At 47.3% G+C, this 57,671-nt stretch carries 55 protein-coding genes and 2 tRNA genes; 31 read left to right on the forward strand and 26 right to left on the reverse strand.

Annotated features, from left to right (window positions below; translation table 11 throughout):
* Nucleotides 1–1,487: 1,487 nt before the first annotated feature.
* The 4 genes from EOO49_RS10490 to EOO49_RS10505 all read right to left on the reverse strand — a co-directional run bounded on the left by EOO49_RS10490 (nt 1,488) and on the right by EOO49_RS10505 (nt 5,065).
* The gene (locus tag EOO49_RS10490) at nt 1,488–2,282 is read right to left on the reverse strand and encodes a Cof-type HAD-IIB family hydrolase (protein ID WP_290845410.1); all 795 of its coding nucleotides are present in this window, start codon (nt 2,280–2,282) and stop codon (nt 1,488–1,490) included.
* Complete coding sequence (locus tag EOO49_RS10495; RefSeq protein ID WP_290845412.1) at nt 2,283–3,785, reverse strand: malate:quinone oxidoreductase; 1,503 nt, start codon at nt 3,783–3,785, stop codon at nt 2,283–2,285.
* Nucleotides 3,786–3,880: 95 nt separating this feature from the next.
* Entirely contained in the window at nt 3,881–4,309 is a 429-nt protein-coding gene (gene ruvX, locus EOO49_RS10500) for a Holliday junction resolvase RuvX (protein WP_290845414.1), read from the reverse strand.
* Nucleotides 4,310–4,459: 150 nt separating this feature from the next.
* Nucleotides 4,460–5,065, reverse strand: coding sequence for an NAD(P)H-dependent oxidoreductase (locus EOO49_RS10505; protein WP_290845416.1), 606 nt, complete (start codon nt 5,063–5,065; stop codon nt 4,460–4,462).
* Between the two features lie 109 nt (nt 5,066–5,174).
* Here EOO49_RS10505 and EOO49_RS10510 point away from each other — a divergent pair, with 109 nt between their 5' ends.
* Nucleotides 5,175–5,543: a helix-turn-helix domain-containing protein gene (locus tag EOO49_RS10510; RefSeq protein WP_290845418.1), complete on the forward strand. Its 369-nt coding sequence runs from the start codon at nt 5,175–5,177 to the stop codon at nt 5,541–5,543.
* A gap of 16 nt (nt 5,544–5,559) precedes the next feature.
* On the opposite strand, the gene EOO49_RS10515 is transcribed toward EOO49_RS10510, so the two are convergent.
* From EOO49_RS10515 to EOO49_RS10525, 3 genes are read right to left on the reverse strand one after another with little or no spacing between them, the layout of a single operon-like run.
* Nucleotides 5,560–6,648: a winged helix DNA-binding domain-containing protein gene (locus EOO49_RS10515; RefSeq protein ID WP_290845421.1), complete on the reverse strand. Its 1,089-nt coding sequence runs from the start codon at nt 6,646–6,648 to the stop codon at nt 5,560–5,562.
* Entirely contained in the window at nt 6,648–7,457 is an 810-nt protein-coding gene (locus EOO49_RS10520; protein ID WP_290845423.1) for an META domain-containing protein, read from the reverse strand. The genes EOO49_RS10515 and EOO49_RS10520 overlap by 1 nt, the downstream gene beginning before the upstream one ends.
* Nucleotide 7,458: 1 nt before the next feature.
* A complete protein-coding gene (locus EOO49_RS10525; protein WP_290845425.1) occupies nt 7,459–8,202 on the reverse strand; it encodes a class I SAM-dependent methyltransferase in 744 nt (247 codons plus the stop codon).
* Between the two features lie 205 nt (nt 8,203–8,407).
* Here EOO49_RS10525 and EOO49_RS10530 point away from each other — a divergent pair, with 205 nt between their 5' ends.
* On the forward strand, nt 8,408–8,803 hold the full coding sequence (locus EOO49_RS10530; RefSeq protein WP_290845427.1) for a hypothetical protein: 396 nt from the start codon (nt 8,408–8,410) through the stop codon (nt 8,801–8,803).
* 45 nt (nt 8,804–8,848) lie between these two features.
* Here the strand turns inward: EOO49_RS10530 and EOO49_RS10535 are convergent, their stop codons facing one another.
* Nucleotides 8,849–9,334, reverse strand: coding sequence for a transposase (locus tag EOO49_RS10535; protein ID WP_290845429.1), 486 nt, complete (start codon nt 9,332–9,334; stop codon nt 8,849–8,851).
* 340 nt (nt 9,335–9,674) lie between these two features.
* On the opposite strand from EOO49_RS10535, the gene EOO49_RS10540 reads away from it, so the two are divergent.
* Complete coding sequence (locus EOO49_RS10540; protein ID WP_290845435.1) at nt 9,675–10,490, forward strand: 2,3,4,5-tetrahydropyridine-2,6-dicarboxylate N-succinyltransferase; 816 nt, start codon at nt 9,675–9,677, stop codon at nt 10,488–10,490.
* A 139-nt stretch (nt 10,491–10,629) separates the two neighbouring features.
* The gene (locus EOO49_RS10545) at nt 10,630–11,661 is read left to right on the forward strand and encodes a glycosyltransferase family 9 protein (RefSeq protein ID WP_290845437.1); all 1,032 of its coding nucleotides are present in this window, start codon (nt 10,630–10,632) and stop codon (nt 11,659–11,661) included.
* An 88-nt stretch (nt 11,662–11,749) separates the two neighbouring features.
* Here the strand turns inward: EOO49_RS10545 and EOO49_RS10550 are convergent, their stop codons facing one another.
* From EOO49_RS10550 to EOO49_RS10565, 4 genes are all read right to left on the reverse strand, one after another.
* Complete coding sequence (locus EOO49_RS10550; RefSeq protein ID WP_290845439.1) at nt 11,750–12,451, reverse strand: CPBP family intramembrane glutamic endopeptidase; 702 nt, start codon at nt 12,449–12,451, stop codon at nt 11,750–11,752.
* A gap of 81 nt (nt 12,452–12,532) precedes the next feature.
* Nucleotides 12,533–13,111 carry a cyclic nucleotide-binding domain-containing protein gene (locus tag EOO49_RS10555; RefSeq protein WP_290845441.1) on the reverse strand — a complete coding sequence of 193 codons (579 nt, stop codon included), beginning with the start codon at nt 13,109–13,111 and terminating at the stop codon, nt 12,533–12,535.
* A gap of 290 nt (nt 13,112–13,401) precedes the next feature.
* On the reverse strand, nt 13,402–14,214 hold the full coding sequence (locus EOO49_RS10560; RefSeq protein ID WP_290845443.1) for a glycosyltransferase family 2 protein: 813 nt from the start codon (nt 14,212–14,214) through the stop codon (nt 13,402–13,404).
* Complete coding sequence (locus EOO49_RS10565) at nt 14,211–14,969, reverse strand: lipopolysaccharide kinase InaA family protein (RefSeq protein WP_290845445.1); 759 nt, start codon at nt 14,967–14,969, stop codon at nt 14,211–14,213. The genes EOO49_RS10560 and EOO49_RS10565 overlap by 4 nt, the downstream gene beginning before the upstream one ends.
* Before the next feature lie 86 nt (nt 14,970–15,055).
* On the opposite strand from EOO49_RS10565, the gene EOO49_RS10570 reads away from it, so the two are divergent.
* A complete protein-coding gene (locus tag EOO49_RS10570) occupies nt 15,056–15,907 on the forward strand; it encodes a glycosyltransferase (protein ID WP_290845447.1) in 852 nt (283 codons plus the stop codon).
* Here EOO49_RS10570 and EOO49_RS10575 read toward each other — a convergent pair.
* Genes EOO49_RS10575 through EOO49_RS10585 form a run of 3 tightly spaced genes read right to left on the reverse strand, consistent with a single transcriptional unit; the run spans nt 15,900 to nt 18,969 of the window.
* Complete coding sequence (locus EOO49_RS10575; protein ID WP_290845449.1) at nt 15,900–16,937, reverse strand: glycosyltransferase family 52; 1,038 nt, start codon at nt 16,935–16,937, stop codon at nt 15,900–15,902. The two genes, EOO49_RS10570 and EOO49_RS10575, sit on opposite strands and share 8 nt — an antisense overlap.
* A 3-nt stretch (nt 16,938–16,940) precedes the next feature.
* Complete coding sequence (locus EOO49_RS10580; protein WP_290845451.1) at nt 16,941–17,819, reverse strand: N-acetylneuraminate synthase family protein; 879 nt, start codon at nt 17,817–17,819, stop codon at nt 16,941–16,943.
* Nucleotides 17,806–18,969: an acylneuraminate cytidylyltransferase gene (locus EOO49_RS10585; protein WP_290845453.1), complete on the reverse strand. Its 1,164-nt coding sequence runs from the start codon at nt 18,967–18,969 to the stop codon at nt 17,806–17,808. The genes EOO49_RS10580 and EOO49_RS10585 overlap by 14 nt, the downstream gene beginning before the upstream one ends.
* Nucleotides 18,970–19,051: 82 nt before the next feature.
* Here EOO49_RS10585 and EOO49_RS10590 point away from each other — a divergent pair, with 82 nt between their 5' ends.
* The 12 genes from EOO49_RS10590 to EOO49_RS10645 all read left to right on the forward strand — a co-directional run bounded on the left by EOO49_RS10590 (nt 19,052) and on the right by EOO49_RS10645 (nt 26,088).
* Nucleotides 19,052–19,615 (forward strand): L-threonylcarbamoyladenylate synthase, encoded by a 564-nt coding sequence (locus EOO49_RS10590; RefSeq protein ID WP_290845455.1) that lies wholly within the window; start codon nt 19,052–19,054, stop codon nt 19,613–19,615.
* Nucleotides 19,602–19,868 (forward strand): hypothetical protein, encoded by a 267-nt coding sequence (locus tag EOO49_RS10595; protein WP_290845457.1) that lies wholly within the window; start codon nt 19,602–19,604, stop codon nt 19,866–19,868. The genes EOO49_RS10590 and EOO49_RS10595 overlap by 14 nt, the downstream gene beginning before the upstream one ends.
* Before the next feature lie 48 nt (nt 19,869–19,916).
* Nucleotides 19,917–20,288: a GxxExxY protein gene (locus EOO49_RS10600; protein WP_290845459.1), complete on the forward strand. Its 372-nt coding sequence runs from the start codon at nt 19,917–19,919 to the stop codon at nt 20,286–20,288.
* A gap of 149 nt (nt 20,289–20,437) precedes the next feature.
* Entirely contained in the window at nt 20,438–21,865 is a 1,428-nt protein-coding gene (locus EOO49_RS10605) for an HD domain-containing protein (protein ID WP_290845461.1), read from the forward strand.
* A 2-nt stretch (nt 21,866–21,867) separates the two neighbouring features.
* Nucleotides 21,868–22,236, forward strand: a complete 369-nt coding sequence (locus EOO49_RS10610) for a hypothetical protein (protein ID WP_290845462.1) — start codon at nt 21,868–21,870, stop codon at nt 22,234–22,236.
* The gene (locus EOO49_RS10615; protein WP_290845464.1) at nt 22,233–22,622 is read left to right on the forward strand and encodes a hypothetical protein; all 390 of its coding nucleotides are present in this window, start codon (nt 22,233–22,235) and stop codon (nt 22,620–22,622) included. Before EOO49_RS10610 ends, EOO49_RS10615 begins: the two co-directional genes overlap by 4 nt.
* A 1-nt stretch (nt 22,623) precedes the next feature.
* Nucleotides 22,624–22,980 (forward strand): hypothetical protein, encoded by a 357-nt coding sequence (locus EOO49_RS10620; protein ID WP_290845466.1) that lies wholly within the window; start codon nt 22,624–22,626, stop codon nt 22,978–22,980.
* A complete protein-coding gene (locus EOO49_RS10625) occupies nt 22,971–23,342 on the forward strand; it encodes a hypothetical protein (RefSeq protein WP_290845468.1) in 372 nt (123 codons plus the stop codon). The genes EOO49_RS10620 and EOO49_RS10625 overlap by 10 nt, the downstream gene beginning before the upstream one ends.
* Nucleotides 23,339–23,692 (forward strand): hypothetical protein, encoded by a 354-nt coding sequence (locus EOO49_RS10630; RefSeq protein ID WP_290845470.1) that lies wholly within the window; start codon nt 23,339–23,341, stop codon nt 23,690–23,692. The genes EOO49_RS10625 and EOO49_RS10630 overlap by 4 nt, the downstream gene beginning before the upstream one ends.
* 5 nt (nt 23,693–23,697) lie before the next feature.
* On the forward strand, nt 23,698–24,735 hold the full coding sequence (locus EOO49_RS10635) for a heme A synthase (protein WP_290845472.1): 1,038 nt from the start codon (nt 23,698–23,700) through the stop codon (nt 24,733–24,735).
* A gap of 184 nt (nt 24,736–24,919) precedes the next feature.
* Complete coding sequence (locus EOO49_RS10640; protein WP_290845474.1) at nt 24,920–25,102, forward strand: CsbD family protein; 183 nt, start codon at nt 24,920–24,922, stop codon at nt 25,100–25,102.
* Nucleotides 25,103–25,410: 308 nt separating this feature from the next.
* Nucleotides 25,411–26,088 carry a DUF2490 domain-containing protein gene (locus EOO49_RS10645; RefSeq protein ID WP_290845475.1) on the forward strand — a complete coding sequence of 226 codons (678 nt, stop codon included), beginning with the start codon at nt 25,411–25,413 and terminating at the stop codon, nt 26,086–26,088.
* Here EOO49_RS10645 and EOO49_RS10650 read toward each other — a convergent pair.
* The 6 genes from EOO49_RS10650 to EOO49_RS10675 all read right to left on the reverse strand — a co-directional run bounded on the left by EOO49_RS10650 (nt 26,085) and on the right by EOO49_RS10675 (nt 32,147).
* The gene (locus EOO49_RS10650) at nt 26,085–26,840 is read right to left on the reverse strand and encodes a LytTR family DNA-binding domain-containing protein (protein WP_290845476.1); all 756 of its coding nucleotides are present in this window, start codon (nt 26,838–26,840) and stop codon (nt 26,085–26,087) included. The genes EOO49_RS10645 and EOO49_RS10650 overlap by 4 nt on opposite strands.
* Before the next feature lie 76 nt (nt 26,841–26,916).
* Nucleotides 26,917–27,246, reverse strand: a complete 330-nt coding sequence (locus tag EOO49_RS10655; RefSeq protein ID WP_290845478.1) for a 2TM domain-containing protein — start codon at nt 27,244–27,246, stop codon at nt 26,917–26,919.
* 2 nt (nt 27,247–27,248) lie between these two features.
* Nucleotides 27,249–27,578 (reverse strand): 2TM domain-containing protein, encoded by a 330-nt coding sequence (locus EOO49_RS10660; RefSeq protein ID WP_290845480.1) that lies wholly within the window; start codon nt 27,576–27,578, stop codon nt 27,249–27,251.
* A complete protein-coding gene (locus EOO49_RS10665; protein WP_290845482.1) occupies nt 27,569–28,912 on the reverse strand; it encodes a 2TM domain-containing protein in 1,344 nt (447 codons plus the stop codon). Before EOO49_RS10665 ends, EOO49_RS10660 begins: the two co-directional genes overlap by 10 nt.
* A gap of 24 nt (nt 28,913–28,936) precedes the next feature.
* Entirely contained in the window at nt 28,937–29,563 is a 627-nt protein-coding gene (locus EOO49_RS10670; protein ID WP_290845484.1) for a hypothetical protein, read from the reverse strand.
* A gap of 421 nt (nt 29,564–29,984) precedes the next feature.
* A complete protein-coding gene (locus EOO49_RS10675) occupies nt 29,985–32,147 on the reverse strand; it encodes a TonB-dependent receptor (protein ID WP_290845486.1) in 2,163 nt (720 codons plus the stop codon).
* 228 nt (nt 32,148–32,375) lie between these two features.
* Between EOO49_RS10675 and EOO49_RS10680 the strand changes: the two genes are divergently transcribed.
* The 9 genes from EOO49_RS10680 to EOO49_RS10720 all read left to right on the forward strand — a co-directional run bounded on the left by EOO49_RS10680 (nt 32,376) and on the right by EOO49_RS10720 (nt 45,290).
* Nucleotides 32,376–32,765: a hypothetical protein gene (locus EOO49_RS10680; RefSeq protein WP_290845488.1), complete on the forward strand. Its 390-nt coding sequence runs from the start codon at nt 32,376–32,378 to the stop codon at nt 32,763–32,765.
* 108 nt (nt 32,766–32,873) lie between these two features.
* The gene (locus tag EOO49_RS10685) at nt 32,874–33,410 is read left to right on the forward strand and encodes a hypothetical protein (protein ID WP_290845490.1); all 537 of its coding nucleotides are present in this window, start codon (nt 32,874–32,876) and stop codon (nt 33,408–33,410) included.
* Nucleotides 33,411–33,556: 146 nt separating this feature from the next.
* Nucleotides 33,557–34,615 (forward strand): nucleoid-associated protein, encoded by a 1,059-nt coding sequence (locus EOO49_RS10690; RefSeq protein ID WP_290845492.1) that lies wholly within the window; start codon nt 33,557–33,559, stop codon nt 34,613–34,615.
* Between the two features lie 354 nt (nt 34,616–34,969).
* A complete protein-coding gene (locus EOO49_RS10695; protein ID WP_290845493.1) occupies nt 34,970–35,551 on the forward strand; it encodes a hypothetical protein in 582 nt (193 codons plus the stop codon).
* Nucleotides 35,552–35,701: 150 nt separating this feature from the next.
* On the forward strand, nt 35,702–36,607 hold the full coding sequence (locus EOO49_RS10700; RefSeq protein WP_290845495.1) for an ATP-binding cassette domain-containing protein: 906 nt from the start codon (nt 35,702–35,704) through the stop codon (nt 36,605–36,607).
* Nucleotides 36,604–37,443, forward strand: a complete 840-nt coding sequence (locus EOO49_RS10705) for an ABC transporter permease (protein ID WP_290845498.1) — start codon at nt 36,604–36,606, stop codon at nt 37,441–37,443. Before EOO49_RS10700 ends, EOO49_RS10705 begins: the two co-directional genes overlap by 4 nt.
* Before the next feature lie 94 nt (nt 37,444–37,537).
* Nucleotides 37,538–39,763: a T9SS type B sorting domain-containing protein gene (locus EOO49_RS10710; protein WP_290845500.1), complete on the forward strand. Its 2,226-nt coding sequence runs from the start codon at nt 37,538–37,540 to the stop codon at nt 39,761–39,763.
* Between the two features lie 24 nt (nt 39,764–39,787).
* Complete coding sequence (locus EOO49_RS10715) at nt 39,788–44,245, forward strand: T9SS type B sorting domain-containing protein (protein ID WP_290845502.1); 4,458 nt, start codon at nt 39,788–39,790, stop codon at nt 44,243–44,245.
* Between the two features lies 1 nt (nt 44,246).
* The gene (locus tag EOO49_RS10720; protein ID WP_290845503.1) at nt 44,247–45,290 is read left to right on the forward strand and encodes an alpha/beta hydrolase-fold protein; all 1,044 of its coding nucleotides are present in this window, start codon (nt 44,247–44,249) and stop codon (nt 45,288–45,290) included.
* 270 nt (nt 45,291–45,560) lie between these two features.
* Here EOO49_RS10720 and typA read toward each other — a convergent pair whose 3' ends face one another.
* Nucleotides 45,561–47,360 (reverse strand): translational GTPase TypA, encoded by a 1,800-nt coding sequence (typA, locus tag EOO49_RS10725; protein ID WP_290845504.1) that lies wholly within the window; start codon nt 47,358–47,360, stop codon nt 45,561–45,563.
* A gap of 171 nt (nt 47,361–47,531) precedes the next feature.
* Between typA and EOO49_RS10730 the strand changes: the two genes are divergently transcribed.
* The 3 genes from EOO49_RS10730 to EOO49_RS10740 all read left to right on the forward strand — a co-directional run bounded on the left by EOO49_RS10730 (nt 47,532) and on the right by EOO49_RS10740 (nt 52,698).
* Nucleotides 47,532–48,467 (forward strand): ATP-binding protein, encoded by a 936-nt coding sequence (locus EOO49_RS10730; RefSeq protein WP_290845506.1) that lies wholly within the window; start codon nt 47,532–47,534, stop codon nt 48,465–48,467.
* A gap of 293 nt (nt 48,468–48,760) precedes the next feature.
* Entirely contained in the window at nt 48,761–52,291 is a 3,531-nt protein-coding gene (locus tag EOO49_RS10735; RefSeq protein ID WP_290845508.1) for a PAS domain S-box protein, read from the forward strand.
* Between the two features lie 17 nt (nt 52,292–52,308).
* Nucleotides 52,309–52,698, forward strand: a complete 390-nt coding sequence (locus EOO49_RS10740) for a response regulator (RefSeq protein WP_290845510.1) — start codon at nt 52,309–52,311, stop codon at nt 52,696–52,698.
* 69 nt (nt 52,699–52,767) lie between these two features.
* On the opposite strand, the gene rpsT is transcribed toward EOO49_RS10740, so the two are convergent.
* The 4 genes from rpsT to proS form a co-directional block, all read right to left on the reverse strand.
* A complete protein-coding gene (gene rpsT, locus EOO49_RS10745) occupies nt 52,768–53,022 on the reverse strand; it encodes a 30S ribosomal protein S20 (protein WP_191020090.1) in 255 nt (84 codons plus the stop codon).
* Between the two features lie 146 nt (nt 53,023–53,168).
* Nucleotides 53,169–53,240 (reverse strand) — tRNA-Glu (locus EOO49_RS10750).
* A 47-nt stretch (nt 53,241–53,287) separates the two neighbouring features.
* Nucleotides 53,288–53,359 (reverse strand) — tRNA-Glu (locus EOO49_RS10755).
* A 77-nt stretch (nt 53,360–53,436) separates the two neighbouring features.
* Nucleotides 53,437–54,915, reverse strand: a complete 1,479-nt coding sequence (gene proS / locus EOO49_RS10760) for a proline--tRNA ligase (RefSeq protein WP_290845513.1) — start codon at nt 54,913–54,915, stop codon at nt 53,437–53,439.
* Between the two features lie 114 nt (nt 54,916–55,029).
* Between proS and EOO49_RS10765 the strand changes: the two genes are divergently transcribed.
* Together EOO49_RS10765 and EOO49_RS10770 are read left to right on the forward strand one after the other, a co-directional pair.
* On the forward strand, nt 55,030–56,022 hold the full coding sequence (locus EOO49_RS10765; protein ID WP_290845515.1) for a hypothetical protein: 993 nt from the start codon (nt 55,030–55,032) through the stop codon (nt 56,020–56,022).
* Between the two features lie 77 nt (nt 56,023–56,099).
* On the forward strand, nt 56,100–57,560 hold the full coding sequence (locus EOO49_RS10770) for a transporter (protein WP_290845517.1): 1,461 nt from the start codon (nt 56,100–56,102) through the stop codon (nt 57,558–57,560).
* The last annotated feature ends 111 nt before the right edge of the window (nt 57,561–57,671 follow it).

Here is a 57,671-nt window from a genome sequence, read left to right on the forward strand (position 1 = left end):
CGCCTGCCAGCGGGGCTTACTTTTGCCTCGCCGCAAAAGTAACAAAAAGGCTCGCGGCACGACCGATTTTGGCGACCTGACAGCCTTGGAAATTCGGAAATGAAAGGAACTCGCGGGAACTTCCTGTCGAAACGACTTGCTTTTTGGGTCGCTCAAACAACCTTTAATTTCACGAATTTCCAAGACGTCAGGTGCCCGCCAAAACGCTCAAATGCCGGACTAAGCGGAAAGTGTTTATTGACATTTTTCCGCCGCTGTCGCTTTGGAAAAATGTGTCTCCGAAACACCAAAATTCCTCCATCACAGGAATCGTTTCCATAACGTCGTTACCGGAAATTTTTGGCGTTGAAAACCCGTGCTTCGAAACAACTAAGAACCAGTCGGAATTGGTGGGAAGCCGCATTTTCCTAAGACCTAAAAAATCTCCAAGATTTGTTAGGTCTGGCCGAAGTTCGTGGGAAAATTCGGGATTCGATTACAGATTTTCTGTAGAAAATGTTAAGGTTTTTGATTCCGAAAGTTTTTTCTAGAAAACTTGAAAACTCAAGATTCTTGATCAACGCCAACCCATTTTCGCCGTTAAAGACATAGCTTTTTTTTTCTATGGACAACCAGAAACTTCTATCTTCTAAACCCCATGCTTTGAAACAGCCAAAGAACCAGTAGGAAACCCTTGGGAAGCCGCATTTTCCTAAGACCTAACAAATCTCCGAGATTTGTTAGGTCTGGCCGAAGTTCGGGGAAAAAACCGGGATTCGGTTACAGATTTTCTGTAGAAAATGTTAAGGTTTTTTACTCGAATGGTTGTTTCGGGCAAATGTCAAAATCCTAGAATCTCGATCAAGGTCAAACGATTGTGCCCGTCAAAAACACACCTGTTTTTCGCTGCGAAGCCAAACTAGAGGTTCTCGAAATCGAAAAATTTCCTTCGGAGCCAATTTTTAGCGCCGCGAAGCAAGCTAAAAAGCAGATAAATACTTCCGATTAGTCCGCGGCCTAAGCACAAAACGCGGGCACCTGACGTCTTGAAATTTGGGAAAAAAGAGGCGTCAATGGTACAGTATATTGTTCGCCTCTTTTACTCCGCAAGCTCGGTCAGTTCGCGTTGCTCGGGTCCAAATTTCAAGGCTGTCAGGTCGTGTTTTTGGTTCAGCCGCAAGGCCTTTTTGCTACTTTTGCGGCCAGGCAAAAGTAGTCCCGCGGAAGGCGACGAACAACAACATCCGGCGGCGCAGTTGCCGCAAACCTAAAATGAGCGAAGCTCATTTTTACTAGGCTCAGAGAGAAGAAATGTTCCGTAAATAAAATTGTGTTTAAAGAAAAAAGATCGTTTTACGACAATCCTAGCCCGGATGCGGGCAACTAGCCTTTTGCAGAAAAAACCGTGATTTTCTAGATTTAAAACAGCGACCGCAGGAAGCTCGTTTTAAATCTAAGAAAAACCGGTTTATACAAAAAAGCTAGTGCCTGGTAGCCGGAAATAGCTCCTAAAAAGAAACCAACCCCAACGCTGTAAGCGTATCAATAACGCCATTATGATTGTTGTCAAAACGCGTCGTAAACTTCGAAATCGCAAGAATTTCCGGATGCGCATTCACCATCGCGTAACTGTTTTGGGCATATTGCATCATCTCGAAATCGTTCATGTAGTCTCCAAAAACGAGTGTTTCAGCGTTCGAGATTCCGAGTTTTTGCTGCATTTTTTGAAGCGCCTCGCCTTTATTGGCGTGTGTTGGCATGATGTCCAGCCAAATTTCGCTCGCTACAGCCGGTTTGCAACGGTCGGCGAACGGCTTGAAGAACTCGAAACTGTAGTTTTCAGGGTTTCTGAAATCGCAGACGGTGAATTTGAGTACATCGGCTTCAACTTGAGTCAGGTTTTCGACGACTTGTATGTGGTGGAAATAGTCGCGGGTTTTGGACAGAAAGCGCTCGTTGGTGCTTTCCACATAAGCGGTTTCGGCTCCGCAAAGCACGATGTGGCAATCATCGAGACCGCGCGCGACCGCAATCAATTCCTGCACCAGTGCTTTGTCCAAAGCTGTTATCGAAATGACTTCGGATTTGTTCACGATGATCGTCCCGTTCTCGGCCATGAAAAGCATTTTGTCTTTTACGGGCGCGAAGATGTCGGCCAGCGTTTGGTATTGTCGTCCGCTTGCCACGGCGAATTGGATGCCTTTTTGCTCGAGTTGCTCGATGGTATTCCAGATGGTTTCGGGAAGTTCGCGTTTGTCGTTCAAAAGCGTTCCGTCCATGTCGGTCACGATCAGTTTGGTCATTTAGTTTTCGATTTTTAGTGCCGATGCCGTATGTTGTCTGATTTGCGACAGCAATTCCGGATTGTCGTTGAGTTTTTGTCCGTAAGACGGAACCATCTGACGCAACTTTTGCTTCCACTGCTCAGAACTTGCTTTCTCGAAAAAGCATCTGTCAAGCAGATCGATCATGATCGAAGCCGTTGTGGACGCGCCCGGAGAAGCGCCAAGCAGAACTGCAAGCGATCCGTCGGCTTTCGTTACGACTTCCGTTCCGAATTCGAGCACGCCTCCGCCATCGGGCGCTTTTTTGATGACCTGGACGCGCTGACCGGCAGTTTCCAAAACCCAGTCTTCGTTTTTGGCGTCCGGAACATATTCGCGCAAGGCTTCCATCCTATCGTCAGGCGATTGGCGCACTTGGTCAATCAGATATTTTGTGAGCGGCAAATTGTGGAATCCGGCAGAAAGCATCGGAATCAGGTTGTTGGCTTTTATCGAAAGCGGCAAATCGAGATACGATCCGTTTTTGAGGAATTTGGTCGAAAATCCGGCGTAAGGTCCAAAAAGCAACTCCTTTTTACCGTTTATCATTCGCGAATCGATATGCGGAACAGACATCGGCGGCGCGCCAACCGAAGCCTTTCCGTAAACTTTCGCATAGTGTTTTTCGATCACGGCCTCGTTCGTGCATCGCAGCCATTGTCCGCTTACGGGAAATCCACCAAAGCCATTCCCTTCCGGAATGTGGGCTTTTTCGAGCAACGGAAGCGAACCTCCGCCCGCGCCAATGAAGACGAACGGCGTTCTGGTATGCGCTTTTTCGCCATTCATGCGGTTTCTCACGGTGATTCTCCAAGTGCCGTTTTCCTTTTGTTTCATGCGGCGCACTTCGTGGTTGAAGAAAATCGAGACGCCTTCCTGTTTTTTGAGGTGATTGAACATGGCGCGCGTGAGTTCGCCAAAATTGACATCAGTACCGATTTTCATGTAGGTCGCCGCGGTTTGCTCCCATGCGTCACGGCCTTCCATGACCAAAGGCATCCACTTTTTCTGGATGTCGTGATCTTCTGAAAATTCCATTTGCGAAAACAGCGGATTGGCCTGCAAAGCCGCGTGACGTCTCTTGAGATAAGACACGTTTTCCGGTCCCCAAACAAAGCTCATGTGCGGAATGCTCCTGATGAAATTCTCCGGATTTTCGATAAGTCCTTTTTCGATCAAAAAGCTCCAGAATTGGCGCGAAACCTCGAAAGATTCGGCAATTTTGATGGCTTTGGAAATGTCGATATTGCCTTCCTTGTCTTCGGGCGTGTAGTTGAGTTCGCAAAAAGCGGAGTGTCCCGTTCCGGCGTTGTTCCAAGCGTCGGAACTTTCGGCTGCGGCATTGTCCAGTCTTTCGAAGATCTGGATGCGGATGTCAGGTTGCAATTCCTTGAGCATGATGCCCAAAGTGGCGCTCATGATCCCGGCGCCTATGAGCACGACGTCCGTGCCCGGTTGAATCGTTGTGTTGTCGCTGTGCATGGCTGAAAATTAGCGGCACAAATATACTTGGATTGCGTCCGAAAAGAAAGTTATTTAGAATGATTTTAGAAACAAATTACGATAACGTTTTAGCTTCAGAACATCTTGCGCGACAGGTAATCACGCAACATGATTGTCGCTGAAATCTCGTCGATCAAGCCTTTGTCCTGACGCTGTTTTTTCTTGAGTCCCGAATCGATCATCGACTGGAAAGCCATTTTCGAGGTGAAGCGCTCGTCTACGCGGATGATCTCCATTTCAGGAAATGCGATCTTGACTTTTTGGACGAATTTCTCGATCAAAGGCGCGCTCTCGGAAGCCGTTCCATCCATTTGTTTTGGCTCTCCGATCACAATTTTGACGACGGTTTCTTTGGAAAAATAGTTCGTCAGAAAATCGATCGCAGTCTCGGATGCGACTGTCGTAAGTCCGGATGCGATGAGCTGCATCTCGTCCGTCACGGCGATTCCCGTGCGTTTTTTCCCGTAGTCGATGGCGAGGATTCGGCCTGGCGTCTTTAGCATTTCAGTCGGTTTTGTAAGATTGTTCCGAAGTGATTTTGATGTCCGAAAACAAAAGCAAAGGTCGTATTTTCAATTTGGATTGTCGCCGGAAACTTTTGTTCATAAAAAAAGCCGAAATCAATCGGCTCAACTGTTTCGAAAAAGTTCGGTTCAGAAATCGAAAGCGTCTATTTCCGACTTGACTTTTTCGTAAGCGTTTTCTGAAATGCCCGGAACTTTCACGCCTTCCATGCGAAACGTCGTGATGTCGGTCAGCCCTAAAAATCCAAGGATATTTCTCAGATACGGTTCGGCAAAATCCATACTTTTCATAGGCTCGACCGAATAAATTCCGCCAGAGGCCATCGCCAGATAGACTTTTTTGTGCTGCAATAGTCCGATAGGACCGTTTTCGCCATAACTGAAAGTCACGCCGGCTCTCGTGATTTGGTCGATCCACGATTTGAGCGTGCCCGGAATGTTGAAGTTGTAGAACGGAACGGCAATCACCACGACATCGGCTTCTTTAAGCTGGTTGATTGCCGAGTTCGACTGCGATGCATCGGAGTCGTTTTCATCTGACAAATCACCTCCCGAAGCGACAAAAGCCAGAAAATGCGCTGCCTCGAGATGCGGGACTGGGGTTTTTGCCAAATCCTTTACGACGATCGAACTGTCGGCATATTTTTTTTCGAGTTGGGAATTGATGGCGTCCACCACTTTTTTGGTGTTCGAATTCGCGCCGTTTATACTCGATAGGATGTTCAATATTTTCATGCGGAAAGAATTTTGGTTTACAACACAAACTTATTTACATTTGCTTTCGTTTGTATAGTAATATCCTTCAGGATAGCGCTTCCCTCTTTTATAGCACACCTTCAAAGCAATGGAAACCAACACTTTATCAAAACATTCCCTGACTCGCATCGAATGTACGCACGCGCTCATGAACGTTAGGGACGCGCTCGAAATCTTGAGCGGAAAATGGAAATTGCCGATATTGATCGCGTTGTCGACAGGCGAAATGCGATTCAAGCAAATTGGGAAAGAAGTCTCGGGAATCACCGATAAAATGCTGTCGAAAGAACTCAAAGATCTCGAAATAAACCAATTGGTCACACGAACGGTTCTCGACACTTTCCCGCCCACGGTGATTTACAAACGCACGGAACACGCCGATTCGCTCTCGGAAGTGATTTCGGCCTTGAGAAGTTGGGGCGCTTTCCACCGTCAAAAAATCATTGGACCGAGATGATCTGAAATCGCGCGGATTATCGGCTAAAATCATTTGCATTCAACGAGATTTTCGCTTCCAAACCCAAAAAGTCCGCGAATCTTTTTGCTGCTTTCCCGATTTCCGCTTGACGGTTTTTGGGAATTTTCACCATCATTTCGACATCGATCGACACCGCGTCTTTTTTGGTCGAGCGCTTCCAGATGCCGCAAACCTGTCCGTCGACGACCAAAAGCGGACGAAAAATCCCGTTGCTCGTGAAAGCGTGACGATTGTGCACGGGATCGATCGACGCGCTTCTGTCTTTGTAGGCGATCAGGAATTCGTCAAAAGCCGGCAACAATTGCACCGATTTCGTTTTTACGGATTCGTTTTCCTCCGAAAAGTAGTACGTCTGACCTTCGATTTGCGTAGACTGAAGCAATTTCCCGTTCGCCGAAATTCCTTTGCGGCAATCGGTTTGGTTCAGGCCGCTCCACCACTGGAAATCCTTGATCGTCGCCGGTCCGTGGCTTTTGAAATAGGTTCTCGCCAATTCGGACAAAGCTTCTTCTCGTGAAAGTTTCCTTGGATTCCTGACGTGTTGCGACATCAAAGCGTAGCCGTGCTCCTTGCCTCGCCTGCCTCCGCTTACGACCAAACCTTCGAGTTCGGCCGCGACCATGATGTGCGCACTGCGGTATTCGTGGGTTCGGATGCCGTTGAATTCGAGGATTTCCATGAGTTCCGCGCGCGACAAATGTCCGTCAGCCAAGGCGTTTTCAATCAACTTGAAACTCTTGTGGTAGACTTTTTCGTCGAGACCGAGTTTCCTGTCGTTGGCCGCCATTTGTCCGCGGATGTTTTTGGCCGTCAAGTCGAGCATCCAGCCAATGTCGTCGGCGCAAGCGAAATGCCAGGTGGGGCGCAAAACGTGGGTTCTCACGATCTTTCCTTCGGCGATCGCAGCATCGACATCGGAATCTGAAATGGTGTGTAAACGCGATCCGATCGCCCATTTCGCCATCGGATAATCCTGAGCCTGAATTGCCCCAAAGTGCTTGACGAGTTGGTCGATTTCGGTAAAATCGGAACCTAAAATCTGTTGGTTTTGCTGGCGTTGGAACGAGAGATCTTTGAAATCCATCAGGGTTTCGGCAAATCGACTGCTTCGAATTTCAGCAAGTTCGTCCCGCCTTTTCGAAATTGCAGCACTTCCTCATTGGCCACAAAATTGTCCGAGGTTTCGAGCGCTTTCTTGAATTCGTCCTCAAGTTTCATTTCGGGACACGCCATCATCGTCGAAATGATGTTGAACAGTCGTACTTTACTTTGTTTGAGCTCGTATTTTCCGCCCATTCTGTTGCATCCGGCGAACGCCCCGAAACTTCCATCTTTGTTGAGTTGGATAAAATAATCCTGTCCTTTCGAAGGTTTGACGGGCTTGGAATTCACTTCTGACAATTTCCAATGAATGCCCGTAATTTGTTGCGGAAGCGCGTCCATAGGCGTTCCATCACTTTTGGCCGCTTCGGTTTCGCTTTGCTTGGAAAGCACGAATTCGCCCGCGTCGGATGGATTTAGGCGCGCGCCGTTTGCGTCCTGCATCACCAGAAAATTCTCACCGACAAAGAACTTCCGCTGCTGTTTATTGGCGTTGGTCAGCACGATTCCGTCGCCTTGGGCGTTCCATTTGAACGAACCTTTTTCCTCGAGAGTTTTGCCCGAAACCTCGGTCGTAAACATATAGGAGAAATCTTCGGCGAGCTCGAGCGAACTGTTCTTGCCTTTGATCGGGCCTTCGTAGCGACCGATGTAATCCAGCGAATTGTCGGAATCGTCGCGCACGGGAACGATAGTCGTATCGCCAATTTCGGTAGGTGCTTTTTGGACTTCTTTTTCTTTCGGCCCGCATCCGAATGCGATCGCCAGGCAACATATCAATAGTTTTTTCATGTCAGAATTTGGTGTAAGGTCGGCCGATACGCAGTAAAATCGGGAAATTCACTTTTTTGTCGGATGCTTCCCAAACAAGGGAAAGCTCGCATCGGATCAAATCTACCGGATTGATTCCTGTTTTCCTGAGATAATGCTGCGTCGCCGACCAAGATTCGAGATAGCCGAGCAATTGATCGATTGTCCAAACGAAATCATTCGCCCACGGAATCGTCTCGATTTCCTTGAACGGAAACGGGATCGTCTGGTAATTTTCGTCGACATAACGGCGTTCTGCATCCCAATACGGCCCGACGATATCGTAGTAAAAATGGCGAATGACTTTGTCGGCGCGCGGGTTAGTGGTAAAAAGTCCGTAACCGAGAATCGCGAAAATGCCTTCAGGTTTCAGGATGCGGTAAAGTTCTTTGTAAAATATCCTGAAATCGAACCAGTGCACGGCTTGGGCGACAGTGACCAAATCGAAAGCATTGTCTTCAAAGCCCGTATTTTCGGCCTGCTCAAGTTTGTAAGTGATATTTTCCGACTTGAAGGCGTTGTCCAATTGGTTTTGGCTGATGTCGGTGGCAAAAACCTCGTCGAAATGCAGGGCCAACTTTTGGGCGACCTGTCCGTTTCCTGTAGCCAGATCGAGGGCTTTTTTCTTTTCGGAAGCGAACGAACTCACATAATCGATAAGAGCATCCGGATATTGCGGCCGATTTTGCGCATATTTTTTGGCTTGGGCAGAAAAATTGTCTTTCATGGTATTTTCGTGATTCAGAAGTCGCTTACGAGACAACGTGTTTCGGTTGGCTGAAATTGCCTGATTTTGAGTGAATGTTGCCCAAATTTACAAAACAAATACGCGTTAGGTTTTTTAGGAATTTGTCCGATATTTACAACTTTAACAGTTGCGCGAAAAATATCATAGCGAATCGACCGTTATCATCGAACCAAATCAAACCTAAATGACCTGCAGACATTTTGTGGCGCTTTTTGCGCTGTTGACCACAGTCGTGGTTTCGGGCCAAGCAAAAGAATTCGATTTCAGTGGTTTTCAAACAAGCGATTCCAATATGAAATGGCAATCGGTGAAGCGCGTGAATCCCAGAAAAGCGCAGTTTTCACAGGACAGGATCACTTTCAGCCTCGACAAAATCTACAAACTCGTTATCGTCAGCCACCAGGATTTGCCTGACGGCGGAATCGTCTATCGCTGCAAGGACGAGACAAAAAAAGACGTCACGGTGACTTTGATCGGCAACGACCGCATGTTTTTGTATTACGGGGTAAACCGATACCAGATTACTTTCAACCATCCGATTATCGCTTCGACCCAACATTCGTATGCCGAAAGCGACTAGATTTGCAAAATCAGCCAACTCCGCTGTGACTTAAACGTTCACAACTCATTTCGAGGCGAAACCCGCGTCCCGATCCGTTTTGGTTTTTCTTTCCAAAACAAACGCAGGCACTTTCGTCACCACTTTCGAGTCTGGATGCGATTTTTGCAAAAGCCGCATTCCCGCAAGCATTCTTGTCAAGTCTGACAATTGCACTTTTTCTCTTGTGAAATGGTCGCGGAACAAACTGCCGCGTCGTCCGTAGCGCGAATTCATGCCTTTCGTGTAAGCATTGAACATGTGCGACAACGGCAAATACGTCTTCATCTGGAATTTTTCAGGGATTTCAGATTCCGGTTTAATCCTGATCAGCAATTCGAAACGGTCATTGAGCAGACAATAAGCCACGAGTTCGGCGACGGGCGCGACGTGCACTTCGAAAAGGCGCAGGAAATGCCAGTAATTTTCGTCCTCGTAGAACAGATTTTCCTGATTGTTCGCACTGTTTTTGATGTGGTAATAATTACCCGAGATAAAAGGCGTTCTTGTCATGGCTCTGATTTTTTGGTTGGTGTGGCGGTTAAGGCATCAGGATTCCAATATCTTGATTTTATGCTTGATAGCATCTTTAAATCGATAAGAAAACCCGGATTGTTCGGTGATGTGACCACAAAGTAAGCTCATTTTCGATTCTCCGGATTACAGATTTTCTGTAGTTTTTGTTAAATGTAGGTTCGGACATCCGCTTGACGGAAAAGCCAATTCTGGAATGCGGGAGTGCGTCCAAAATCTGTCAAAGCTATAATTTAATGGAACAAAAATCTCTCAAATTTCTCGTCGATTCCATCCCTAAAAATGCCGATTTTGCGCTAAATTTGCCAAAAACCAACTCATGAACCACCTTCGCGAAACCATCGAAAAAGCTTGGGAAGACCGCTCGCTTTTACAAGATCAGAAAACCCTTGACGCCATCCGTAAAGTTGTCGATTTGCTCGACGAAGGCACGATTCGCGTCGCCGAACCCACGCTCGATGGCTGGCAAGTGAACGAGTGGATCAAAAAAGCGGTCGTTTTGTACTTTCCGATCCAAAAAATGGAAACTTTCGAGGTTGGGATTTTCGAATACCACGACAAAATTCCGTTGAAGCGCAATTATGCCGAAAAAGGAATAAGAATTGTCCCGAACGCGGTCGCACGCCACGGCGCTTATATTTCAAAAGGTGTCATTTTGATGCCAAGCTACGTGAACATTGGCGCTTACGTCGATGAAGGCACGATGGTCGACACTTGGGCAACGGTAGGAAGTTGTGCGCAGATCGGCAAAAACGTGCACTTGAGTGGCGGCGTTGGAATCGGTGGTGTTCTCGAACCGCTTCAGGCCTCGCCTGTCGTGATCGAAGACGGCGCTTTTATAGGATCGCGTTGTATCGTCGTGGAAGGCGTCCGCGTGGAAACCGAAGCCGTTCTTGGCGCAAACGTCTGCCTGACCGCATCTACCAAAATCATCGACGTCACGGGAAGCGAACCTGTCGAGATGAAAGGAATCGTTCCGGCGCGCTCTGTCGTGATCCCGGGAAGTTATACCAAAAAGTTCGAGGCCGGAGAATATCAGGTTCCATGCGCTTTGATCATCGGAAAACGCAAACCTTCCACAGATTTGAAAACGAGTCTCAACGACGCTTTGCGCGAATACGACGTTGCTGTGTAATTAATAATTTATAAGTAATAATTTTTGTCGTGGAAGAAACTAAGGTCAGTCATTCGCCGAATTATTCATTATTCATTATTCATTATTAACTATTAATTATTGATTATTGATTGTGAAAATCCTCGTCATACAGCAAAAAATGATCGGAGACGTACTTACGTCGTCCATCATCTGCAACAATCTGAAAATGCTATATCCGACGGCGCAAGTCGACTATCTGGTCTATCCTTTTACGCGTCCGGTTGTCGAGAACAATCCGAATATCGACAACCTTATCTTGTTCAAGGATGAATTCCGAAAGAGCAAAAAAGCGTTCCTCAGGTTTTTGGTCGGAATCCGGAAAGCGAAATACGACCTTGTGATCGACGCTTACGGAAAACTCGAAAGCAACCTTGTCGTGGGCGTTTCGGGAGCGAAAACGAAGATCGGATTCCACAAATCGTATACGAAATTCGTTTACGACCAAACCGTGCGCGAGAAGTCGAAACCCGATACGAATGCAGGTTTGGCTATCGAAAACAGGTTGTTGCTGCTGCAAAGATTATCCGAAGGAAAACCGCTTGACAACCGACCCAAAATTTTCCTCACAGATGAAGAAATCGCCGGCGGAAAACGCATCCTCGAATCGCACAATATCGACATTTCGAAGAAACTTTACATGATTGGCGTGCTTGGAAGCGGAGGTACCAAAACGTATCCTTTTCCTTACATGGCCAAGGTTTTGGACGCAATCGTGGCTCAAACCGACGCGACTTTGCTATTCAATTACATGCCGATCCAGGAAGCCGAAGCGCGAGACATTTTCGATATGTGCGCCCCGAAAACCCAAGAAAACATCAAGTTCCATATCGTTCCGGGAAGCATTCGCGAGTTTTTGTCGCTGACTTATCATTGCAACGCGCTTATCGGAAACGAAGGCGGCGCGGTCAATATGGCGAAAGCGTTGCTTAAACCGACTTTCACGATCTTTTCGACTTGGATCAAAAAGGAAGCCTGGAACTCTTTCGACGATGGAATCCACAATGTTTCGGTTCACCTAAAAGACTTCAGGCCTGAACTTTACGGCGAAAAATCTGCCAAGGAAATGAAGTATAATGCGATGGCTTTGTACGGCCAATTTGTTCCTGATTTGATTTTGCCTGAATTGAAGCTTTACCTCAAAAACAACTGATTTTTAAAAATATAGTTTAGCCACGAATGCACGAATTCATTCCATTTGTGCGTTCGCGGCCAAATTTGGAGATTTATAACACTTTACTTTATACGATTTGTCCAGTTTCCGGCTGGATATGGCGCGCGAAAAGTTTCTTCCTGATCACCAAACTTCCAATCCAAACGGCCAACAAAGTCACCAAAATCGCGGTCTTCGTTGCATCGAGTTCATGGAAAAAATTGTTGAGCGAGTGAAATGCCGAAACTGCCAAAAGCGAATGTGTAGTAGCGGCGACCTTTGAGATCCCCCAAGTTCCGAGCACCAAAACCCCGAAGAAAACCACATTCGAGGCCGTAAGTTCAAAATTCAGATGCCAGACGAACCACAAAACGGCGACAATCAGCATGTTCGCGAGTCTGGGCAAGGCGCGCAATTCGTGCTGCAAAAATCCTCTCCATCCTATTTCCTCCAAAAGTCCGTAGACCAAGATTGCTGTCACGGCTGCGAACGAAATCGTTCCTTTGGACAAATATTCAACGGTTGGAATCAATACGATCGGAAAAATCCAAAACAACAAAAACGGAACAAGCAATTTCCTGTAATTGCCTTTCAAGCTCAAAGCCGGCTTGATTTTGAAGATCGCAAAAGCGACAATCGCTCCAACGGTTGGTCCGATTCCCGTTAAAATCGCTTTCAGGAACGCATTTGGCACCACGTCCAAAAGATCGGTTTTATTGGTCAGATAGCGCAGTGTGATTGCGATGACGTAGAAAATGGCGATGGCGAAATAATTTGGCTTGGTTTTCATTTTTGTGTCTGTTTGAACTTTGATCCAAAAGTACCGCATCGGATTTTCCCAAAAATTGACTTTGGGTAAGAAAGGTGTTTCCTACGAAATTTTTTTTCGGATGCGGCTCAGACTTTCGGCCGTTACGCCCAAATACGAGCAAATTATCTTGAGCGAAGTGCGTTGGAAAACTTCGGGTCTTTGCTTGATGAGTTTCAGATAGCGATCGGTTGGCGAAAGCGTGAGCAGGTTGATTTGCTCGTTTTGTTTCCGGATAAACATGGCGTCCGAAATCGCTTTCCCGATGATCAATCCCGTCGTAGATTTCGAATACAACTGATTCAAATCGGCTTGGCTGATCGACCAAAGCACCGAATCTTCCAAAGCCTGCGTCTTGATCAAGGTTGGTGATTGCGTCAGGAACGACAAGTAATCGCTGAAGAATTGGTCCTCGTAATACAAATTGATGCAGACGTCCTTTTCATCGGCTAAAACAAAATGCGCAACCGAACCCGAAACGAGGATGTTTACGAATTTCTCTGTTTTGTGAAAGTCTTTTACGATTTCGTTTTTCGCGAATTGCCGCACTTGGATACATTCGGAAAATGCCGTCCACAAACTGATGTCGGCTTTGTGGAATGGGTCGAAAAGCTGTTTTATTTTTTCAGGCGTGGGTTGCATACCGCGAATTTCCGAATTTCTAGATTTTTTTTTCTGCCGCGGATTAACGGATTCACGCGGATACGAACCGCAAATGAAAATCCCGATCTCACTATTTACACGATTGCAATCCTTTAAATCCATCAATCCGCGGCAAAAAAATTTACAGCGAATTTCTGGATATATTTTTTTTTAGCCACGAATACACGAATTCTTGTATTCGTGCATTCGTGGCTAAAACGATTCTATGTGATTTGCGAAGCATTTAATTTCCGGTCGATCGGTATTCTGAAAATCGGCAGCAAACGAAATTAATTCGAGTCAATTCCGATTGGCGTTTTGACGACCTTATTTTTACGAGTGTTTTCACGGATGGCGTAATTCTTCTTCCAAGTCGCCTCATTCACGTAACCGCGCGCGTGATCGAGATGGATCACGATTGCCGAATACCGTATCTGCTTCGACTTCAAGCCTTTGTTGAACAAGCGCTCGCCGAGTTCGCGATCCTGTCCGCCGTATTGCATTTCCTGGTTGAAACCGTTTATGGCGACCAGATCTTGTTTCCAACCCGACGCATTATGGCCGTTCCATGTTGGTTTTGTCGGCGTTATGAAATTCAGGAATTTGGCCAAAAAGCCTGTCGCGGTAAGTTTGTTGTTCTTGAACGACTTGGGCAAACCTTCGCCCAGAAGCCATTTGATGTCGAAACACCTTTGGTAAATGATGTCTTCTTTGGAAATCGCCTGGGAAATGTTCATCGGCAACATAAAATAACCGCCGGATAAGAAGTAGCCTTTTTCGCGATATTGGAGGTGCGTTTCCACAAAATCTTTCCTTGGAATACAATCGCCATCGGTAAAAATCAGGTAGTCCGATTTGGCCGAGACGATAGCTTTGTTGAGAATTTGCGACTTCTGGAAACCGTTGTCTTGTTGCCAAACGTGGATCAATGGCATCGAGATCATCGGGCGCAAACGGTCGAGAAGTTCCTTGGTTTTCGGGCCCGAACCGTCGTCGGCGATGATGATCTCAAAATCGAGTTCCGACTGCACGCTGAATCCCCAAATGACTTTTTCGAGCCATTCTTCGGAATTGTAAGTACTCATGATGACCGATGCTTTCATTTTTTCCAGAACTTGAGTTGTTTTTTGATTCTTCTTTTGCGGTGAAACCTGTCGCGGAAAGCCAGTGAGAATTTCGTCATTTTTGAGAAAGTTTCCTCGAAGGAATGTTGGCTTAATTTGGAATATTCGTCGGCCATGACGCGCACTAAATCTGTTTCAGGCGTTAGTCTTGCCATGTTTTTGAGTCTGTCGTCAAACGAAAGCGGCCTGAAATTCATGCGATTCAAATCGACCAAAAAGAATGCATACTGCTTTTCCCGTATTTTCCGGATCAACGTATTTCCGGGCGTGTGATCAAGGAATTCGATGTTTTTTTCGTGCAGATCGAACGTGAATCTCGTGAATTGTCTCAGGATGATTTCGTGATCCGGATACTTCCTGTCTGTCGTCAATTCTCGGAAAGTCAGGTCGCATTCGAGCTGTTCGGACACGTAATAACTGTCTTTCAAAAGTCCGTTCCGATTCTCGAAATACGCCACGGGTTGCGGCGTTCCGAATCCGTTTTCGAGCAATTTGTTCGCGTATTCGAACGATCTTTTCGCTTTTGACGGCCGAATGAATCCGTAAATGAACTGATTGAGCAGATTCGGGACCTTGAACGACTTGATGTTGTAGCGAAAACCGTCGGCATCGAAAATCTTGATCTTGTTGCGTTTTCCGTCGGCGAGCAGTTTGCCTTCGGTCTTGAAATGGGCAACGAAATTCCTGACGATTTCTTTTTTGTCGGAAAAATCAGGATGGAATTGTTCGTGCATGATTCGGTTTTATCCCACAAAAGTAAGCGATGTGTTTTAGGACTTCAAATTTTTGGGCTAATTTTACCCCAAACCGAATTCGATTGATGTTCAGACATTACCTAATCACGCGATTCAACCTGAGAAAAAAGGGTTGGGATGTTTCTAAAAACAACGAAGCTTTGCTTACCGATGTTTGGATGGAAGACCGACTCCGACTCTTCGGCGACTACTGCGCGCCCTCGGTTGCGGCCCAAACCAATCGCGATTTCACGTGGTTGCTTTACTTCGATTCGACCACGCCGGATCGTTTTCGCAACATTGCGGAAAAACTTGTTTCCGACATGGGAAACGCCAGGATTTTCTATATCGACGGAATGGATTCCTTCTATCCTGAAATCCAGAAATTCGTGAGCGCGGACGCAAATGCATCCGAATACCTGATCACGTCCCGAATGGACAACGACGATTGCATCCACCGCGAATACATCCAGAGCGTGCAGGACGAATTCAAAAGCCAGGATTATATGGCGGTCGATATCTTGAAGGGTTATTCACTTCAGGTGGAACCGCAGTTCATGCTCGGCAAAAAAGAGCACGCTTTCAATCCTTTCATCAGTCTTATCGAGAAAAACGACGACCCGAAAACGGTTTGGTTCAACGACCACAATTTGTGGAAACGCGAGAAGATAATCACGCAACTTACCCAAAAAAGGCTTTGGATGTCGATCATCCACGGAAAAAACAAAGTGAACGAATTTGACGGATACGACAATGTTTCGTGGGAAAAAGTGTCACAGGATTTTGTGCTTTCGCCTCAGGTTGGCCAAAAAATTACCGCAGAATTGCTTCCGCACAATAAATGGCGTTTCACGAGTTTCAAGAACCGGCTTTACGTGAATTTGGTGCTGGCGAGCAAACTGATCAAAAAATCACTGGGAATCTACAAACTCAAATAGCCGGAATCGCAATCTCGGTCTTGAGGAATTCGTCGGGATTCGACAAGATGTCGCGTCCTAAAGTGATCTTGTTCTCTACGTTTGACAGATTGTCGAGCGAACCCGAAAAAACCGTCAATCCGACCTCGAACCTGTAGTTTGGATCCAGGTTGAAAACTTCTATCGGAAACAATTGCGGGATTAATTTCACGTCTTTGAACAACTCGGAATATTTCGTGAATTCCCTCGGATGCGTCTTGAGATAGACGTCGTAACCTTTGGCTTTCGCCGATAGGATCGCCTTGGCGTAAATATCGACTTTCTGCTTTTCTGATACGATTCCGTCCTCGCTCAAAGGCTGCGTGATCAACAGGAATTTCTTGGTTCCGGAATACGTCGGACGTTCGCCCAGGAAACATTCGAGTACGTCTTGCCGTTGCTCATTTGACAAATCGCGCTGCAATTTGTCGAGATCGAGTTTCTTGCCTTTGGAGCGCAAAACGTTGTCGCGCAACTTTTCCGGATGTTGTACCAAAACTTCTTTCACTTGGGAATCGTGTCCCATGAGAATCGGGAACTTGATCAGGTATTTTCGCTTCAGATAGCGCAAAACGGGCATCTTGTGGCGGTATGTCTGAAAACCTTCCTCGACCATCCTGAAGTAATTGTTCGGGAATTTGATCAGGAAATACGCTCGCGTCCTGACAATATGGAACATGTTGATTTGCGAATCCCGGATGAAATCCTCTCGCTTCAAAAGTTCCGGATTGTTCTTTTCGTAAATGGAAACGAGTCCGTTCTGGCGGTTGAAAAGGTAATTTACGGTACCGAGATTTTTCTTGAAATCGGTCAGGATCGAATAAGCCTTGACGGCCACGATATCGTCGAACACACCAATTTTCCGCAAGCCCGGAAGCAATGATTCTACGTCGGGTACGCGATCGTTTATGAGCAACATAAGCGATTTCTGTCCGGCGCGCCTGGCTTCATAAGCCAAGAGCATCGACACGTACAAATGGTAAAGCGAGCACCCGACGTAGGTTTGGTTCATTGCTTATTTGCGGTTTTTGAGTTTCTCTCTCTGAACCGATTCGATATCGAGGATGTCTTTCGATTTGAAGCTCAAAGCTTTGTGGACGGCTTTGAGGTCGCGACACAATTTGCGCAATCCTTCCGGTTCGAGCGAAGCCGCGTGATCTGTGCCTTTCCAAGTTCTGTCCAATGTGTAGTGACGTTCGATGATGTTCGCGCCAAGCGTGTAAGCGGCGACGTCGACTGCGATTCCCAAGTGGTGACCCGAGAATCCGATCGATTTTACTTTATCGGCGAATTTTTCCTGCAAGATCGTGATGTCCAAAAGGCAAACGTCTTCAAACGGCACCGGATAACCTGACGTACAGTTGTAGACGACCAAGTCCTTATTACGGCCTTTCTGCACGAAAAAGTCCACCAATTCGTCAATTTCATTCTTCGTGGTCATTCCCGTGGAAATGTGGATCTCGCCTTGGTAATTGTCGCACAGCCAGCCCAACATTTCGTAGTTGTTGTTGCAGGCCGACGGAATCTTGATGAACTGCGGATTCAAAGAAGCAACTTCTTTGGCCGAGGTCAAATCCCAGGTAGAAGTCGAATAAACGATCCCGATTTCCTCGCAGTATTCCTTCAACTCGCGGTTTTGCTCGACGTCGAATTCGAGATATTCGCGGTGCGCACCGTAAGTGTCTCCATACGAGTTGGCCGGATTTGGATGTGGCGCGTTGTATTGCTCCTCGGTCAAAAGCTCGCGGTTGTTGCGCTTCTGGAATTTTACGGCATCGGCGTTGCAGAAAATCTTGGCCATCTTGATAAGCTCTTTCGCAAGGACCATTTCTCCTTTGTGGTTACAGCCAATTTCGGCGATAACGAACGGTTTCTTATATTCAGTTTGTTTCATAGCGTTGATTGTATTTCATTATAAATTCACAAGCGTAACGGATCGCACCGTTTGCCGAATCGGCCGGAAGCACGAAATCGGCTATATTCTTTATGGCTGACATCGCATTTCCCGGAGCGAGCGACCATCCGACAGAAAGCATCGAAGCCATGTCGTTCACGTCGTCCCCGATGTAGGCAAAATTACCAAAATCGAGATCGTTTTTCGTCACTATATTATTAAGGAGTGAAAATTTGTCTTTTACGCCGAAATACGCGTCGGTGATCTTGAGTTTCTCCATGCGTCTTTCGACAAGTTTTGAATTTTCGGACGTGACCACGAAAACCTTCACGCCGTGCTGGCGCAAAATCTCCAAGCCCATTCCGTCTCTCATGTCGAATTTCTTCATGAGTTCGCCTTCTGACCCGAAATAGACGCAACCGTCGGTAAAAACACCGTCGACGTCAAGGAAAAGATGCGTGATGCGCTTGCTTGTTTTTTGCGAACGCAGTCTGTTTTCGAGCAGTTTTTCGATGATTGCCCAATCGGAATTGGAATCGATCTCGATCAAAGTGTCCTCGTCCATTTCGACAATTCCGACTTTTCCGCCGAGGCGATTCGAATTTTGTTTCATAATATCCGACTTGGCCGCGTAAACCGCTCCGTTTTCGATCAAAAGTCCGTCAAAATCCTGACGGCGCGGACGTTTCAGGAAGTCGTAATTGGCTGGCGTTCCGTCTTCGTTCCAGATGAATCGATGCGTTCTCACGACGGTCAAGGCCGAATCGAAATCTGCAGAAGCGACTTTTGACAGGCAAGCGTTGATGTCGAAACGTGTCGTAAGTGGCGAAGTGGCTTGGATCAGACAGAAAACGTCGAATGCAAATCCTGACTTTTCGGCATATTCGAGCATAGCTGATTCCGTCGAGGCAGTGTCTGTAGCGCTTTCTGCACTTCTGACTTCGGCCACGACCTTGTCCGTCCATACGTATTCCTTATTGATGTATTCGATGATTTCCTCGTCATCGGTGTAGATGACGACTTTGTCGAGATCGGAAAACACGGCTTCGGCCAAAGTCCACGAAAACAAGGGACGTCCGAGCAGTTTTTTCTTGTTTTTGCCCGGAATGCCTTTCGAGCCTTTCCGAAGCGGGATAAATCCTATTTTCATATCGAGATTTACGTAATGTCTGCAAATATAGAAGATTCCTGTCAGTATAGTTCGCTCTCGCGTAATTGCTTATTTTTGCGCCATGATAAACGAAGAAGTGCAAAAAGCCTTTGAGGTCGTGAGCCAGGGCGGCATTATCCTTTACCCGACCGACACCGTTTGGGGAATCGGATGCGACGCCACGAACGAGGCCGCGGTAGCGAAGATTTACGCGTTGAAACAAAGGCAAGAGTCGAAAAGCATGATCGTTTTGGTGAACGGCGATCGCATGTTGTACCAAATTTTCAACGAGATTCCGGAAGTCGCCTGGCAGATTTTGGATCTGTCCGAAAAGCCGACGACGTTGATTCTGGACAAGCCGAGAAACGTCGCCAAAAATGTCGTTTCGCCTGACAACACGCTCGGAATGCGCATCGTCAAAGAGCCGTTCTGCTTCAAGCTGATGGAACGCATGAAGAAACCGCTTGTGTCGACTTCGGCCAATATTTCGGGCCAACCGACGCCAATGTCGTTTGCCGAAATCTCGCCCGAGATCATCAATGGGGTTGATTATGTGGTAAATTTGCGAAAGGACGAGAAGGCCGCGAAGTCTTCGGCTATCATTAAGTTGGGGAGCGATTTGCAGGTGAAGATTGTTCGGAAATGAGGCAGTTGCAGTTGTAGTAGCAGTAGCAGTAGCAGTAGTAGCAGTAGCAGTAGCAGTAGCAGTAGCAGTAGCAGTAGCAGTAGCAGAAGCAGAAGCAGAAGCAGAAGCAGAAGCAGAAGCAGAAGCAGAAGCAGAAGCAGAAGAAGCTTGGCAAAATTCTCGCCTCAGATTTTTGATGCTTCGCATCTTGTTTTTTTTGCCACGGATGCACGGATTTACACGGATTGCACGGATACAATCATCCTTCGGATGATTTGGGACGAAACCTTAAGATTTAACATACACGCCAAAATAATTTTATATGGAGCTTATTTATCAGGAAGAGAGTTTTAGGATTCGAGGAGTTTTGTTCGAAGTTTACAATAATTTGGGAAGCGGGTTTTCAGAAATTGTCTACAAAGATGCGATTGAGCAGGAGTTGAACTTACGTCAGATTCCGTTCGCACGTGAAGAAGAATATTCAGTGAATTACAAGGGTATTGTCCTTGAACATAAATTTTACGCGGACTTTGTCCTGTTTGATAAAATCATACTGGAAGTCAAAGCTTGCGAAAAATTAAATTCAGCACACAAATCGCAATGCATCAACTATCTTAAAGTTTCTAACAACAAATTAGCCCTGCTGGTCAACTTCAGCAAAGAGAGACTGGAATACGATCGGGTTGTGCACTAAAGAATAAAACGCGAAGCGTTTCATTCCGTGAGATCCGTGTAAATCCGTGCATCCGTGGCAAAAAACAGCGCAGCGTTAAAAACAAAAATTAGCTAAAAAGGAACTTGCGGCCACAAATAATTCAGTGGCAAAAAATAAAACTAAACCCCGTGGCAAACACGACAAACTACAAAAAAGCCCTAGACCACAAAATATTCGCGGTCGTCTCAAAGGCGTCGGCGGAACTCGGCGTGGAAAGCTACGTGATCGGTGGCTTCGTACGTGACTTTTTGATGGGACGCGACCACAAAAAAGACATCGACATCGTGGCAATCGGCTCCGGAATCGATTTGGCGCTAAAGGTATCCGAACTGCTTCCGAACAAACCGAAAGTGCAGGTTTTCAAGAACTTCGGAACGGCGATGTTGCGTTTTGAGGACACCGAAATCGAGTTTGTGGGTGCGCGAAAGGAATCGTACGAAGAAAACAGCCGCAAGCCATTCGTCGAGAACGGCACTTTGCAGGACGACCAAAACAGACGCGATTTCCGCATCAACGCGCTTGCTTTTTCCTTGAACGAAAGCAATTACGGCGATTTGCTCGATCCGTTCGAAGGCGAAAAAGACCTCGAAAACAAGATCATCCGAACACCTTTGGATCCGGATATCACGTATTCTGACGATCCGCTGCGCATGTTGCGAGGCATTCGGTTCGCGGCCCAACTCGGGTTCGGGATCGAAAAAGATTCCTTGGAGGCGATTTCGCGCAATAAGGAACGCATCAACATCATTTCGGGCGAAAGAATAGTTGAGGAACTGAACAAAATCCTTTCGACCAAAAAGCCTTCTATCGGATTTTTGCTGTTGCACCAAACCGGCCTTTTGCACCTGATCCTTCCGGAATTGACCGCGCTTCAAGGCGTTGACGAATCTGAAGGCCATACACATAAGGACAATTTCTATCACACTTTGGAAGTCGTCGACAACATTTGCCCGAATACCGACGATGTTTGGCTGCGTTGGTCGGCATTGCTTCACGACATCGGAAAAGCACCCACGAAACGCCACCACAAAAAGAACGGTTGGAGTTTTCACGGACACGAATTCGTAGGCGGAAAAATGGTCAAAAAGATCTTCGAACGCCTTCACATGCCTTTGAACCAAAAGCTCAAATTCGTGCAGAAAATGGTTTCGATGAGTTCGCGCCCGATCGTTTTGGCCCAAGATACGGTCACGGATTCTGCCGTAAGACGACTCGTTTTCGACGCCGGAGACGACACCGAGAACCTGATGACGCTTTGCGAGGCCGACATCACGACCAAGAATCCGAAGAAATTCAAGAGATACCACGACAATTTCAAGATCGTGCGCCAAAAAATCGTCGAGGTCGAACAGCGCGATCACGTGAGAAATTTCCAACCGCCGATTACCGGTGAACAGATCATGGAAATCTTCAACATTCCGCCTTCGCGTGAAATCGGTGTTTTGAAAGAAGCCGTTAAAGAGGCGATTCTCGAAGGTGAAATCCCGAACGAATACGACGCGGCTTTGGCTTTCGTGCTGCAAAAGGCGACAAAAATCGGACTCAAAACCAACTGATCATGAATCCGCAACTTTTCACTGACATCATCCAGATTACGCTGTTGTTATGTGTTATTGCGGCAGTCGTGAGATGGATTCTGTTCGCGCGAAACTGGAAAAAGAACAAATTCCTATATGGTTTCTTCGGTCTTTTGGCTTGCGCAACCGGATTCGGACTGATACTCGGGATTTTGACTTTGCTTTTTCTGAATTTCGACATTTTCAATGCGCTGCCTTTCGGATTTTACGGACAATCGATATTCGTCTTCGGATCGCTCGCAATCGCGATGTTCTCGACTTCCGAAACACTGCTTTTCCTGCTTCGCCGTCGGTTCTCGAAAAAAGAGCCGACCTTTGCTCTTGAAGAAATCGGACGGACGGAATCATGAAAGCCTTACTCACACAATTAGCGTTCATCGCCGCGTTTTTCGCACCCTTGCTTTGGGTCACGTTGCGCTGGATCGTCTTTGCCAAAAAATCCGGACGAAACAAATTCGTTTTCGGGTTTTTCGGAATCGTCGCCGCATTGATTGGGATGACGATTGGCGGACTGATCCAATACTTCGTGCTATACGGAATTCCGGTTTTCAACCGCATTTATTACGATCCAACATACAGAATCCACGGCGCATTTTTCTCGCTGACTTTCCAATTCCTGGTCGCGGTTTCGGTTTCCCATTTCTTGAAATCGGGATTGACGCGCGTTTCCAAACGCAGACTTGAACTGGAAAATCTGGAGCAAATCGGACAAAACCCATCTGAAAACGAGTTTTGATATGGATGATTTTCTACTCACGATCTTAATTTCGACGCTGATGGCCACTTGCGTAATTTGTTGCTTGCAGTGGAATCTGGCCGCCAAAAGGTTCGGTCAAAACCGATTCAAGTTCACGATTCGCGGTTTGGTTTTTTCGATTTTGGGATTTTTCGCCTTCAACGCAATTATCCAAAACTTTGCATTCGGTTTGCTTTTTACGAACGAGGCGATCGTTTCGGCTATTTTGGGATTCGCCTGCATTTTCGGGATTTCGTCTTTGGGGCTTTTTTTCGCCAAAAAGCAATGGAAATCTCAACAAGAACCAGGTTCTGAACTGGATGAAATCGGAAACGAAAACGAAGACCGATGGAACTGATTTACTGGCTTTCGAACATTTTCATGATTTGCTGCATCGCGCTTCCGGTATTTTTTTGGGTGAAATTCGCACGCAGGCACAAACGCGTCGTGCGAAATTTTTTCCTTATCGGATTGGCTTGTTCTTATACGGCGAACGTGCTTCTCAACTTTTTGGTCGGCTTTACAATCGCATTCATTCCGTATTCTGACGGCACGACTTTTGGCGAACCGAATCAAGCATTGTGGATTGCCGGAATCGCGGCGTTTTCCAGGGTATTTTCGATGGGATTGGCGCTTTTGCCTTTGCGGATCATGGAAAGGAAACTTCTTATTGGAGCTTCTGAATTGGAACGGATCGGAAACGAAAACGAAAACTTATGAACCAGCAAACACTCAGCACGATTGGCCTGATCTGGATTGTTGCCGCAATCGTAATCTGCGTTTGGCGATGGATCGGAAATGCCAAATCGCACGGAAAGTCCAAAATCAGATTCGGGATTTTCGGCTTTTTATCTGGATGTTTCGGATTGCTTTCGTACCTCTTTTCGCTAGATTTCTTTTACAATTCGATCATCCGCCTATTGCCTTCGGAGCCTATCGCCTATTTGTCGATGTTGACTTTTGGCGCATTGATCGCCATTTTCCTTGCATCGGAAATCCTGCTGAAAATCACGTCCAAAAATCAAATAAAACCGCTGCGTAACGAACTTCACGACATCGGAAACACTTAAATACCATGAAACGCTTTTTTCTTCCCATCGCCAAAACGAGCCTCGTGCTTGTGTATTTTGTAATCGTTGCGGGCGCTTTGGTGCGCATGACCGGCTCCGGAATGGGTTGTCCCGATTGGCCGAAATGCTTCGGGTATTACATCCCGCCGACTGATGTCGAACAACTCACGTGGCGAGAAGGCAAGTCGTTCGAGAAAGGCCAAGTCATCATAAAAGACGAGGCGCTTTGGGTCGCGAACGAAGATTTTACTGCGGCAAAAACCTATGACGCGGCGAAATTTCGCGCTTATACCAAACACGATTACGCGATCTTCAACCCGAAACACACTTGGATCGAGTACATAAATCGGCTTTGTGGTGCGCTTGCCGGCGTTTTCGTGCTCGCAATGGCCGTTTTGTCGTTTTGGATGCGCCGACACCGCAAATCGATCGTCTGGCTGTCGTGGCTGACAGTTTTCCTTATGGGATTTCAGTCCTGGCTTGGTGCAACGGTGGTGTATTCGGTTTTGAATCCGATCAAAATCACGGTTCACATGGTCGTCGCTTTGGTGATCGTAGCCGTCATCCTACAGATTATCTGGAGTGCGAAAACAGAATTCGTGATGAAAAAACGCGATTCGTTGTTTTCCACGTTGCTGGCTTTTTCGCTGGTTTTGACGCTGGCCCAAATCGTGCTCGGAACGCAGGTTCGACAGTTCGTGGACGAACAGGTGAAATTGGTTGGACATGATAATATGGGATCTATACTCGATAATCCGACAATCTCTTTTTATGTACACAGGTCGTTTTCGATCGTTGTGTTTTTGGTGAACCTTTTGCTTTTTGCCAGAAACCGAAAACTGCAACTTGGGTTCGAGAAGATGAAGTGGATTTTCGGATTGATTATCGTCGAGATTTTTTCGGGCATTGCGATGGCTTATTTCGACTTTCCTTTCGGATCACAAACGACGCATCTTGTACTGGCATCGATACTTTTCGGAATCCAGTTTTACCTATTATTGGAAGTCAGAAATTTGAAATTCCGACGCGAAAACATCCGATAGCAAAAATCTATACCTTAAACATAATAATTTGTTTTCGAATTAGTTGAATCCGCTTACATAAACTAATAGATAAGATTTGGCAATTTGAATCTTGCAATCGGAAAACCAAAAGCTGTAACGCTTCCATCGGTTTAAAACCGGACATTTACAAAACAAATAATTGTAAAATCTAAACTTTATACCGATGCCGAATTCAACTGAAATCAAAGGCGCCTGGAACGAGATGAAAGGCAAACTGAAGCAAAAATATGCTGAACTTACAGACGACGATCTGACTTACGAAGAAGGAAAAGACGATGAGATGTGGGGAAAATTGCAGCAGAAACTAGGAAAAACGAAAAAGGAAATCATGTCGCTTTTTGAATAGATCGCGATTTACCATTACCAGAAACAGATGTCCCGGACTCCAAAATAAGATTTGGCTCCGGGATTTTTTTTGCCGTTTCTAAAAAGCAACCTGTTGACCTTGACAAACCTTATAGAACAGAAGGAGAAGCGACGCAAATTCGAATGAAATGCGCTGATGCCAAGACCCAAGTGCAATAATCCGAACCCCTTAAAATTTCACCCTGTCACCTTTATAACCCTGACAGGGCTTAAAGACCTGACAGGTCCCATCCAAATGACCCTTAAAAAAAAGTCGATTCCAAAAGCAAATCCGATTATTTTTGCCACATGAAAAAATTGACTTTCACACTCGCAAGCCTTTTGCTGGCCGGACTTTCGGCGTATTCACAAAGTGACCAAACCGGAGCCTGGTATATCTATTTCGGAAATATAAAATCAAAGCATTCAAAATTCTCACTGGATATCGAAGGCCAATATCGCAACCACAATCTTGGAGGCGATTTACAGCAGTTGCTCGTGAGAAGCGGCGTGAAATATCAGGTTGCGGACAATTTTAACGCGACGGCCGGATACGCTTACGTGTTGACCGAAGCCGAAGACATGCCTGATAATCCGGTGCGCGAGAATCGCATCTATCAGGAAATGCTGCTGAGCCAAAGCGTCTCAAGGTTTTTCTTGAGACACAGATTCCGATACGAGCAACGCTTTGTCGAAGGGCGCGATTTCAATACACGTTATCGCTACTGCCTTTTTCTCGATATTCCGGTCAACAAGTCTTCGATGGTCAAAAACGCGGCCTACATCGCGCTTTACAACGAGATTTTCATTAATGGAAAGAAAGTGGACGGTTATACTTCGGTTTTTGATCGCGACCGGATTTACCTTGGCGCAGGCTACAAATTCACCGACAATTTCGCCGTTCAATTGGGCTGGATGAACCAAATGCTGGAAACAGACTCGAAATCGCAAGTCATGATCTCACTTCACCACAAACTTCCCATTTAACCGATCCATTGCCTGAAATCGCTCACTTTTTCGCGGCTTACGATTACCTCGTCTGCCTTGTAGGTTGGCGGAATGATCTTTAGGCGCGAATTGCTGTACATCACGATTTCACGGCTTGCCTGAAGCGAAACGATGAATTTTCGGCTCACGCGGAAGAATTGCGAAGGGTCGAGCTCGCTTTCCAAAACTTCCAGCGTCGACTCGATCAGATAATCGCGATTGTCGCAAGTATGGATGTAGGTACCTTTGTTTTCGCTGTAAAAACACTCGATCTCGCTCACCGGAATCACTTTTAGATGCTGTCCGATTTTGACCGTGAAGCGTTGTTTGTGGTTTTTCGCAAACGGATTCACTAGCAACTTTCTGATTTGGTCAAAATCGAATTGAGCCGATTCCATTTTGGGCAAACGCGCCCGGAATTTATTTACCGCAACTTCCAAATATTCTTCATCTATCGGTTTAAGTAAGTAATCTATACTGTTTAACTTAAATGCTTTAAGCGCATACTCGTCGTATGCCGTGGTAAAGATTACCGCGCTTTTTATCTCGATGGCTTCAAAGATTTCGAACGACAATCCATCGGACAATTGGATGTCCAAAAAGATTAGATTGGGATGCTGGTTTTGCGAAAACCATTCGAGCGCTTCCTGAACCGAATGCAGCATGACTTCGGCTTGAATTCCCATTTTGTCCAACTTGCGCTGCAGCAATCGCGCCGCAGGTTTTTCGTCTTCGATTATTATGGTTCTCACTCTAGTTTCGATTTTGATTGATAGTTAATTGAAACTTCTTACTTAAAGTTATTTGTCAGATACAAAATTGTCGGCTTCACTCCCACTCTTTGCCTTGACGCTTGTCTTTGTCCATGATCTCACGGATTTTTTTCGCTTCCCAATTCGAGCCCAAAAACATTTCGGCTCCAAACGTGCTCAAAGCATGAACCAAAAGTCCGACGCCCCAAAAAATCGCCATCGAGAAATTCTCGAATGAAAAGAAAGATTTGCCTTCGTCGACATTCAGCGCGTTTACGACGAGAAATCCCGTATTGATGATTACGTATACGGTCAAGTGTTTGTAAAAGCCGGAAATCGCCTTTACACGCTTTTGGGCGCGCATGTAACGCATCTCGTCCGTTGGGTCTTGATTGAATTTTTCCATGATCAGTTGTTTTCCCTAAATTTTTCGTAGTTCGATTTTTCCCTTTCCATAAGCTCCTTGATTTTGCGCTCTTCCCAACCTTTGCCCATGAATGGCGTAAATTTCCTGACTTCCATAAAGTGGAAAAGCAATCCTGTTCCCCATCCGAAAACGGTGAATGGAAACCAATAAAAGTCTGGCACGAAAATCAGGTTGATGGCAATCACGATCGGAATTACCGTGCAATAGACCGTCAGATGAATGTAAAAACCTCGAATTTCCTTGGCCTGTCGGCGCGCTTTGCGATATTCGATCGTATTCTTGAAATTGCTGTTGGCTTCCATCAGTTCCATTTTTTTGTTCTGTCCTTACCCATCAATTCCTTGATTTTGCGCTCTTCCCAGTCGTTGCCTAAAAACGGCATGTAGTCGAACGTCTTTACCGCGTGGATTGCCACTCCGATTCCCCATCCGGCGGCAGGCCATAAAAACCAGAAATAGTTGGGCGATGTCGCGAAGTTCAAAATGCCCAGCCCGCCGATGAAAATCACGTAGGACAACAGGTTTCCGTAAAATTCCTTGATCTGGGCGACTTTTTTATGAGCATGATAGTAGCTCGTCTGCTCTTCGTTGATTTGTGTTTCCATAACGGTTATTTGCTTGGTCAGGATTGGAATCCGGACGGTGAATGTCTTGTCATTTGGCTCGATGAGCACGTTTCTTCGCGTCAGGATCGCGTATCGGTTGACAATGTTCTGCAACCCGACGCCTTTTCGATCCTGAAGCACTTCTTTCTTCTGCAGTTCATTTTCGATGCACAGATAGTCGCCGTCGACGTAAATCCTGATCTTGAGCGGACGTTTTTCACTTGCGACATTGTGCTTGACCGTATTCTCCAAAAGCAGTTGCAACGACAGCGGAACGACCTTGGAATCGGCATTCGGAATTACTGTCGGAAGCTCGAAATAGATACTGTTCTCGAATCGCATCTTGAGCAGGTTCATGTAAGTCTTGGCGAATGAAAGCTCTTCTTCGACACTTACCAATTCTTTATCCTTTTGTTCAAGTACGTACCGATAGACTTTTGACAATGAAGTGGTAAACTTTTGAGCCGCTTCCGGATTTTCCTCGATCAACGAACTCAACACGTTCAGACTGTTGAACAAAAAGTGCGGATCGATCTGGTTTTTGAGACTTTCGAATTGTGCCGATGCAGTGCCTGCAATGAGCTGTTGTTCCTTGACCTGATTCTCTTTGTAAGCTTTGTAGAATCCAATGGCATAAGCTGACAATGTAATGACGAAAGTGATTCCGATGGCGAACACATAATTGGCCGGCGTCTCGTGGGCGAAAAATTCGGAGAACGATTTTTGCCTGATTACGACATCTTCGAAAACTCTCAGCAGGAAAACCACCGCGAGCGAAACCGTGAACGAAAGCACGAATCCCAAAACGATTCTTCTGATGTCGAATCTTCTGCCCTCGAATTTCTTGTCGAGAAACCGGAAAACCGCGGCATTCGCAAAATAAAGTCCAAAGCTGTAAGCTAACGTGTACAGATACATCCAAAGTAAATCGATTGACAGCGTCGGCGCATGCCCGAAAGTCCAGTTGAGGAAAAGGATCAGGAAAAAGATGCCTGTGCCGAGTGCGATCAGCCGTGGAATTATGCTCAGTCCGGTTTTCATGAGTGCTAATTTAGAGGAATCCGCTTACTTTTTTCCACATTCGGACAACAGCATTTCGGCTCTGTCCTTTCCCCATTTCGGGCTGAATTCGTTCTCGGGTTTGAAATTGGCGTACAAATCGAGAGAGCGTTTCAGTTCACTGCACATTGGCGTGGTGTCGCTTCCGAAGTATTTCGCGCCTCCGATCTCGAATTCGGCTTTCCCGGAAACTGCGCGAGGATTGGTCGGATCTGACTTTTGCGCCTTTTCGTACAATTCCATGATCTGACCCGAATACTTCATGGCATTGGTCATCGGGTCGGACGCTACCCAACCTGTGTAAGTCAAAGCTTGCAAGATCATGATTTCGGCATTGTCAGGATGTTTCAGAAATTCGACGTCTAGCGCGGCCTGGGCTTTGTTCAACAACGCGCTCACTTGCGTTTTGTCTTTCGTCGTGAACGAAGCCGTAGTGTTTATGAGCGCGACATAGTAATTCGGAAGCCACTGTTTGGGTTCGGCGGCGGCGATTCTCTCGAACATGGCCGAGGCTTCGGTCGGTTTGTTTTCTTTCCAGAGCGCGAAGGCCTTTTTCATTCCTTCTTCGTATTTGGTTTGCCCGAAGGCAAGGCTTACGAAAAAAATTGCGATTGCTGTGATTGTTGGTTTCATGTTTTTTTGGTTTTAGTTTTAGATGATAGATAATAGATTTTTAGTTGATAGACTTGCGGTTTGAGTTTCGGCGTTTTGATGATTCAAATTTAGGTCGGATGTTTTGGCGGTGAAATTTTATGTTACCGAATTGTGGAATTTCGGGGATGAAGTGTTTTTTTTGGATTTTCGGATTAGCGGATTGGCGGATTGATAGATATAAGTTATGATTCTGTAATTTCCTACAAAACTTAGACACCCTGTCAGGGTTATAAACCCTGTCACCTTTTTAAACAGTGACAGGGTGCTTTTTTGCTTGCGAAGTTTTTACCCGACTATCTGAAATTCGCATTTTCCACTTCCATAGACAAAATCTGCAAATCCGACAATTCGGAATAAAAAAATCAAGCACTTCGTACTCACGAACCCGAACACTCCCACGCTACAGATTATTCAACTGATTGCTTTTTTTATCCGCGCTGATCGTCCAAAAGAATCCGACAAAAAAGAACCTGTCGGCCGTTGGGATGATTTCGCGTCTCTGGAAAACGCCGTTTGCGTCGGGTGCATTCGCGTATTCGTAATTGAACACGTTTTGCGTTCCCAGGACATTGCTGATCGAGAAATACAAAATCTTCTGCTGGCTCAACAAATACGCCCAACTCAAACTCAGATTGTTGTAGGCTTTTGTCTTGTCGTTCAAAAATCCGGGCTTGTTGGGATTGTCGAACGGACGTCCGGTTGCCATCGAATGCGTCACGCCCAACTGCGAACGCCAATCCTCGATCCAATATTTTGTCACGACCGACAGACTTTGGTTGGCCACGAAATTCGGGGTCGCCTCGATAGGAAAATTGCGGTAATTGCGCTTGCTGTCGATGAACGAATACGAAATCCAATATTCGAAATTGCGAAAAGTGCGCCCGTCTCTCCAGAAAACGTCGATGCCTTTCGCGTATCCGAAGCCGTCGTTCGCGTAATCGGAATTGAACATCGGGGTTTGCGTTTCATACTTCACCAAGTCGCGATATTGCTTGTAATAAGCCTCGAAACGCAAGGTCTGGCGATCGCGGGCGTATTGGTAATTCAGGATAAAATGCGAGGCTTTCTCGTTGTCGAATTTGTGAAAATCCGAGAATTTGAGATATTCGGCTTTCGGAGCTTGCTGGAAATCGCCGTAAGCAAATGAGATCTGTCCCGCTTTTTTGCTGATTTTGTAAGCGATCGAAGCTCTCGGAGACAAGACCGATTCGTTGAGCAAATCGTTGTGAGCCGTCCTCGCTCCTACTTTCATGGCGAGTTTTTTCGAGAAATACACATCCGCTTCAGCGTAACCCGCGACAATCCCTGAAGTGTAACCCGCTTTCAGTTTCTGACCTTGATAGAATTGATACGATTCGTCGAAATCGGTCAAGAAGTAATCACCTCCAAAGCTGAGTTTGATACGGTCGGAAAAACGCTTGTTGAACTTGAGCTTGAGTTGGCCCGCGTTTTCGGCGTTTTTGACATCGTCGAGATTCAATCCGATGGAATTCTTGCCGAGTCCGTACCCTATTCCGGCGAAAAGCTGCCATTGCCGACCCAAATCGCCTTTGTAAGACGCGTTGAAATACAGATTGTCGTTTCTAAGATCGACTCTGGTCGGCGTTTGACTGTTGATGTTTTCCTGGTTGATATCGAAGCGCGACACATCGAAAGCGGCGTAAATCTTGAGCAATCCGTATTCGAAATGCTTCCTGAAAACGGCTTCACCCGAGGCTTGCTGAAAAGGTCGGTTCCATTTTACATTCTGCGGAATCGCCCATTGATAAGGCGCCAGATCGATATAGGAAGCATTTACGCTCAGGGACGTTTTCTCCCATTTTTTGGTGTGTCCGAGGCCAAGACCAACCGTCATCAAGGCGATATCGGTCTTGTTCTGATCCGGATCGTCGATCGTACTCAAAAGCAAAACGGACGAAAGCGCTTCGCCATATTCTGCGGAATAACCGCCCGTCGAGAAACTGATCCCGTTGAAAAGAAAGGGCGAAAACCGACCACGCGTCGGAACATTATTGGTCGATGCGCCATAAGGTTGCGCCACGCGGATGCCGTCTACGAACGTCTGGGTCTCATCGGCTTCGCCACCGCGCACGAAAAGGCGTCCGTCTTCACCTACGGTTTGCGTGCCGGGCAAAGTCTGCAAGGCGGCGACGATATTTCCCGCCGAACCGGCCGTGGTCACGATATCCAAAGGTTTCAAAACCGAGACACGCGCTTTGTCTCCGGCCTCGAAAGTTCCGGCGTTCACGACCACGGCGTCTAATGTATTGACACTTTCGCGCAATTTGACGGTGACCGGCTCGAAGTTTTCGATGTCGATCTCGACTTTGGAAGTTTCGTACGACAAAAATGAAACCACGAGATGCTGTTTTCCCTTTTCGGTTGTCGTAAAGGCGAATGTCCCGTCTTCGTTTGAGCTCGTTCCGTCATAAGATCCGTCGATGTAAATGTTCGCGCCCGGAACGCCTTTGTTCTTCTCGTCGACGATTTTGCCCGTGAGTTCTTTTTGGGAAAATCCGACGAGAGTCAAAAACAGGAATGCAAGTGTAAAAATTGGTTTCATGGTTGCCGATATTCGTTTACTGAGGCAAAAGTGGGCATCAGCTTCGAAGTTCGAAAAAGTTAGTTACCCAACCGTCGAAATTTGCGGATGAATTGCAGATCGGTTCAAATTCTTTATATATAGTAAGTTCCGAAACACGAATCCTATCCGAAACAGCGCATCTGCCAAATCAATCTTTGTCAAAAACAATTAATTGTTATATTTGAAAACTATTAATACAACTCAACCATGAAACACATCAAAACACTGGCGCTCATCGCATTTTTCTTCGTCGTCAACGCGGTTTCGGCCCAAACGGCAAAGACGAATTGGCCCAAACTCAACAACGTGAACGAAGTTGCCTCGAGGATCAACCTCAATGTCGAAAATGGAAATCCGAACGCTTTTGATTTCTCTGAAACTTTGTTCCAGCAAATCCAGCAATTGAAGGCTTCGGAAGTTCCGGCAAACTTCAAGAACAAGAAAACCGACGACGCCCTGACGCAACTTTCCACCAAAGCCGAAGCGCTGAACAAGAAAGCCAAAGCAAAAGGCTCACAGGCCGAACTCAAACAGCAGTTCGCCGAAATCCAGACGATATTGGCCAGCCTGACCGAAGCGCCGAAAGCTAAAAAATAACACGAAGCCCGATTGTATGATCGGGCTTTTTTTATGTTCGATTGTTGATTACTTTTTGAATCGCGATGCTGATTTGTGCCTTATATTTGCGTTCTCAAATTTTGAATCATGGTTTACAAATTCAGGGCGATTCTCGATGCGGAGGAAGATATTTTTCGCGACATCGCCATCAGGAACGACGATACGCTCGAAGACTTGCACAATGCGTTGGTGAACGCTTTCGATTTCGACGGATCGGAAATGGCTTCGTTCTACACTTGCGACGACAAATGGAATCAGGAAGAGGAAATCCCTTTGTTCGACACGGGCGACGTGGCCGGCGAGCAAAAGGTCATGGCCGATTATACACTTTCTTCGATACTCGATGAAGATCAGACGAAAATCATCTACGTTTACGATTTCATGAACATGTGGACATTTCTCGTCGAACTGGCCGCGATCGAGGAAGAAACGGTTGGCGAGACTTATCCGGCGATGCTTTTCAGCCACGGGATCATGCCGATCGATGCCGGAGAAAAGGAATTCGAGGCAGAAAACGCCATGGATTTCGACGACGAGGACGGCTATGACGATGAGGATCTGGACGAATTCGGCGAACACGACGGGAATTTTGAGGATTATGGGTTCGAGGAGAATTGGAATTAATTCTCCAGACAAAAAGATAATAGACGGATAGACATTAGACTGCATCCGTCCTCGACCAAAACATCAAACGAAACAAAACATAAACGCGGATAGCTGATGGCATCAATGTCTATTATCTATCCGTCTTTCATCTATCATCCAAACATATGATCAACTTATTCAACACGCAAATCGACTCTCTTTCGCTTCACCGCGTCGGGAACAAAAGTAGAAACGAAGACACGTTTTTGTCGGAACAGCCTTTTCACGCGTCCGACGAGCTTATGCCGCTTTTGAAGGAATTTTTCTTCAAGTCGTTCCGCGAGAAAGAGGAAAACTATTACCAGTTTGCGCATGAAGTCGATCTGGAATACAACGACATGTTCAAGCTCGTGACCGAATTGTTCGCGAATCCTTCGAACGCACACGAGATTTCCAAGCGCATCACGCATCATCTTTATGAGCAATCGGCGCATCCGCACATCAAGAACGGTGAAGTTTATGTCGCCTATCTGACCAACATTTCCATCGACAACAACAAAGTCGACGCCATCGGAATCTTCAAGAGTGAAATCCAGGCCGATTTCCTGCAATTTGATGAGAAAGGCGAAAATCTTGAAATGCGTCTCGAACACGGAATCAGCCTGAACAGAATGGACAAAGGAGCGCTTATCTTCAACTACAAAAGCGAGGAAGGTTACAAGATTTTGTCTGTCGATTCAAACAGATACGACGCGCGTTACTGGCTCGAGCATTTCCTGAATGTCGATTTGTTCGAAGACGAGAATTTCATGACCAAGAAATACCTCAAATTCTGCCAGAGTTTCGCCAAAGATGTCGTGCTTCCGGCCGAGGACAAAAAAGAGGAAGTTATGTTCATGAACCGCGCGGTCAACCATTTCGCCAAGAACGACCAGTTCGAGGAAACTGCCTTTTTGAATGAAGTGATCGACAACCCAGATTTGATCCCTGAATTCAAAAATTACAAAGTTGACAAAGGCGAGAAATTCTCTATCGAGGACGTGACGACTTTCCCGATCGCGAACGCCGCTGTTTCCGACGTGAGAAAATCGATCAAGAACGTGATCAATCTCGATACGAACATCCAGATCAAACTCGATTTCATCAATGCCGAAAGCGCCGAGAAATTCGTCGAGAAGGGTTGGGACGAGGAAAAACAGATGTATTATTATTTGGTTTACTTCAATAAGGAGAACAAGTCGTAATCACACAAATTCCAATTTATAGATCCCAAATTCCAATCCGTTCCGGTTGGGTTTGGGATTTTTTGCTTTTGGACCTTATACTGTAAGGACTCAAAAAAATCACCCTGTCACTGTTTAAAACGGTGACAGGGTTTATAACCCTGTCAGGGTGTGTCCTACTTAAAGTTATACTTCAACTAATTTTCGTGACACATCCGCAATTCCAAAAGTCAGAACAAACCAAAAAGTTCTGCCTTCGATCGTCCCAAAATTTCTGAAAGATAGCGCGAAGCCAAATCCAAAATTTTAACAATTTCCCCCGCAACCAATCCAACAATTTAGCATCCAAAGAGAACAATCAACCAATAAACAGTTATGAAATCAAGATTTTTACTCCTCGCCTGTTTTGTTGCGACGCTCTTTTCGTGTTCGTCTGACGATTCGGGCCAACCCGCAGATTCAGATCCGATAACCGGCAACAAGCTTTTGATGCTTCGGGTCGATTATCAGACCAACCAATTCGAAGGCGGAAAGGAATTCGCGTTCGAACAACCCGCGACGACTTTTACCGTGACAAGCGAATATCAGGAACCGGGCGATTTCGGTTGGGTCAAATTGTACTACGACGAACTCGACACCAAGATCTTCGACGGGGAAATCCATTGGATGGGATTGGGACAATTGCACTTTCCGGAAAGTTTCGAACCGGCTTCTTCTTTCGAGCACGTGTTGACCAACGATTTCGTCACGCCTCAAAACGGTTACGAGAACGTTTTCAATCCGTCGGGAATCGCTTATGATTACGAAGTGCCTTGGTCGCACGTTCAGGGTTTGGTCAAAGTGCGCCAATATCTGGAGGCGAATCCAACGGCAACTGTCAAGATTTTCCTCTACACGCCAAGTGTCGGAATAGGAAATCCCGCCGATTGGGATTGGTTCATCCTGGTAAAGAATTGATTACTTGTGATAAAGGTTAGTTTTGGAAAGCGCTCTATTTGGGGCGTTTTTCTTTTTTGGCGCAAATCGGTTAAAAATCCCGAATTTGCCGTAACAAATGACTTTGTGAGTCGTTTCAAAAGAACAATCAATCAATAAAACAACAATTCAGTGGAAACCATCCTATCCATCCGGAATCTCAATAAGAGGTACGGAAAAATCCACGCCGTCAAAAACGTTTCCTTCGAGATACAGAAGGGCAACGTTTACGGCATTCTCGGTCCGAACGGATCAGGGAAATCGACGACCTTGGGAATCGTGCTCAACGTCGTGAACAAAACCTCGGGCGACTTTGCGTGGTTCGAAGGCAAAGTCGAAAACCACGAGGCCTTGAAAAAAGTGGGCGCGATCATCGAGCGTCCGAATTTCTATCCTTATATGTCGGCGGTACAGAACTTGCAACTAGTGTGCAAAATCAAGGGAATCCCGTTTTACAAAGTCGAGGAAAAACTCACTTTGGTAGGGCTTTTGGAGCGAAAAGACAGCTGTTTCCGGACTTTCTCGCTTGGGATGAAACAACGTCTGGCGATCGCATCGGCATTGCTGAACGATCCTGAAATCCTGATTCTCGACGAGCCGACCAACGGACTCGATCCGCAAGGCATCCACCAAATCCGCGACATCATCCGTCAGATAGCATCGACCGGAACAACGATCCTGCTCGCTTCGCATCTACTCGATGAAGTCGAAAAAGTTTGTTCGCATGTTGTCGTTTTGCGAAAAGGCGAAATGTTGTATTCGGGAACGGTCGACGGCATGACCTCGAACCAGGGCTTCTTCGAACTTCAGGCGCTCGACATGGACGCGCTAAAATCGGCTTTGACCGAAAATCCGAAAGTCGAATCGGTCAAACAGGAAGAAAGCAAATTGTTCGTCTATCTCAAGGACGAAATTTCGCCCGAAGACATGAACCGCTATCTCGTTTCCAAAAACGTGTATGTGTGCCATCTCGTTTTCCGCAAGACAAGCCTCGAAGAACAATTCCTTGAACTCACCAAAAACCACGCAAAGAAATGAAACGACTGCTCGCCATAGAATTCCAGAAACTCTGGCTCAACAAATGGAGCCGCGTGCTGACCATTGCGTATTTCGCCTTTTTGTGCTGTATCGCTTTGGTGGCTTCGATCAAATTCAACATCCTCGGAAAGGAAATCTCGATTGCCGAACAAGGCGTCTTCAACTTTCCGTACATCTGGCACATCAACACCTACATCGCGGCCTGGCTCAAACTTTTCCTGGCCTTGATCGTGGTTTCGATGGTCGCCAACGAATACAGTTACGGAACGCTCAAACAGAATCTCATCGACGGAATGTCCAAAAAAGAGTTCATCCTTTCGAAATTCGGTACTATCGTAGTCTTTTCGGTCGCCTCGACGGTTTTCATCTTCGTCGTCTCGCTGATTTTGGGCTTGTGCTTTTCGTCCTTCAAGGAAATGGACATCATTTTTTCAGGCATGAGTTACCTATTTGGCTATTTCCTTAAACTCGTGTGCTTTTTCTCGATCTGCCTTTTCGCGGGCGTGCTCGTCAAACGGTCGGCATTCGCTTTGGGCGCGCTTTTCATTTGGTGGATTCTCGAATTTTTGATCCAGTTCCAGGTTTGCCGAAATCTCATTTCCGATACGGTTTTGGCCGACAAGATCGCCAATTTGTTGCCGTTTGGCGCGATGGGAAATCTCATCAAGGAACCTTTTACGCGTTTCAGCGCTTACAAAGCCATAGAAAGTTCGGTCAACAACAAGATCGTCGTACGCGATTACAGCATCCATTGGTATGAAATTGCAATCGTCGTTTTTTGGATCGTTTTCTTTGTTTTGATGTCGTACAAAATTCTCAAAAAGCGCGATTTGTAGTATCTTTGCCCGTGCTATGGGTAGGTTGTGGAAGAACGTTTGCGGGCTGTTTTTACTGATTTGGAGTTTCGGTGCATCGGCTCAATTTATTTCGGTGGATGAAAATTATACGACATTTCAGCTCGTAAATGACGTCCTTATAAACAGTCCCTGCGGACAAGCCTCGAACATCGTCGTTTCGGGATGGAATTTCAACAATGGGAATTCCTTCGGATATTTCAATGCCAACGGAAGCAATTTCCCTTTTGCCGAAGGTATGGTCTTGACCACGGGAAGAGCCGCGGCCGCCGTAGGACCGAACGATTCCATATTGAGCGACGGCCCGACGAATTGGGTTGGTGACAACGACCTCGAGCAAGCAGTTGGCGTGAACAACACCATAAACGCGACTTCTCTCGAATTTGACTTTTTGCCCAACGGGAATTTTTTCAGTTTCAACTACATTTTTTCATCCGAACAATATTTGTCGAACCCGTCCTCGAACCAATGCGGTTACACGGACGGGTTCGCCTTTTTGCTCAAGAAGGCCAACACGACCGACGCTTATGAGAATCTCGCGGTCGTACCTTTTACGCAAATTCCGGTTACGGTCAACACGGTTCGCGGTTCGGGCACGATTTGTCCTTCCTCGAACGACCAATATTTCGACGCATTCAACGGACAAGATCATCCGACGAATTACAACGGACAGACCAAATCGATGAAAGCGCAGGCCACGGTCGAGCCCGGCGTTCTGTACCATATCAAGATCGTGATCGCCGATCAGGGAAACAACCTATACGACTCGGCAATTTTTCTCGAAGGCGGAAGTTTCAAGGCCGAGGTCAATCTGGGTGACGACATGCTGATTTCGAACAACCGCGCGCTTTGTCCGGGGCAGACCACGACTTTGGACGCGCAGATCAACGGAGCTTTGTCTTACGTTTGGTACAGCGGAACCAATGTGATTCCAGGAGAAACCGGCCCGACTTATACCGTTACGACAGCCGGCATCTATTCGGTGGAAGTCGATTTGGGAAGCGGCTGTTTTGCAACGGGCGACATCGAGATCGAGTATGTTTCGGCGCCTCCGCCCTATTTGCCGACCGCAACTCTGGTACAATGCGATCCTGACAACAACGGGATTTCGACCTTCAATCTTACCTCGATCATCGATACGATAAGCGTCAATTTCGGAGCTTATCCCGATATAACTTTTTATCCTACGATGGCCGATGCGCTCGTTCCGCAAAATCCGATCCTGAATCCACTTTACTACGATGCGGCTCATGGTACGACCGTAGTGGCCAAAATGCGCTTCGGTTTCAGTTGTTACGTATATTCGACGATCTCGCTCGAACTGACTTATCAACCTGCAATGCCTCAAACGATAACGGTTTGCGACACTACAGGCGCGTCCGATGGCAGCACTGATTTCGACCTCGCCATGCAAGTCACGCCTTTGGTTCTGGCAAACATGCCTGTCGGACTGACGGTCGCTTATTATCTGACAAACGCCGATGCCCTTGCGCAAATCAGTCCGCTGTCGAACAACTTCACAAACTCCGTTCCGAACCAACAAGTGATCTATGCTCGCGTTTTCAGCGGAACGTCGTGCTACGACATAGTCACGGTAACGCTCAACGTCACGAGTTTGGCGCCTTCCGGGTTCGATCCGGAAACGATAACGATTTGCCCGAACGACACCGCGACGCTTTCGGTAGCCGGAAGTTTCGACAGCTATCTTTGGTCGACCGGCGCCACATCGGCACAAATTACGGTGAACACGCCCGGGGTTTACACGCTTACTGTGACGAACACGATCGGATGCAGCGCGGTGAAGCAATTTACGGTCGCGCTCGCCGACCCGCCGGTTTTCAACTCGGTGCAAATTTTTTCCCAAAACGGTAACGAAACAGGCATAACCGTCGACTACTCCGGAAGCGGACAATACGAATTTTCGGTTGACGGAACGACCTTTCAGCCGTCTCCGGTTTTCGGGAACCTGTCCGGAGGAAATTATGCGATCTATATTCGGGATTCGGCCGGGTGTTACCTTGTCGGGCCTTATCCGGTTTTCCTTATCCGATATCCGACATTCTTCACACCGAACGGCGACGGAATCAACGACATCTGGGAAATCAAGGATTTGTCCTCGCAACCGTCGAGCCAGGTCAGGATTTTCGACCGGTACGGCAAATTGCTGTACGACTTCCGCGGAAGCGATACCGGATGGAACGGCGAGTACGATTCGGCCAAATTGCCTTCGACCGACTATTGGTTTGTGCTGCAACTCGGGGACGGACGCGCCGTGAGAGGCCATTTTTCCCTCAAAAGATAACGGTTTATTACCTACATTTAGAACATGAAAAAGAAGTTACTCTTGCTGACGCTTTTCGCGTGCCTTCACAGCTTGGCCCAATTCAGCAAAACGCACTACATTCCGCCGGTCATGGCCTCGTCCAACGTTCAGGGCGAAGAACAATTGCTATACATCTCGACACCGAATACGAATCCGGTAAATTTCAGGATCATCAACATAGGCGGCGCGATCGTCGAAGGCACGGTTTCGCGTGATGCGCCTTATGTCTACAACGTCGGTTTCGGAAGCAACACCCAAATGGTGATGGACGCCAGCTTCGCGCACGGCGTCTACAACAACAGAGGATTTATCGTCGAAGCGGACGACCTCGTCTACGTTTCGGCGCGACTTATCGCCGGAAGCGGAAATCAGGCCGGAAACATCGTCTCAAAAGGAATGGCGGCACTTGGCACGCGCTTTCGGGTTGGCGCGATGCGAAATCCTCAGGACACTTACAGCATCAACAACCTTACTTTTATCTCGGTTTTGGCCACCGACAACAACACCACGGTCAACTTTAGCGGATTCGGCAGCGGAACGAGTTTTGTCAACAACGAGTTTGCGGGAGCGACTCCATTTTCGATCACGCTCAACAGCGGAGAAAGTTTCGTCTGTGCCGTTCAAGGCCCGACGAATGCCAACCGCCTCGGATTGATCGGTTCGCTGGTCACTTCAGACAAACCGATCGCAGTAAATAGCGGCTCTTTTGGAGGATCCAACGGCACGATGGCCAACATGGATTTGGGTTACGACCAGATCGTATCGGCAGAACGCACGGGAAAAGAATACATTTTCATCAAGAGCACGGGTATGAACGAGGTCGAAACCGTGCTGATCATAGCCGATGAAGACGGAACGCAAGTCATGAGAAACAACGCTCCGGGCGTAATCAATCTCAATGCGGGTGAATTCGTGTTTTTCGAAGGCAGCCAATTCGACGGGAACGGCAATATGTCGATCCACACCAACAAAAACGTATTCGCGTACCAAAGCATAGGCGACAACGGACGTCCCGATCAGGCCAACCAGGAATTGTTCTTCGTGCCGCCATTGAGTTGCGAAACCCCGAAGATCATCGACAACATCCCGTTTATCGAGGCAGTCGGCGGACGTGTTTTCAACGGAAAAATCACGATGGTGACCGAAGTCGGCTCGACCGTAAGTTTCGCGATCAACGGCACCAATTACACTTTGGCGACGCTTCCATCTACCGGAGCGTCGGTAAACGGACCAATGCCCGTAAGCGGAAACGCGGGTTTCGAAACCTACACCATCGACGGCCTAAGCGGAAACGTTTCGGTTTTTTCGACGACACAATTGTATCTGGCTTCCTACGGATCGAGTGATGCCGCGACTTTTGGCGGTTATTACTCCGGATTCACGTTCAAGCCCGAGGTCACGTTCAACCAGATCGATGTCACGCAATCGACTTGTCTGCCAAACGTGAACCTGTCGGTGAACACGATTACGGGATTCGACGAATTCCAGTGGTATCTGAACGATGTGCCGATTGCGGGAGCAACTACAAGTACTTACACGCCGACAGTTCCGGGTTATTACTTCGTAAAAGCGGGAATCGTCTCTTGCGGAACTGAACTCACTTCGGACAATATTCCGGTAAGTCTTTGCGCGCCCGATACCGACGGAGACGGCACAAACGACAACGCCGACATCGACCTCGACAACGACGGCATCACGAACTGCACCGAATCTTATGGAGACGTGCCTTTCAATCTCACGAATCCTTTGGCCGGAGCGGTTACCGCAGGAAGTGGCGCGTACTCGAATTCGTTCACCGGTACATTTCCGACTCCTGTAGGTTCGCCTACCGCGGTTCCTTTCTCCGGAAATGCGAATGGGAATTTCGTGACATCGGTAAGCGCCGGAGCCGGAAATTCCGTGGTTTATCAAATGAATTTCGCCCAGCCCGTGAGTTTTTCGCTTCAATATGCAGATGCGGCCGCGGCCAACGATTTGCTGAACCCGAACGCCGAATTTATCGTGAGCGCTCCTTCAAGCCGCACCATTACGGTATTGAATCCGAACAACCAATTGCTTATCGACACGAATTACGACGGGATTTACGAAAGCGGCATCACGCAATTTTCGTCTTTCGAGATTCGCTTCCGATTGAACGGACAAACGCCTTTGGCCGCCGGAACGGGCACTTTCAGCTTCCGATGCCATTTGGCCAGCACCATCAAGTTCACGCACAAGAACCTCGACGATTCGGCCGAAAACCGAGCCACTTTCAAGATTGTAGCAAGCTGTGTCCCGCGCGATTCCGATGGCGACGGCATTCCGGATTCACAGGATTTGGACAGCGACAACGATTCCATCCCTGATTTTTACGAATCCCAAGGTGCGACTTTCAGCGCGCTTTCCGGAACCGACGCGAACCTCGACGGTTTGGACGACGCTTTCCCACCAAATATGATTCCGGCAGACACTGACAACGACGGACATCCCGACTATCTCGACCTTGACAGCGACAACAACGGGATTTACGATTTGGTCGAATCTGGAAGTTCGGCCACAGATGCGAACAACGACGGAATTGTCGACGGAAACGCCGCTTCGTTTGGAGCGAACGGTTTGGCCAACAATCTCGAAACCGCAGCCAATAGCGGACAAATCAATTACACGATGGGCGATGCCGATGGCGACGGCGTTTGGGATTTCATTGAAAGCGACAACGACGACGACGCTTGTTCTGACGTTCGCGAAGCTGGTTTCACCGATGCTGACGGAGACGGATATATAGGAAGCAACGTGCCTCCGACCGTAAACGCTTTGGGCGTCGTTACCGGTTCCGGCGGTTACACGACACCGAATCCGAACTACAACATTCCGGCTCCGATCGTGATCGTTTCCCAACCGGTCGCGACTCCGACGGTTACCTGCGAATTGCAGAACGCCGTGATTTCGATCGATACGAATCCTGGCGTGACCTATCAATGGCAAGTTTCGGCCGACGGAACGACTTTCACCAACATTGCAGACGGCGCGCAATATTCTGGAACGACGACCAATGTGTTGACGATCATCGCCATTCCGGCGGCATTGAACAATTACCGATTCCGCGTTGTTTTGAACCGCGCGGGCAACGTCTGCGGAAGCGTTTCAGCTACGGCAACTGTTCAAGTGAATCCTTTGCCGCCCGTGCTGAACCGAACTTTGGTGCAGTGCGACACAGGAACGGCTCCCGACGGCATCACGACTTTCAGCCTGATCGAGGCGACCTCGGGCTTTACGAACAACAACGCCAATCTTTCGGTACGGTATTTTCTGAACACGACCGATGCCGACAACAGTGTTGGCGAACTCGATAATTTCTACACGAATATCTCGAATCCGCAGGCAATTACCGTCAAGGTTACCGACGCGACCACTGGCTGTTACAGCTTGAGCACGTTGAACCTTTCGGTGAATCTATTGCCCAACGTGACCGTGAATTTCCCTGGCGTCTGCGATGAACTGGCTTCGGAAGACGGTTTTACCCAGTTCAACCTAAACAACGCGGTTCCTGCTACGGGCGGACAATCGGTGCGTTTTTACACCAGTATTGACGACGCCTTGTTCGAGCAGAACGAAATCGCGAATCCGCAGTCTTATACGAACCTGACAGCTTACAACGACCAGGTTTTTGCGCGCATGGAAAGCGTCACGGCCAACAGCTGCTCGCGTCTCTACGTGATCAATCTCGAGGTTTTCAGGCTTCCGGATATCGACAGGAACGTGAATTTGGTGCCTCATGTGGTTTGTGAGAACAACGCCACATTCATCACGACGATAGATGCGGCTTTGCTTGACGGATCGAATCCGGCCGATTACACTTACCAATGGTCGTATCAAGGCATGCCCGTTTCCGGAAGCGGTTACACGCTTGTCGTGGCTGCCGAAGGACTTTATTCCGTGATCGTGACCAACGCGAACGGCTGTTCGAAAGTTCGCAACATTCCGGTCGTGCATTCCAGCCAGGCGATCATCCAGAGCGTCGACGTGGTTGACTTTGTCGAGTCGAACACCGTTACGGTTACGCTAGGGCCTGGAAGTTTCGGGAATTATACTTATGCGCTCAATTACGAGAATGCGGGCCAATATTCGAATGTGTTCACCGATGTGCCGCCGGGCGATTACATCATTTATGTGATTGATGCCAATGGTTGCCCTTCGGCGACTTATCCGATATCCGTGATGGGAATTCCAAAGTATTTCACGCCGAACGCCGACGGTTACCACGACACCTGGAATCTCAAAGGCGTGCTGAATTCGGCAAACGCCCAATCGAACGTGTATATTTTTGACCGATACGGAAAACTCATCAAACAATTGGTCGCTTCCGGAAACGGCTGGGACGGGACTTTCAGCGGAAGACCGATGCCGTCTGACGATTATTGGTATTTGATCGAGCTCGCCGACGGACGCACTTCAAGAGGACATTTCACTTTAAAACGATAATATGCGACTACAACTTTCAATCGCCGCTTTGGCACTTTCCGGCCTGTCTGTTTTTGCACAGCCAAAGGTCGAAAAAGGCGCGCTGAAACACTTTGACAAATTCCAATCGGAATCGAAATTGGTGGAACCACGCGATGTGGATGTTTGGCTTCCGCCGAATTATGACGCCAAACAGAAATATCCGGTTTTGTACATGCACGACGGACAGATGCTTTTCGATGCCGACATGACCTGGAACAAACTTTCTTGGGAAGTGGACAACGTGGCCGGAAAACTTATCGAAAGCGGTGCGATCCGAAAATTCATCGTCGTCGGGATTTCGAACGTGCCTGATTTCAGGTTCAGCGATTATTTTCCGCAAAAGCCTTTCGAGTCGCTTCCGAAGAAAACGCAGGATTCGATTTACGGACTTTATTTTGGTGAAAAACAGATGTTCAACGCCAAAGTGAACGCCGACAATTACCTCAAGTTCATAGTAAACGAACTCAAACCGTTCATCGACAAGACTTTCCCTACAAAAACAGACGCGGCCAATACTTACATTGCGGGTTCGAGCATGGGCGGGCTCATTTCGCTTTATGCCGTTTGCGAGTATCCGAAGACTTTTGGAGGTGCGGCCTGCCTTTCCACACATTGGATTGGCGCGACCGGCGTTGCCCAAAACCCGATTCCGGGAGCTTTCCTCAACTACCTTGACAAGAAATTGCCCAAAGCCGAAAACCACAAGATCTATTTCGATCACGGCACCGAAGGCATCGACGCGAATTACGGACTGACGCAAAAGAAAGTGGACGCCATCCTGCAAAAACACGGCTATAAAATGCCAACCTCTTTCTACTCGAAGGTTTTTCCGGGAGACGACCACAACGAAAAAGCCTGGTCTTCGAGACTGGAACAACCTTTGGGATTCCTGTTTGGAGATGCCAACAGCGCGACTAAAAAGGTTGCGCCGACTGCGAAGACCGAAGCTCCGAAACCTGTGAAAACGGGAACTGCGACGGAGGCAAAAACGCCTGCGAAAACCGCTCCGGCGAAGAAAAAATAAGCACCGGTTTCACCAAATGCTTTTAGCGACCGGACTTTTGGTTTGGCTCAAGACCTAGCCCCGATCACAGCGGAAAGCCTTTGGCGCGAAACGCCTACAATTGCACGGCTTGGACAGCGACCGAAGGAAGCTCGTTCAAGCCGTTTGCAATTGTGGCGTTTTGGGCCGAAGCTTGCAGAGGCGAGCGGGAATTTGCTCCTGAAAAAACTTTGACGCATAAAAAAACCATCAGCGCTGACTGATGGTTTTTTGTTTCTGTGAAAATCGAGATTAGTCGATCTTGAAACGCTTGCGGTCTGTTTCGCTCAAATAGATCTTACGCAAACGAAGCGACTTTGGGGTAACTTCTACGTATTCGTCTTTTTGGATGTATTCCAAGGCTTCTTCGAGAGAGAATTTGATCGCTGGAACGATGCGCGTCTTGTCATCGGCTCCGGCAGAACGGAAGTTCGTAAGCTGCTTGGTCTTCGTGATGTTGATGGTCATGTCGTCTGCACGTGAGTTCTCACCTACAACTTGTCCTTCGTAGATATCTTCGTTCGGATCGACGAAGAACTTGCCGCGATCCTGCAATTTGTTGATCGAGTATGGAATCGCTTTTCCGTTTTCCATTGAAATCAACGAGCCGTTGATACGTCCCGGAATTTCGCCTTTAAACGGTTGGTATTCCAGGAAACGGTGCGCCATGATCGCTTCACCTGCCGTAGCGGTAAGCAATTGGTTGCGCAAACCGATGATTCCGCGTGACGGGATCTGGAATTGGATGATCATGCGCTCGCCTTTTGGCTCCATGGACAACATTTCTCCTTTTCTTACGGTCACGAATTCTACCGCGCGTCCTGATACGTTTTCCGGAAGGTCGATCGTCAATTCTTCGACAGGCTCACATTTAACGCCGTCGATTTCCTTGATGATAACCTGCGGCTGACCGATCTGGAGTTCGTATCCTTCGCGACGCATGGTCTCGATAAGGACTGACAAGTGGAGAACGCCACGTCCGAAGACCATGAATTTATCGGCACTGTTCGTATCGTTTACGCGAAGCGCGAGGTTTTTCTCGAGCTCTTTGGCCAATCTGTCCTTGATGTGGCGCGATGTTACGAATTTTCCTTCTTTTCCGAAGAATGGGGAATCGTTGATCGTGAACAACATCGACATTGTTGGTTCGTCTATCGTGATCGTTTGGAGTGCTTCCGGATTTTCGAAGTCGGCAACGGTGTCACCGATCTCGAAGCCTTCAAGACCTACAAGGGCGCAAATGTCTCCGGCGATTACCGAAGTTACTTTCTTGCGTCCGAGTCCGTCGAAGATGTGAAGTTCCTTGATTCTTGTTTTTATGATCTTACCGTCGCGTTTCACCAAAGAGATGTTCTGGTTCTCTTTCAGCTCGCCTCTTTGAAGACGTCCGATGGCGATACGGCCTGTAAATGATGAAAAGTCAAGTGATGTGATAAGCAATTGTGGCGTTCCTTCTGAAACTTTCGGAGCCGGAACGTGTGCCAAGACCATGTCCAGTAGTGGCTCGATGTTGTCGGTCTGGTTTCTGAAATCCTCGCTCATCCAGTTGTTCTTGGCCGATCCGTAAACGGTCGGGAAGTCAAGCTGCCACTCTTCGGCACCAAGTTCGAACATCAGGTCGAAAACTTTTTCGTGCACTTCTTCCGGCGTACAGTTTTCCTTGTCGACCTTGTTGATAACCACGCAAGGTTTCAATCCGAGGTCAAGGGCTTTCTGCAATACGAAACGGGTTTGCGGCATCGGGCCTTCGAAGGCGTCGACCAATAGCAAGACACCGTCGGCCATGTTAAGTACGCGTTCTACTTCTCCACCGAAATCGGCGTGACCCGGCGTATCGATGATGTTGATTTTCGTGCCTTTGTAAATGACCGAAACGTTTTTCGAGGTGATCGTAATTCCTCTTTCGCGCTCCAGATCGTTGTTGTCAAGAATCAAGTCACCGGCGTTCTCGCTTTCGCGGAAAAGCTGGCAGTGAAACATGATTTTGTCAACCAAAGTCGTTTTTCCGTGGTCAACGTGGGCGATAATCGCAATATTCCTGATAGATTCCATATCCTTTTTTTGAAGCGGCAAAGGTACACTTTATTTCCGCATAAAAAATCTTTTTGCCAATAGCCTTAACCGATTCATAATAAGCAGCTACCGACAATATAGCCACATCGTATAATTTTGGTGCGCGCGAACACGATTTCGTTTATATTTACCAAACCCAAATACCTCTAGTTGAAACGGATATCCACACGCTTTTTTTTGCTTTACCTGATTGCCGGAATATCGTGGATTTTGGCAAGCGACTGGTTTTTCGGAAAGTTCAATTATCCAGCCGAACACTTTTACCAAACCGTGAAAGGCTGTGGTTTTATCGTCATTTCGGGCGTGATTTTCCTGTTTATGCTTCGGCGGCACGAAGCCCGAAACCGACATTACCTGCAGAGGCTTCGCGACATCAACAAAGAACTCGAAAAGAGGAACGAGGAATTGGCCGCCTCGAATGTCGATCTCGAGCAATTTGCCTACATAGCCTCTCACGATCTCCAGGAACCGCTGCGCATGGTAACGGGATTTTTGGGCCAGATCGAAAAAAAATACGAGGACAATCTCGACGACAGAGGAAAGGAATACATCCATTACGCGGTTGATGGCGCGACGCGTATGCGACAAACGATACTCGACCTGCTCGATTATTCGCGCCTTGGCAAAAGGGATTTCAGATACGAGACCTTCAACGTGAACGAGGTCGTGGAAGAAGTGATAACCTTGCACAAACCGTTGTTTTCTGAAAAGCAGACGATCATCCAGAAAGGAGAATTGCCCGAGATTTCGGCCGGAAAGACCTTGATAAGACGTGTTTTCCAAAATCTGATGACCAACTCGGTGAAGTATTCGAAAGACGGAATGCCGCCGATAATTTCCATAGCATTTACCGATACGCCGACGCATTGGGAATTTTCGGTCGCCGACAACGGCATCGGCATCAAACCGAATCATATCGAGCGTATTTTCGTACTTTTCCAGCGGCTGCATTCGCGAGAGCAATATTCGGGTACCGGAATCGGGCTGTCGATTTGCAAGCGGATCGTCGAGAACCACGGCGGGCGCATTTGGGCGACGAGTTTGGTGGGAAAAGGCAGTACTTTTTATTTTTCGATTAAAAAATAGTTTTCGTTATATTTGTTTTGTCCCTACTCCAAAAATGAAACCATCGACATCTTCGGCGAACACAAGTCTGACACTGGTTTTTGACAGGCATTTTACAGTCTGTCGGGTTTTGTTTTTACTGTATCTGACGAAACGCCCCAAAAGGTTTCAGGACCTATCGAAATCACCTACGAAATTAATCCCGACAGGCGTGTACGGTACGAATCTTTTTGCATTTTTTCCCAAATCGGACACCATGAAACACTTGTGGCAAGCCGACTGTCTTTCCATTGTGCAACTTCTAAAACGCGGCAATGGAATATAAAACTACCGGGCTACATTTTTTGATCGTCGAAGACAACTCCGGAGATTTCGTATTGATTTGCGATTATCTGTCGGAAGTCTTTGAAAATCCTGCTTGTACACGGGCCGGTTCTTATGACCAAGCCTGTGACTTTATAGAATCGCATACTTTCGACGCAATCTTGCTCGACCTGACTTTGCCCGACGTGAGCGGCGAAGAACTTTTGGTAGCCCTCGATCCCGTGAGCGCAAGGATTCCGGTGATTGTACTTACAGGTTCGATAAACACGCAATTCGCTTACCGCGCGCTTTCCTACGGCGTTTCCGATTACCTAGAAAAAGACGGGCTGACGCCACTTTCACTTTTCAAAAGCATCACTTACAGCCTCGAACGCCATCGCATCAATAGAAAACTCAAGCGTTCCGAAGAAAATTACCGCAACCTGTTCAAGATGAGTCCGATCCCGAAATGGATCTACGATGTCGACACTTTTGCGATACTTGACGTGAACGATGCGGCGATCGCGAATTACGGTTATTCGAGAGCCGAATTTCTCGAAATGGACATACACGAGGTGCATCCGGATTTTCAGACAGTTGCCGTGGAAGCCAAAAGCGGTAGCCAACACAGCGCGTCCGGACACGAATTGCAGCCCGGACATTATCAGCATCACAGAAAAAACGGAGAAACGATCGACGTCCAAATCCAGACGAACGATATCGACTTTGGCGGAAAACGCGCCCGAATGGTCATCTCGAATGACATCACCGAAAAAATCCATACCGAAAAAGCGATCCTGAGAAGCGAACAACGTTTCAAGACATTGGTTCAGGAAAGCGGCGATCTGATCACGATACTCGACGCAAACGGCAATTGCATTTACGCGAGTCCGAACCACGAGGCGATTTTGGGCAGGAAATACACCCAGATGGCGCAAAAACACATACTCGACCTCATCCATATAGACGACATCCCGACCGTCAAGGAATTTTACCAAGGGCTGTCGGACGAAAACAGGATTTACTCACTGCCTTTCCGGATGCGCCACATCAGCGGGCGTTATCTTTGGATGGAATCGATCGGAACAAACGCGCTCGACGACCAATCGATAAACGGTTTGGTGCTCAATTCGCGCGACGTGACGCCAAGAGTCGAACACGAAAAAAGGCTCGAGGAAATCAACGAACGGCTCACGGCAATCGCAAAGGCCACGAGTGACGCGATTTACAGCTACGATTACGACACGAGGCAAATCTCGCTTTTGGGCGCGAACTACACTTCGCTCTTCGGATACAAATTTCCTGAAGACACGGCTCCGAACGATTTTTTCAAGGACCACATCCATCCGGACGACAAAGTTCCGGTACTTGAATTCCTCAAAAATGCGCTGCTCGACAAAAAGAACAGGCACTTTGAGGTCGAATACAGATTCCGCAGGCAAAACGGAAGTTACGCCTACGTTCTCGACCGCTTCGACATCATTCGCGAGAAAGGCGTCGCGGCTAAAAAGGTCGGGGCGATGCAGGATATTTCTGCGCGAAAGATGCAGGAAACGATCTTGTCTTTCGAAAAGCAGATCTACGAGCTGAACGCCAATCCGAAAGTAGGTTTTGAGACCGTAATTCGGAAACTTGTCACGAATATAGAAGAATTGATTCCAGATTCGCACTGCACGATCCTGATGCTCGAAGACGATGGGACGACCGCCAAGCACATTGCGGGCGATTCGTTGGGACACGATTATGCCGAAGCTGTCTCGGGATTACAGATTGGCCCAAAAGCAGGTTCTTGCGGAACGGCGATGTACACGGGCAAAAAGGTCATCGTGACCGATATCGAGAACGATCCGCTTTGGAAAGATTATCTGGATTTGGCCGAGCGTTTCCGATTGCGGGCGTGTTGGTCGGTTCCGGTGAAAAAGGCCAACGGGAAAGTCGTGGGCAGTTTCGCCACTTATTACAAAGCGCCAAAATCGCCTCATCCGGACGAGATCAATCTCGTGGAAAGGGTCGCGGCCATGATTTCCATCCTGATCGAAAACCGCATTTCGTTCGAGGAAACCGAACGCGCCAAGGAACGTTACGACATTGTGGCAAAAGCGACGAGCGATACGATCTGGGACTGGAATATTCTCGAGGACAAATTCGAATGGAACAAAGGAATTCAAGGTGTTTTCGGATACAAAAAAACAGAGGTCGGAAATACTTCGCGTTGGTGGTTTGACCGCATCCATCCTGAAGATTCGATCAAAATGGCCATGAAACTTTATGCTTTCCTGGAACAAAAGACAGAAAAATGGCAGGACGAATACCGTTTCGCGTGCGCGGATGGTTCCTATAAATATGTATACGATCGTGCATTTCTCGTAAAAGACGAATCCGGGAAGGCGATTCGGATGATCGGGGCGATGCAAGATGTTACGCGTACCAAAGCCGAAGAACATCGCTTGAAGTTGATGGACACGGTCATTACGCAGATGAAGGATTCGGTCGTGATTGCCGAAGCGTCCAAAACCGATGAATTGCCGAAAGTCATTTTCGTGAATCCTTCGTTTACGGCAATGACAGGTTACAAACCACTGGAAGTCATCGGAAAACGTCCGACAATCTTTATGAACCGAAAGCCAAACCAGCGCGAATACGACCGTTTGAAACTGGCGTTGAGCAACAAGCAGGAATTCCGGTATGAGGCTTTGAACGACCGGAAAAACGGGGAGGAATATTGGACAGATGTATCCATTACGCCAATCTGGAACAACGCTGGTGAACACACGCACTGGATTTCGATCCAACGTGACATCACCGACGAAAAACGACGCGACAAGGAAAAAGAGCACCTGATTCGCGAATTGACGCAGAACAACAAAGATCTGAAGCAATTCTCTTACATCACGTCTCACAACCTGCGTGCGCCTTTGTCCAACCTTACGGGCTTGCTGAACCTGATCGAGGACATGCCGATCGAAAATCAGGATCTCAAGGAAATCCTGAACGGCTTCCACAAATCGACGCACTTGCTCAACGAGACTATCAGTGATTTGGTGAAAGTCGTTATCATCAAGGACAATCCTTCAATACAAAAAGAAGAAGTACTTATCAAGGACGTTTTCGAGAATGTGTTCAACCAATTGAGTTTCATGATTGGCATGTACAAACCGATCATCAACCTCAAAATCGAGAAAGTTTCGATCCTGAACATCAACAAAGCTTACCTCGAAAGTATCCTGCTGAATCTTCTTACAAACGCGATCAAGTACCGTTCGCCCGAAAGGAAACTCAAAATTTTCGTATCTTCCAAGCTCGTTGGCGACTCGGTGCAACTTGTTTTCAAGGACAACGGGATCGGCATCGACATGGAACGCCATCACGATAAAATATTCGGACTTTACCAGCGTTTTCACAACTATCCGGACAGTAAAGGTCTCGGACTCTATCTCGTGAAATCTCAGGTGGAAAGCATGGGAGGAACGATAAAAGTGGACAGTACAGTCGACAAAGGCACCTCATTTACCTTAACATTCAAGAAACAAACAACTATTTAATCAAATACCACCCCAAAATGCTACACAAATTATTATGTGTCGACGATGACCCGATCACCTTGATGCTTTACAAGATGGTGATCAACAAGGCGGAATTCGCCATGCAGGTCGACACAGCCCAGAACGGAGAGGAAGCCATTGGCTATTTCGACGGTCTGATTGCCAATGGAGGCGAACATCCGAAACTGATTTTCCTCGATTTGAACATGCCCGTAATGGGCGGATGGGAATTCCTGGACTTATTCTCTACAGAAAAGTACAAGCCGTTTGCCGATGTCAAGGTAATCGTGCTTTCTTCGACGATCGACCCTCAGGATATAGAGAAATCGAAGTCTTACAACCAGGTCATCGATTTCAGGTCAAAACCGATCTCAAAAGAAATGCTTGCCGAACTTCACGATTTGTAAATAATAAAAAGTAAGCCCATAAAAAAAGCTCCCGATTTGGGAGCTTTTTTATTTTTCAATCCTAAAAGATTAAGCCAATTTGGAAACGTGCTTAGTCAATTTTGACTTCAGGTTCGATGCCTTGTTGTCGTGGATGATATTTTTCTTTGCAAGCTTGTCGATCATTGAGATCACTGCAGACAGTTTTGACGAAGCTTCATTTTTATCAGTAGCCAAACGAAGCGCTTTGATAGCGTTACGAGTCGTTTTGTGCTGATAACGGTTAAGCACGCGCTTCTTTTCGTTACTTCTGATTCTCTTTAGTGCTGACTTATGATTTGCCATTTTCTTTTAATTTAATTGTAAGTGATAAAATGCTTAGTTAAAAAAGAAAAACCTCCCACAATCTTAGATCACTTTGGTTTTAACTAATAAAACAAAGGTCGAGACACTGACGTTTTGCTTTATAAAACTAATTTACAACTAACTTGTAGTCCGTAGGGGAATCGAACCCCTGTTACCAGGATGAAAACCTGGCGTCCTAACCCCTAGACGAACGGACCGTTGGTTTTGGACAAAAAAAACCCGAATCGCTTCAGGAATTTTTTAGTAGCCCGTGGGGGAATCGAACCCCCCTTACCAGGATGAAAACCTGGCGTCCTAACCGATAGACGAACGGGCCATTGCTCTATTGCGGATGCAAAAATACAACTAATTTCTATTCTCGCAAGAGCTGCACTTTATTTTTTTGAAATTTTCTTAATAGGCCTTGGCAAACAGCACTCTACCTTTTGAAATTTTTCCGGTGAAGACGCATTTTCCTTCCTCTTCTACCCTATCCAAAGGAATACAGCGGATGGTCGCCTTGGTCAATTCCTTGATTTTTTCTTCGGTTTCCGGCGTTCCGTCCCAATGCGCTGACAGGAACCCGCCTTTTCCTTCCAATACAGACTTGAATTCCTCAAAGTCGTTCACTTCGGTAATATGCGAATTTCTGTAGTCGAGAGCGCGCTTGAAAAGATCGTTCTGGATTTGCTCCAAAAGGTCGCGCAAATAAGTCGCGAGTCCGTCTTTGGAAACCGATGTCTTCTCGAACGTGTCGCGCCGGGCAACTTCAAAAGTTCCGTTTTCGAGATCTTTCGGACCGATCGCCAAACGCACCGGAACACCTTTGAGCTCGTACTCGTTGAATTTGAAACCAGGCGACATGTTGGCGCGGTTGTCGAATTTGACCGAAATACGCATTTTCTTGAGTTCCGAAACGAGCTTGTCGACTTCGGCCGTGATCGCAGCCAATTGTTCGTCGGTTTTATGGATCGGAACAATCACGATTTGTGTCGGAGCCAATGTCGGAGGCAAGACCAAACCTTTGTCATCGGAATGCGTCATCACCAAAGCACCCATCAAACGTGTCGAAACACCCCATGAAGTGCCCCAAACATAATCGAGCTTTCCTTCGTTGGAAGTGAATTTCACATCGAATGCCTTGGCGAAATTCTGACCCAAAAAGTGCGAAGTTCCGGCCTGGAGCGCTTTTCCGTCCTGCATCAGGGCCTCGATACAGTAGGTTTCCTCGGCTCCGGCAAAACGTTCCGATTCCGTCTTCAGACCTTTTACGACCGGGATCGCCATGAAATTCTCGGCGAAATCGGCATAAACCTGCATCATTGTTTCAGATTCTGTGATCGCCTCGGCTTTTGTCGCGTGAGCGGTATGCCCTTCCTGCCACAAAAATTCGGCAGTGCGCAAAAACAGGCGTGTGCGCATTTCCCAACGCACGACATTCGCCCATTGGTTGATGAGAAGCGGCAAATCGCGGTAAGACTGCACCCAATTTTTATACGTGGACCAAATGATCGCTTCGGATGTTGGACGGACGATAAGTTCCTCCTCAAGCTTGGCGTTCGGATCGACCATCAATTTCCCGGGTTTGTCCGGATCGTTCTTGAGACGGTAATGTGTTACTATCGCGCATTCCTTGGCGAATCCTTCGGCGTTTTTCTCTTCGGCCTCGAACATGCTTTTGGGCACAAATAGAGGGAAATACGCATTGGAATGTCCTGTTTCCTTGAACATACGGTCAAGTTCCGCTTGCATTTTTTCCCAAATGGCGTATCCGTACGGCTTGATTACCATGCAGCCACGAACTCCCGAATTTTCAGCCAAATCAGCCTTTACGACGAGTTCGTTGTACCATTTCGAATAATCTTCTGATCTTGTAGTTAGATTCTTACTCATAATCTTTCTTTGGCACAAAAATTGTTTCGATTTTTTTAACTATAAAGTCCGGCAAAACTAACTAAATTTGTGATGTTGGGCTACAAACCCACCTTAAAAAAAATGCACTTCCTTATGAAAACTCACTATTTTCCTACACGTTTAGCTTCGATTACACTGCTCTGTGGTGTATTGGCGCTACTCGCTTCGTGCGGCGCTTCGAGAAGTTCCGCTTCGAACGATGGGATCTATGGGGACGGACGTCAGTATGATTCCCGCCAAACCACCGATTCCGGCTACGGCTACAAACAATATTTCAACTCCATGCAGGACAGCGACGTCATTACCGATGTCGAGCAGTACTCCTCGCCTCAGGACACGGCTTACGCATCTGGTTATGCCGATGGACGTGCTTCGTGGGAAGGTTCTGCCGACAATGTGACCGTCAATGTCTATGACAACAATTGGGGCATGGGTTATTGGAACAATTACTGGTACAGCCCTTACTGGAGTATGGGTTGGGGATGGAACTCGTGGTACGGTCCCGGATGGGGCTGGGGCTGGAACTCCGGATGGGGTTGGAACGGCGGCTGGGGTTCGCCTTATTACGGATACGGCTATGGTTACGGATACGGCGGCTACGGTTATGGATACGGAAACTACTACAACGGCCCACGCGGTGGTCGCGGCTATACGACGCCGGGAAGACGCGATTACGCCGGACGTTCGGCTTATTCGTACGCTGGCGGAAGACGAGGCTCGAACTACAGCACCGGAACCAGAACGTATTCGGGAACAAGAAACTACGGAAACGGCACAAGAAGCTATTCCACGACCGGCACGAGAGATTACTCTACAGGAACGCCTCGACCAAGATTCTCCAACAGCGGAACACGCACCAACGCAGGAACCAGAACCTACAATGACGCAACGCCAAGACCAAGCTACAACCAGACTTCTACACCAAGAAGCAACAACCAACCAACGCGTTCGAACTATTCGACTCCTACGCGAAGCTCCAGCCCTAGCCCATCTTACGGTGGCGGCGGACGTTCCGGCGGAGGAAGCTACGGTGGTGGCGGAGGCGGTGGAAGCCGAGGCGGTGGCGGCGGTGGCGGTCGCCGATAAGCACTGAAGATACTGATACCTATGTTTCAGGGCAATTGCCCGACATAGGTATTTTTTTGAACAAAAATAAAAATGTCATGAAAAAATACATACTTGGATTTGCGGCACTTTTAGCCGTATCGGCGGCTCAGGCTCAGGAATTGTCGAGCGCCGATGGTTTGTTGTACGCTCAGGACAATGTTACGGGAACGGCGAGATTCCGTGCCATGAGCGGTGCTTTTGGAGCTTTGGGAGGCGATCTTTCGGCTATCGGGGTGAATCCTGCGGGTTCGGCGATTTTCAACAGCAGCCTTGTCGGATTCAGCTTGACGAGCTACAACTCGAGAAACAAGGCGAATTACTTCGGATCTTCAAATTCCGACAACTACAACTCTTTCGATGTCAACCAAGCCGGTGGCGCATTCGTATTCGACAATTACAATCCGGATAGCAAGTGGAAAAAATTCGCGATCGCGGTCAATTATGACAACGTCAACAATTTTGACAACGATTACCACATCAACGGTACAAACCCGACGAATTCTGTAGACAGTTACTTCCTGGGTTATGCCAATGGCGGCAGCATGAGCGGATTCGCAGCCGACCAGACCTATCTTGGCTATCAGGCTTTCGTGATCAACGAAACAGGAAACAACGCAGTTCCTTATGCCTCGAACGTTCCGGCGGGCGGCAACTACTATCAGGACTTTTTGATGGAAACGCGCGGCTACAACGGAAAAGCCTCGGTAAACGCATCGGCACAATACGGAGAAAGATGGTTTTTCGGACTCAACGTCAACGCACATTTCTCCGATTACTCAAAATGGGCCAGTTTCTACGAAAGCAACAACAACGATCCCGCAGCCGGACTGCAATGGGTAGAATTCAACAACGAGGTCAGGACTTTTGGGAGCGGCGTCTCGCTTCAGGCCGGAACAATCGTGAAAGTCGCGGCTGGCCTGAGAGCCGGAGTCGCTTACGAAACACCAACCTGGTTGTGGCTCAACGACGATTTGCTGCAGTCGATTTCCTATTCCGATGCAACAAACGGATCAGGTCGTTTTTCGTTGCCGGTAACCGAATACGAAACGTACAAATTGCGCACGCCGGGCAAATGGACGGGAAGTTTGGCCTACATTTTCGGCACACACGGACTGATCAGCGTCGATTATTCGATCAAGGATTATTCGAACATGCATTACGGATCGACCAGTTCGGGCGATAATTTTTACGCCGACCTGAACCAGGAAATCAAGAACACGATGGACGTTGCTAGCACATTGCGCCTCGGAGCCGAAGTTCGCGCGGCCAAGTGGAGTTTCCGCGGCGGTTACAGATACGAGCAAAGTCCTTACAAAGACGATGCGGCGATGGGCGATCTTACAGGATTCTCCGGCGGATTGGGCTACAATTTCGGACGCACTCGCCTCGATTTGGCCTATAGTTATTGGGAACGTGATTTTCAGCAGCGTTTTTTCGCGACAGGACTTACCGATCCTTCTGAAGTCACTTCGAGAAACCACAACGTGACTGCTTCCCTGACTTTCGAGTTCAAATAAAATCACTTTTTTGATAGGAAATCCGTTCTTTTGGGCGGATTTTTTTTTGGAGCTTTTTCCTGCTGCCCGCTTTTAGCTTTCTTCAAAAATGCCGTTTTTGCCGGGTTTGCC

This window comes from Flavobacterium sp., from assembly GCF_004295795.1.
In the GTDB taxonomy this organism is placed as follows: Bacteria; Bacteroidota; Bacteroidia; order Flavobacteriales; family Flavobacteriaceae; genus Flavobacterium.

Excerpts from the sequence above, each read along its gene's own strand:
- EOO49_RS10490 (WP_290845410.1), bottom strand. The coding sequence starts at position 2,282 with ATGACCAAACTGATCGTGACCGACATGGACGGAACGCTTTTGAACGAC.
- EOO49_RS10495 (WP_290845412.1), bottom strand. The coding sequence starts at position 3,785 with ATGCACAGCGACAACACAACGATTCAACCGGGCACGGACGTCGTGCTC.
- ruvX (WP_290845414.1), bottom strand. The coding sequence starts at position 4,309 with ATGCTAAAGACGCCAGGCCGAATCCTCGCCATCGACTACGGGAAAAAA.
- EOO49_RS10505 (WP_290845416.1), bottom strand. The coding sequence starts at position 5,065 with ATGAAAATATTGAACATCCTATCGAGTATAAACGGCGCGAATTCGAAC.
- EOO49_RS10510 (WP_290845418.1), top strand. The coding sequence starts at position 5,175 with ATGGAAACCAACACTTTATCAAAACATTCCCTGACTCGCATCGAATGT.
- EOO49_RS10515 (WP_290845421.1), bottom strand. The coding sequence starts at position 6,648 with ATGGATTTCAAAGATCTCTCGTTCCAACGCCAGCAAAACCAACAGATT.
- EOO49_RS10520 (WP_290845423.1), bottom strand. The coding sequence starts at position 7,457 with ATGAAAAAACTATTGATATGTTGCCTGGCGATCGCATTCGGATGCGGG.
- EOO49_RS10525 (WP_290845425.1), bottom strand. The coding sequence starts at position 8,202 with ATGAAAGACAATTTTTCTGCCCAAGCCAAAAAATATGCGCAAAATCGG.
- EOO49_RS10530 (WP_290845427.1), top strand. The coding sequence starts at position 8,408 with ATGACCTGCAGACATTTTGTGGCGCTTTTTGCGCTGTTGACCACAGTC.
- EOO49_RS10535 (WP_290845429.1), bottom strand. The coding sequence starts at position 9,334 with ATGACAAGAACGCCTTTTATCTCGGGTAATTATTACCACATCAAAAAC.
- EOO49_RS10540 (WP_290845435.1), top strand. The coding sequence starts at position 9,675 with ATGAACCACCTTCGCGAAACCATCGAAAAAGCTTGGGAAGACCGCTCG.
- EOO49_RS10545 (WP_290845437.1), top strand. The coding sequence starts at position 10,630 with ATGATCGGAGACGTACTTACGTCGTCCATCATCTGCAACAATCTGAAA.
- EOO49_RS10550 (WP_290845439.1), bottom strand. The coding sequence starts at position 12,451 with ATGAAAACCAAGCCAAATTATTTCGCCATCGCCATTTTCTACGTCATC.
- EOO49_RS10555 (WP_290845441.1), bottom strand. The coding sequence starts at position 13,111 with ATGCAACCCACGCCTGAAAAAATAAAACAGCTTTTCGACCCATTCCAC.
- EOO49_RS10560 (WP_290845443.1), bottom strand. The coding sequence starts at position 14,214 with ATGAAAGCATCGGTCATCATGAGTACTTACAATTCCGAAGAATGGCTC.
- EOO49_RS10565 (WP_290845445.1), bottom strand. The coding sequence starts at position 14,969 with ATGCACGAACAATTCCATCCTGATTTTTCCGACAAAAAAGAAATCGTC.
- EOO49_RS10570 (WP_290845447.1), top strand. The coding sequence starts at position 15,056 with ATGTTCAGACATTACCTAATCACGCGATTCAACCTGAGAAAAAAGGGT.
- EOO49_RS10575 (WP_290845449.1), bottom strand. The coding sequence starts at position 16,937 with ATGAACCAAACCTACGTCGGGTGCTCGCTTTACCATTTGTACGTGTCG.
- EOO49_RS10580 (WP_290845451.1), bottom strand. The coding sequence starts at position 17,819 with ATGAAACAAACTGAATATAAGAAACCGTTCGTTATCGCCGAAATTGGC.
- EOO49_RS10585 (WP_290845453.1), bottom strand. The coding sequence starts at position 18,969 with ATGAAAATAGGATTTATCCCGCTTCGGAAAGGCTCGAAAGGCATTCCG.
- EOO49_RS10590 (WP_290845455.1), top strand. The coding sequence starts at position 19,052 with ATGATAAACGAAGAAGTGCAAAAAGCCTTTGAGGTCGTGAGCCAGGGC.
- EOO49_RS10600 (WP_290845459.1), top strand. The coding sequence starts at position 19,917 with ATGGAGCTTATTTATCAGGAAGAGAGTTTTAGGATTCGAGGAGTTTTG.
- EOO49_RS10610 (WP_290845462.1), top strand. The coding sequence starts at position 21,868 with ATGAATCCGCAACTTTTCACTGACATCATCCAGATTACGCTGTTGTTA.
- EOO49_RS10615 (WP_290845464.1), top strand. The coding sequence starts at position 22,233 with ATGAAAGCCTTACTCACACAATTAGCGTTCATCGCCGCGTTTTTCGCA.
- EOO49_RS10620 (WP_290845466.1), top strand. The coding sequence starts at position 22,624 with ATGGATGATTTTCTACTCACGATCTTAATTTCGACGCTGATGGCCACT.
- EOO49_RS10625 (WP_290845468.1), top strand. The coding sequence starts at position 22,971 with ATGGAACTGATTTACTGGCTTTCGAACATTTTCATGATTTGCTGCATC.
- EOO49_RS10630 (WP_290845470.1), top strand. The coding sequence starts at position 23,339 with ATGAACCAGCAAACACTCAGCACGATTGGCCTGATCTGGATTGTTGCC.
- EOO49_RS10635 (WP_290845472.1), top strand. The coding sequence starts at position 23,698 with ATGAAACGCTTTTTTCTTCCCATCGCCAAAACGAGCCTCGTGCTTGTG.
- EOO49_RS10640 (WP_290845474.1), top strand. The coding sequence starts at position 24,920 with ATGCCGAATTCAACTGAAATCAAAGGCGCCTGGAACGAGATGAAAGGC.
- EOO49_RS10645 (WP_290845475.1), top strand. The coding sequence starts at position 25,411 with ATGAAAAAATTGACTTTCACACTCGCAAGCCTTTTGCTGGCCGGACTT.
- EOO49_RS10655 (WP_290845478.1), bottom strand. The coding sequence starts at position 27,246 with ATGGAAAAATTCAATCAAGACCCAACGGACGAGATGCGTTACATGCGC.
- EOO49_RS10660 (WP_290845480.1), bottom strand. The coding sequence starts at position 27,578 with ATGGAACTGATGGAAGCCAACAGCAATTTCAAGAATACGATCGAATAT.
- EOO49_RS10665 (WP_290845482.1), bottom strand. The coding sequence starts at position 28,912 with ATGAAAACCGGACTGAGCATAATTCCACGGCTGATCGCACTCGGCACA.
- EOO49_RS10670 (WP_290845484.1), bottom strand. The coding sequence starts at position 29,563 with ATGAAACCAACAATCACAGCAATCGCAATTTTTTTCGTAAGCCTTGCC.
- EOO49_RS10675 (WP_290845486.1), bottom strand. The coding sequence starts at position 32,147 with ATGAAACCAATTTTTACACTTGCATTCCTGTTTTTGACTCTCGTCGGA.
- EOO49_RS10680 (WP_290845488.1), top strand. The coding sequence starts at position 32,376 with ATGAAACACATCAAAACACTGGCGCTCATCGCATTTTTCTTCGTCGTC.
- EOO49_RS10685 (WP_290845490.1), top strand. The coding sequence starts at position 32,874 with ATGGTTTACAAATTCAGGGCGATTCTCGATGCGGAGGAAGATATTTTT.
- EOO49_RS10690 (WP_290845492.1), top strand. The coding sequence starts at position 33,557 with ATGATCAACTTATTCAACACGCAAATCGACTCTCTTTCGCTTCACCGC.
- EOO49_RS10695 (WP_290845493.1), top strand. The coding sequence starts at position 34,970 with ATGAAATCAAGATTTTTACTCCTCGCCTGTTTTGTTGCGACGCTCTTT.
- EOO49_RS10705 (WP_290845498.1), top strand. The coding sequence starts at position 36,604 with ATGAAACGACTGCTCGCCATAGAATTCCAGAAACTCTGGCTCAACAAA.
- EOO49_RS10715 (WP_290845502.1), top strand. The coding sequence starts at position 39,788 with ATGAAAAAGAAGTTACTCTTGCTGACGCTTTTCGCGTGCCTTCACAGC.
- EOO49_RS10720 (WP_290845503.1), top strand. The coding sequence starts at position 44,247 with ATGCGACTACAACTTTCAATCGCCGCTTTGGCACTTTCCGGCCTGTCT.
- typA (WP_290845504.1), bottom strand. The coding sequence starts at position 47,360 with ATGGAATCTATCAGGAATATTGCGATTATCGCCCACGTTGACCACGGA.
- EOO49_RS10735 (WP_290845508.1), top strand. The coding sequence starts at position 48,761 with ATGGAATATAAAACTACCGGGCTACATTTTTTGATCGTCGAAGACAAC.
- EOO49_RS10740 (WP_290845510.1), top strand. The coding sequence starts at position 52,309 with ATGCTACACAAATTATTATGTGTCGACGATGACCCGATCACCTTGATG.
- rpsT (WP_191020090.1), bottom strand. The coding sequence starts at position 53,022 with ATGGCAAATCATAAGTCAGCACTAAAGAGAATCAGAAGTAACGAAAAG.
- proS (WP_290845513.1), bottom strand. The coding sequence starts at position 54,915 with ATGAGTAAGAATCTAACTACAAGATCAGAAGATTATTCGAAATGGTAC.
- EOO49_RS10765 (WP_290845515.1), top strand. The coding sequence starts at position 55,030 with ATGAAAACTCACTATTTTCCTACACGTTTAGCTTCGATTACACTGCTC.
- EOO49_RS10770 (WP_290845517.1), top strand. The coding sequence starts at position 56,100 with ATGAAAAAATACATACTTGGATTTGCGGCACTTTTAGCCGTATCGGCG.